The sequence below is a fragment of the Paenibacillus sp. YIM B09110 genome (assembly GCF_037167145.1).
In the GTDB taxonomy this organism is placed as follows: domain Bacteria; phylum Bacillota; class Bacilli; order Paenibacillales; family Paenibacillaceae; genus Pristimantibacillus.
Genome location: NZ_JBANSP010000019.1, coordinates 1 through 57,671, shown reverse-complemented (window position 1 = coordinate 57,671; position 57,671 = coordinate 1). Strand labels below are relative to the sequence as shown.

The 57,671-nt window shown below is 52.0% G+C and carries 52 protein-coding genes (1 of these 52 running past the window's edge); 41 read left to right on the top strand and 11 right to left on the bottom strand.

The genetic code is table 11. The features are described 5' to 3' along the window. The 12 genes from V8F51_RS23255 to V8F51_RS23200 all read left to right on the top strand — a co-directional run. A protein-coding gene (locus V8F51_RS23255) for an ABC transporter substrate-binding protein (RefSeq protein ID WP_337102888.1) crosses the window boundary here: on the top strand, window positions 1–506 show its 3' end. 976 nt of this gene lie to the left of the window's left edge; 506 of the gene's 1,482 nt are visible here — the last part of the coding sequence; its start codon lies beyond the left edge, outside the window; it ends in the stop codon at window positions 504–506. Between the two features lie 82 nt (window positions 507–588). Continuing rightward, window positions 589–1,527, top strand: a complete 939-nt coding sequence (locus V8F51_RS23250; protein ID WP_337102936.1) for an ABC transporter permease — start codon at window positions 589–591, stop codon at window positions 1,525–1,527. 24 nt (window positions 1,528–1,551) lie between these two features. Continuing rightward, entirely contained in the window at window positions 1,552–2,469 is a 918-nt protein-coding gene (locus V8F51_RS23245) for a carbohydrate ABC transporter permease (RefSeq protein WP_337102887.1), read from the top strand. A 78-nt stretch (window positions 2,470–2,547) separates the two neighbouring features. Continuing rightward, window positions 2,548–4,791 carry a glycoside hydrolase family 3 N-terminal domain-containing protein gene (locus V8F51_RS23240; protein WP_337102935.1) on the top strand — a complete coding sequence of 748 codons (2,244 nt, stop codon included), beginning with the start codon at window positions 2,548–2,550 and terminating at the stop codon, window positions 4,789–4,791. A gap of 2 nt (window positions 4,792–4,793) precedes the next feature. Next, complete coding sequence (locus V8F51_RS23235; RefSeq protein WP_337102886.1) at window positions 4,794–7,898, top strand: alpha-mannosidase; 3,105 nt, start codon at window positions 4,794–4,796, stop codon at window positions 7,896–7,898. Between the two features lie 714 nt (window positions 7,899–8,612). Beyond that, window positions 8,613–9,932 (top strand): glycoside hydrolase family 125 protein, encoded by a 1,320-nt coding sequence (locus V8F51_RS23230; protein WP_337102885.1) that lies wholly within the window; start codon window positions 8,613–8,615, stop codon window positions 9,930–9,932. Further along, window positions 9,929–13,072: a beta-galactosidase gene (locus V8F51_RS23225; RefSeq protein WP_337102934.1), complete on the top strand. Its 3,144-nt coding sequence runs from the start codon at window positions 9,929–9,931 to the stop codon at window positions 13,070–13,072. Before V8F51_RS23230 ends, V8F51_RS23225 begins: the two co-directional genes overlap by 4 nt. Before the next feature lie 86 nt (window positions 13,073–13,158). After that, window positions 13,159–15,900, top strand: coding sequence for an alpha-mannosidase (locus tag V8F51_RS23220; RefSeq protein ID WP_337102884.1), 2,742 nt, complete (start codon window positions 13,159–13,161; stop codon window positions 15,898–15,900). Between the two features lie 224 nt (window positions 15,901–16,124). After that, on the top strand, window positions 16,125–17,258 hold the full coding sequence (locus V8F51_RS23215; RefSeq protein ID WP_337102883.1) for a sugar ABC transporter substrate-binding protein: 1,134 nt from the start codon (window positions 16,125–16,127) through the stop codon (window positions 17,256–17,258). A gap of 150 nt (window positions 17,259–17,408) precedes the next feature. Then, complete coding sequence (locus V8F51_RS23210) at window positions 17,409–18,899, top strand: sugar ABC transporter ATP-binding protein (protein ID WP_337102933.1); 1,491 nt, start codon at window positions 17,409–17,411, stop codon at window positions 18,897–18,899. Next, window positions 18,896–19,894, top strand: a complete 999-nt coding sequence (locus V8F51_RS23205; RefSeq protein ID WP_337102882.1) for an ABC transporter permease — start codon at window positions 18,896–18,898, stop codon at window positions 19,892–19,894. The genes V8F51_RS23210 and V8F51_RS23205 overlap by 4 nt, the downstream gene beginning before the upstream one ends. Window positions 19,895–20,044: 150 nt before the next feature. Continuing rightward, complete coding sequence (locus tag V8F51_RS23200) at window positions 20,045–21,325, top strand: ATP-binding protein (protein ID WP_337102881.1); 1,281 nt, start codon at window positions 20,045–20,047, stop codon at window positions 21,323–21,325. Window positions 21,326–21,602: 277 nt separating this feature from the next. Here the strand turns inward: V8F51_RS23200 and V8F51_RS23195 are convergent, their stop codons facing one another. The 3 genes from V8F51_RS23195 to V8F51_RS23185 all read right to left on the bottom strand — a co-directional run bounded on the left by V8F51_RS23195 (window position 21,603) and on the right by V8F51_RS23185 (window position 26,783). Continuing rightward, window positions 21,603–24,581 carry a DEAD/DEAH box helicase gene (locus tag V8F51_RS23195; protein ID WP_337102932.1) on the bottom strand — a complete coding sequence of 993 codons (2,979 nt, stop codon included), beginning with the start codon at window positions 24,579–24,581 and terminating at the stop codon, window positions 21,603–21,605. 14 nt (window positions 24,582–24,595) lie between these two features. Continuing rightward, complete coding sequence (locus V8F51_RS23190) at window positions 24,596–26,248, bottom strand: SWIM zinc finger family protein (protein ID WP_337102880.1); 1,653 nt, start codon at window positions 26,246–26,248, stop codon at window positions 24,596–24,598. Window positions 26,249–26,402: 154 nt separating this feature from the next. After that, window positions 26,403–26,783, bottom strand: a complete 381-nt coding sequence (locus tag V8F51_RS23185) for a hypothetical protein (protein ID WP_337102879.1) — start codon at window positions 26,781–26,783, stop codon at window positions 26,403–26,405. Between the two features lie 278 nt (window positions 26,784–27,061). On the opposite strand from V8F51_RS23185, the gene V8F51_RS23180 reads away from it, so the two are divergent. The 3 genes from V8F51_RS23180 (at window position 27,062) to V8F51_RS23170 (ending at window position 28,301) form a co-directional block, all read left to right on the top strand. Continuing rightward, window positions 27,062–27,244, top strand: a complete 183-nt coding sequence (locus tag V8F51_RS23180) for a hypothetical protein (protein ID WP_337102878.1) — start codon at window positions 27,062–27,064, stop codon at window positions 27,242–27,244. Window positions 27,245–27,394: 150 nt separating this feature from the next. After that, on the top strand, window positions 27,395–27,835 hold the full coding sequence (locus V8F51_RS23175; protein ID WP_337102877.1) for a CcdC protein domain-containing protein: 441 nt from the start codon (window positions 27,395–27,397) through the stop codon (window positions 27,833–27,835). Between the two features lie 76 nt (window positions 27,836–27,911). Beyond that, entirely contained in the window at window positions 27,912–28,301 is a 390-nt protein-coding gene (locus V8F51_RS23170) for a hypothetical protein (protein WP_337102876.1), read from the top strand. A 46-nt stretch (window positions 28,302–28,347) separates the two neighbouring features. Here the strand turns inward: V8F51_RS23170 and pdxR are convergent, their stop codons facing one another. Further along, window positions 28,348–29,769 (bottom strand): MocR-like pyridoxine biosynthesis transcription factor PdxR, encoded by a 1,422-nt coding sequence (gene pdxR, locus V8F51_RS23165; RefSeq protein ID WP_337102875.1) that lies wholly within the window; start codon window positions 29,767–29,769, stop codon window positions 28,348–28,350. 134 nt (window positions 29,770–29,903) lie between these two features. Here pdxR and V8F51_RS23160 point away from each other — a divergent pair, with 134 nt between their 5' ends. The 20 genes from V8F51_RS23160 (at window position 29,904) to V8F51_RS23065 (ending at window position 47,696) form a co-directional block, all read left to right on the top strand. Next, on the top strand, window positions 29,904–30,380 hold the full coding sequence (locus V8F51_RS23160; RefSeq protein WP_337102874.1) for a RidA family protein: 477 nt from the start codon (window positions 29,904–29,906) through the stop codon (window positions 30,378–30,380). Window position 30,381: 1 nt separating this feature from the next. After that, on the top strand, window positions 30,382–30,954 hold the full coding sequence (locus tag V8F51_RS23155; RefSeq protein WP_337102873.1) for a DJ-1/PfpI family protein: 573 nt from the start codon (window positions 30,382–30,384) through the stop codon (window positions 30,952–30,954). A gap of 151 nt (window positions 30,955–31,105) precedes the next feature. Further along, window positions 31,106–32,857, top strand: a complete 1,752-nt coding sequence (locus V8F51_RS23150) for a putative bifunctional diguanylate cyclase/phosphodiesterase (RefSeq protein ID WP_337102872.1) — start codon at window positions 31,106–31,108, stop codon at window positions 32,855–32,857. Window positions 32,858–33,314: 457 nt separating this feature from the next. Continuing rightward, window positions 33,315–33,908: a hypothetical protein gene (locus V8F51_RS23145; RefSeq protein ID WP_337102871.1), complete on the top strand. Its 594-nt coding sequence runs from the start codon at window positions 33,315–33,317 to the stop codon at window positions 33,906–33,908. Window positions 33,909–33,923: 15 nt separating this feature from the next. Next, window positions 33,924–34,163, top strand: a complete 240-nt coding sequence (locus V8F51_RS23140) for a hypothetical protein (RefSeq protein WP_337102870.1) — start codon at window positions 33,924–33,926, stop codon at window positions 34,161–34,163. A gap of 90 nt (window positions 34,164–34,253) precedes the next feature. Beyond that, window positions 34,254–35,243, top strand: a complete 990-nt coding sequence (locus tag V8F51_RS23135; protein WP_337102869.1) for an aldo/keto reductase — start codon at window positions 34,254–34,256, stop codon at window positions 35,241–35,243. A 142-nt stretch (window positions 35,244–35,385) separates the two neighbouring features. Continuing rightward, on the top strand, window positions 35,386–36,090 hold the full coding sequence (locus V8F51_RS23130) for a hypothetical protein (protein WP_337102868.1): 705 nt from the start codon (window positions 35,386–35,388) through the stop codon (window positions 36,088–36,090). Window positions 36,091–36,101: 11 nt separating this feature from the next. Then, window positions 36,102–36,809, top strand: coding sequence for a CD3324 family protein (locus tag V8F51_RS23125; protein WP_337102867.1), 708 nt, complete (start codon window positions 36,102–36,104; stop codon window positions 36,807–36,809). 14 nt (window positions 36,810–36,823) lie between these two features. Then, a complete protein-coding gene (locus tag V8F51_RS23120) occupies window positions 36,824–37,051 on the top strand; it encodes a hypothetical protein (RefSeq protein ID WP_337102866.1) in 228 nt (75 codons plus the stop codon). A 307-nt stretch (window positions 37,052–37,358) separates the two neighbouring features. Continuing rightward, window positions 37,359–38,720 carry an adenosylmethionine--8-amino-7-oxononanoate transaminase gene (gene bioA / locus V8F51_RS23115; protein ID WP_337102865.1) on the top strand — a complete coding sequence of 454 codons (1,362 nt, stop codon included), beginning with the start codon at window positions 37,359–37,361 and terminating at the stop codon, window positions 38,718–38,720. Further along, entirely contained in the window at window positions 38,717–39,448 is a 732-nt protein-coding gene (bioD, locus tag V8F51_RS23110) for a dethiobiotin synthase (RefSeq protein ID WP_337102864.1), read from the top strand. Before bioA ends, bioD begins: the two co-directional genes overlap by 4 nt. Window positions 39,449–39,490: 42 nt before the next feature. After that, a complete protein-coding gene (gene bioB / locus V8F51_RS23105) occupies window positions 39,491–40,468 on the top strand; it encodes a biotin synthase BioB (RefSeq protein WP_337102931.1) in 978 nt (325 codons plus the stop codon). A 12-nt stretch (window positions 40,469–40,480) separates the two neighbouring features. After that, a complete protein-coding gene (gene bioF / locus V8F51_RS23100; protein WP_337102863.1) occupies window positions 40,481–41,659 on the top strand; it encodes an 8-amino-7-oxononanoate synthase in 1,179 nt (392 codons plus the stop codon). Then, on the top strand, window positions 41,656–42,423 hold the full coding sequence (locus V8F51_RS23095) for an alpha/beta hydrolase (protein ID WP_337102862.1): 768 nt from the start codon (window positions 41,656–41,658) through the stop codon (window positions 42,421–42,423). Before bioF ends, V8F51_RS23095 begins: the two co-directional genes overlap by 4 nt. Beyond that, window positions 42,386–43,210, top strand: a complete 825-nt coding sequence (bioC, locus tag V8F51_RS23090) for a malonyl-ACP O-methyltransferase BioC (protein ID WP_337102861.1) — start codon at window positions 42,386–42,388, stop codon at window positions 43,208–43,210. The genes V8F51_RS23095 and bioC overlap by 38 nt, the downstream gene beginning before the upstream one ends. Window positions 43,211–43,409: 199 nt before the next feature. Then, window positions 43,410–43,838 (top strand): GNAT family N-acetyltransferase, encoded by a 429-nt coding sequence (locus V8F51_RS23085; protein WP_337102860.1) that lies wholly within the window; start codon window positions 43,410–43,412, stop codon window positions 43,836–43,838. A gap of 65 nt (window positions 43,839–43,903) precedes the next feature. Further along, window positions 43,904–44,464 (top strand): NADAR family protein, encoded by a 561-nt coding sequence (locus tag V8F51_RS23080; RefSeq protein WP_337102859.1) that lies wholly within the window; start codon window positions 43,904–43,906, stop codon window positions 44,462–44,464. A gap of 489 nt (window positions 44,465–44,953) precedes the next feature. Continuing rightward, window positions 44,954–45,607, top strand: a complete 654-nt coding sequence (locus V8F51_RS23075) for a class I SAM-dependent DNA methyltransferase (protein WP_337102858.1) — start codon at window positions 44,954–44,956, stop codon at window positions 45,605–45,607. A gap of 15 nt (window positions 45,608–45,622) precedes the next feature. Further along, a complete protein-coding gene (locus V8F51_RS23070; RefSeq protein ID WP_337102857.1) occupies window positions 45,623–46,546 on the top strand; it encodes a PLP-dependent cysteine synthase family protein in 924 nt (307 codons plus the stop codon). 1 nt (window position 46,547) lies between these two features. Beyond that, a complete protein-coding gene (locus V8F51_RS23065) occupies window positions 46,548–47,696 on the top strand; it encodes a bifunctional cystathionine gamma-lyase/homocysteine desulfhydrase (protein ID WP_337102856.1) in 1,149 nt (382 codons plus the stop codon). Window positions 47,697–48,042: 346 nt separating this feature from the next. On the opposite strand, the gene V8F51_RS23060 is transcribed toward V8F51_RS23065, so the two are convergent. Then, window positions 48,043–48,816 (bottom strand): polysaccharide deacetylase family protein, encoded by a 774-nt coding sequence (locus V8F51_RS23060; RefSeq protein WP_337102855.1) that lies wholly within the window; start codon window positions 48,814–48,816, stop codon window positions 48,043–48,045. 76 nt (window positions 48,817–48,892) lie between these two features. Next, a complete protein-coding gene (locus V8F51_RS23055) occupies window positions 48,893–49,189 on the bottom strand; it encodes a hypothetical protein (RefSeq protein ID WP_337102854.1) in 297 nt (98 codons plus the stop codon). A 200-nt stretch (window positions 49,190–49,389) separates the two neighbouring features. On the opposite strand from V8F51_RS23055, the gene V8F51_RS23050 reads away from it, so the two are divergent. Both V8F51_RS23050 and V8F51_RS23045 read left to right on the top strand, forming a co-directional pair. After that, window positions 49,390–50,250 carry a protein-glutamine gamma-glutamyltransferase gene (locus V8F51_RS23050; RefSeq protein ID WP_442956475.1) on the top strand — a complete coding sequence of 287 codons (861 nt, stop codon included), beginning with the start codon at window positions 49,390–49,392 and terminating at the stop codon, window positions 50,248–50,250. 119 nt (window positions 50,251–50,369) lie between these two features. Beyond that, window positions 50,370–51,200, top strand: a complete 831-nt coding sequence (locus tag V8F51_RS23045; RefSeq protein ID WP_337102930.1) for a class I SAM-dependent methyltransferase — start codon at window positions 50,370–50,372, stop codon at window positions 51,198–51,200. 73 nt (window positions 51,201–51,273) lie between these two features. Here V8F51_RS23045 and V8F51_RS23040 read toward each other — a convergent pair whose 3' ends face one another. The 4 genes from V8F51_RS23040 to V8F51_RS23025 all read right to left on the bottom strand — a co-directional run bounded on the left by V8F51_RS23040 (window position 51,274) and on the right by V8F51_RS23025 (window position 53,753). Then, complete coding sequence (locus V8F51_RS23040) at window positions 51,274–51,465, bottom strand: sporulation protein Cse60 (protein ID WP_337102852.1); 192 nt, start codon at window positions 51,463–51,465, stop codon at window positions 51,274–51,276. Between the two features lie 128 nt (window positions 51,466–51,593). Further along, a complete protein-coding gene (locus V8F51_RS23035; protein ID WP_337102851.1) occupies window positions 51,594–52,031 on the bottom strand; it encodes a carboxymuconolactone decarboxylase family protein in 438 nt (145 codons plus the stop codon). Window positions 52,032–52,116: 85 nt separating this feature from the next. Further along, window positions 52,117–52,992, bottom strand: a complete 876-nt coding sequence (locus tag V8F51_RS23030) for an RNA polymerase sigma-70 factor (protein WP_337102850.1) — start codon at window positions 52,990–52,992, stop codon at window positions 52,117–52,119. A gap of 26 nt (window positions 52,993–53,018) precedes the next feature. Then, a complete protein-coding gene (locus tag V8F51_RS23025) occupies window positions 53,019–53,753 on the bottom strand; it encodes an HAD family hydrolase (RefSeq protein ID WP_337102849.1) in 735 nt (244 codons plus the stop codon). An 85-nt stretch (window positions 53,754–53,838) separates the two neighbouring features. Between V8F51_RS23025 and V8F51_RS23020 the strand changes: the two genes are divergently transcribed. The 4 genes from V8F51_RS23020 to V8F51_RS23005 all read left to right on the top strand — a co-directional run bounded on the left by V8F51_RS23020 (window position 53,839) and on the right by V8F51_RS23005 (window position 56,497). After that, entirely contained in the window at window positions 53,839–54,189 is a 351-nt protein-coding gene (locus V8F51_RS23020) for an ArsR/SmtB family transcription factor (RefSeq protein WP_337102848.1), read from the top strand. 172 nt (window positions 54,190–54,361) lie between these two features. Next, on the top strand, window positions 54,362–55,144 hold the full coding sequence (locus V8F51_RS23015; RefSeq protein WP_337102847.1) for an SDR family NAD(P)-dependent oxidoreductase: 783 nt from the start codon (window positions 54,362–54,364) through the stop codon (window positions 55,142–55,144). A 120-nt stretch (window positions 55,145–55,264) separates the two neighbouring features. Continuing rightward, entirely contained in the window at window positions 55,265–55,798 is a 534-nt protein-coding gene (locus tag V8F51_RS23010; protein WP_337102846.1) for a LysM peptidoglycan-binding domain-containing protein, read from the top strand. Between the two features lie 141 nt (window positions 55,799–55,939). Next, a complete protein-coding gene (locus V8F51_RS23005; RefSeq protein WP_337102845.1) occupies window positions 55,940–56,497 on the top strand; it encodes a TM2 domain-containing protein in 558 nt (185 codons plus the stop codon). A 90-nt stretch (window positions 56,498–56,587) separates the two neighbouring features. On the opposite strand, the gene V8F51_RS23000 is transcribed toward V8F51_RS23005, so the two are convergent. Next, window positions 56,588–57,376: a hypothetical protein gene (locus V8F51_RS23000; RefSeq protein ID WP_337102844.1), complete on the bottom strand. Its 789-nt coding sequence runs from the start codon at window positions 57,374–57,376 to the stop codon at window positions 56,588–56,590. Window positions 57,377–57,671: the final 295 nt, after the last annotated feature.

Genomic DNA, 57,671 nt, shown 5'->3' with positions numbered 1-57,671 from the left:
CGATGCAAGCGATCTCGGCTAACTCCGAGCACCCAGAGAAAGCAATGGAGTTCTTGAACCTGCTTAACACCGATCCGGTGCTTCGCAACATGATCGACTCCGGTATCGAAGGCGTTCACTACGAGAAAGTCAGCGAAAACGTAATGAAAAACCTGCCTGACTCGAAAAACTACGATATGCCGACGTTCTCCCTGGGCAACCTGCTTATTACGTACTTGAACGAGAACGACCCAGAGAACAAATGGGAGCTGTTCAAAGAATTCAACGCATCGGGCATCGACGCTCCGCTGCTTGGCTTTAACTTCGACGCTACAAAAGTATCCAAAGAAATTGCAGCTGTACAAAACGTAAAAGAAGAGTTTTGGTCTGCATTAATGACAGGAGCAGTTGATCCTAACGAGTTCCTGCCGAAAGCGAACGAGAAATTCAAGGCTGCTGGCCTTGATAAGGTAATCGCGGAAGTACAATCGCAGCTTGACGCTTGGAAAGCAGCGAACAACAAATAGTAGGCAACGCGAATCGGGCGGGTGAAGAATCTTCGCCCGATTCTTTTCTTTTTTACGCTATCAGGAGTCTGGAGGGATGATTATGAAAACGCTCGGCGCTATTTTCAAAGACGTCGTTAAAAATAAAGTAATGCTGCTCATGGTGCTTCCGGGTGCCCTATGGTTTTTGTTCTTCTCCTATATCCCGATGCTCGGGACGGTTATCGCGTTCAAGGAATACCGATTCCACAGAGACGGGTTCTGGGCCAGCATCGTTAACAGCAAGTGGGTAGGACTCGATAATTTCAAGTTTCTATTTAGCACGGACGATGCTTATATCATTACCCGCAACACGATTTTGTATAACGCGGTGTTCATCGTAGTCGGCTTGGCGCTCGCGGTGCTTATGGCCGTGGTGCTGTCCGAGATTACGAATAAGAAGCTGTCCAAGCTGTATCAGACCGGCATGTTCCTACCGTACTTTTTGTCATGGGTAATCGTCGGTTATTTTGCGTTCAGCTTCCTAAGCTCGGAGCGCGGTTTGTTGAATTACGTGTTCGAATATTTCGGCTGGGAATCGATGCAATGGTACTCCGATCCGAAGTACTGGCCTTATATCATCGTGTTCATCTATCTATGGAAAGCGGTCGGCTATAACAGCGTCGTCTACTTGGCGGCCATTATGGGCATCGACAAATCGCTGTATGAAGCGGCGATGATCGACGGAGCCAACAAATGGCAGCAAATCCGCAACATTACGCTTCCGCTGCTGTCGCCGATCATTACGATCATGACGCTGCTCGCCGTAGGCAAAGTGTTCTACGCCGACTTCGGCTTGTTCTATCAGGTGCCGAGGGATTCGGGAACGTTGTATTCGGTAACGAACGTTATCGACACGTATGTATACCGCGGTCTGAAAACGACAGGCGAGATCGGCATGAGCACGGCGGCCGGCTTGTACCAATCGGTAGTCGGATTCGCTCTGGTTATTACGTCGAACTATATCGTGCGCAGATTCAACAAAGATAACGCCTTGTTCTAAACTTCGGAAGGGAGTGGACGCCAAATGTCACTAGTTAAGAAAAAACAACGAGATTTCCATAAGCTGTCTACGCCATGGAACGCGGCCTTTAATTTGTTCGCCGGCCTATTCTCTTTTATATGCGTATTTCCATTTTTGTTCGTCGTCATTATTTCGTTTACGGACGAGAACGCTCTGGCAAGGGACGGATACCGACTCATTCCGTCGGATTGGAGCTTCGAGGCCTATAAATATGTATTCCAAACAGGCGACACGCTGCTGCGTTCCTATGGGGTAACGATTTTCGTAACCGTCGTAGGCACGATCGTCAGTCTGCTGTTTATTGCTCTATATGCCTACGCGCTGTCGCGCAAAAGCTTCAAATACCGCAATTTCTTCGCTTTCTTCGCTTTCTTCACGATGCTTTTCAACGGCGGTCTTGTGCCGTCTTACATCGTGACGACGCAATTGCTCGGTCTTAAAGATACAGTTTGGGCGCTTATTTTGCCGCTGGCCGTTAATGCGTTCTATATTATGATTCTTCGGACGTTCTACAGCACGAGCGTGCCTGATGCAGTCATCGAATCGGGCAAAATCGACGGCGCCGGCGAGTTCGGCACATTCATTAAGCTCGTTCTGCCGCTGTCGCTGCCGGGTCTGGCTACGATTGCCCTGTTCAGCACGCTCGGTTATTGGAACGACTGGTTCAATGCTTTGCTCTATATCGACAATCCGAATCTCGTGCCGCTGCAATCGATGCTGATGCGTATCGAGACGAATCTACAATTCATTATGCAAAATTCGCAAAACAGCTCGCTCGGACTTGAAGCGCTGCGCAATATGCCGCAGGATACGTCGCGTATGGCGATGGTTGTACTGGCGACGGGACCAATCATCTTCGCTTATCCGTTCTTCCAGCGTTATTTCATTCAAGGCTTGACGGTTGGTGCCGTTAAGGAATAAAGAGAGGAGCGATCGTGCGTGATCTATAAAGAGAGCCATCGTCCGGCAGCGGAGCGGGTAGCCGATCTGCTTAGCCGAATGACCCCAGAGGAGAAGGTCGGACAGCTGCTGCAGCCGTTCGGCTGGCAGACTTACGAGCATAAGGACGGCAAGGTGGAGCTTGCCGAATCGTTCAAGCAGCAAGTAGCGGCAGGGGGCGTCGGCTCCTTGTACGGCGCGCTTCGCGCCGATCCGTGGACGGGCGTGACGCTGGAGACGGGCTTGTCGCCGCGCGAGGGCGCGGAAGCGGTCAATGCGATTCAGCGTTACGCGATGGAGCATTCGCGGCTTGGCATTCCGATTCTGATCGGCGAGGAATGCTCGCACGGCCATATGGCGATCGGGGCGACGGTATTCCCGGTGCCGCTGTCGCTGGGCAGCGCGTGGAACGTCGAGCTGTACCGCGAGATGTGCCGCGCCGTGGCGAAGGAGACGCGCAGCCAAGGCGGCGCCGTTACGTATTCGCCGGTGCTCGACGTCGTGCGCGATCCGCGCTGGGGACGGACGGAGGAATGCTTCGGCGAAGATCCGCATTTGATCGCGGAATACGCGAAGGCTTCCGTGGAAGGCTTCCAAGGCGAGTCGCTCGCTCATGAAGACAGCGTAGCCGTGACGTTGAAGCATTTCGTCGGCTATGGCAGCTCGGAGGGCGGACGCAACGCCGGTCCGGTCCATATGGGCAAGCGCGAGCTGCTGGAGGTTGATATGCTTCCGTTCAAGGCGGCGGTTGAAGCAGGAGCAAAGTCGATCATGACGGCTTACAACGAAATCGACGGCGTGCCTTGCACGACGAGCAGTGAATTGCTGCAAGATATATTGCGCGACGAATGGGGCTTCGACGGCATGGTCATTACCGATTGCGGGGCAATCGATATGCTGGCGGCGGGACATGACGTGGCCGAAGACGGCTTGGACGCATCGGTGCAGTCCATCACGGCAGGCATCGATATGGAAATGTCCGGCGTCATGTTCGGTCAGTATTTGCTGCAAGCTTTGAGCGAGGGCAAGCTTGATCCGGCCGTATTGGATACGGCGGCGGCTCGCGTGCTCACGCTAAAGTTCGAGCTCGGCTTGTTCGAGCAGCCTTATGCCGACCCTGAACGGGCGGAGAAGCTGATCGGCAGCGAGGAGCATATTGCATTGGCGCGCCGCGTTGCGAGCGAGGGCATCGTGTTGTTGAAAAATGTTGGCGGGACGTTGCCTCTGGAGAAGGGGACCGCGGGTCGGATTGCGGTCATCGGTCCGAATGCCGACGCGTTCTATAATCAGCTTGGCGATTATACGTCGCCGCAGCCGAAAGCGAAGGTATCGACCGTGCTCGAAGCGATTCGCAGCCGGTACATGGACGATCCGGACGCGGTATTGTACGCGCCGGGCTGCCGCATTCGCGGCGAGTCGCGCGAAGGGTTCGAATCGGCGCTGGCATGCGCCGCTGCGGCCGATACGATCGTCATGGTCGTCGGCGGTTCGAGCGCGCGCGATTTCGGCGAAGGCACGATCGATCTGCGCACCGGCGCTTCGAAGGTGACGGAGAACGCGTGGAACGATATGGATTGCGGCGAAGGGATTGACCGCGTATCGCTCGGGTTGTCCGGGGTGCAGCTGGAACTGGTTCAGGAAGTGCACAAGCTCGGCAAGCCGGTCGTCGTCGTGTACATTAACGGCCGTCCGATCGTGGAGCCGTGGATCGACGAGAACGCGCATGCGATCGTGGAAGCTTGGTACCCGGGGCAGGAGGGCGGTAATGCGATCGCCGATGTGCTGTTCGGCGAAGAGAATCCGTCCGGTCGTCTGACGGTATCGATTCCGAAGCATACGGGGCAGCTGCCGGTTTACTATAACGGCAAGCGCTCGCGGGGCAAGAGATATTTGGAGGAAGATTCCAAGCCTCGGTATCCGTTCGGATACGGGCTTAGCTATACAACGTTTGAGTATTCGAATTTGTCGGTCGAACAGGGTGAGCTCGCTGCGGGCGAGGAAGCGCTGGTGACGGTGGACGTTATGAATACAGGTGATCAATCCGGGGCGGAGGTCGTGCAGCTTTATGTGTCCGACGTCGCGAGCAAAGTGACGCGTCCGGAGCGCGAGCTTAAGGGGTTTGAGAAGATCGTGCTTGCTCCTGGCGAGAAACGTACCGTTACATTCAAGGTTGGAGCCGAGCAATTGCAATATATCGGCAAGGATATGGTGCCTGTCGTAGAGCCTGGCTTGTTCCGCGTGCTTGTGGGGCGCAATGTGCAGGATACGTTGAGCGCAGACCTCATCGTTCGGGAGGCGAAGTAAGGATGGAACGCTTAAGACGATTTATACGCGAACTGTCGGAGCGCCAATGGCTTGAGCAGGTAGAGCTGAAAGACTGGGCGATTGAGCGTGCGACTTACGTGCTGCCGGGACAGTATGAAGGGATTGCTCCCTATCCGGAAGGAAACGACTATAGCCGTTTTCCGAGCAAACAAGGCACGACTTATTTCTTTAGAAAAAGCTTGGAGCTGCCTGCCGGTTGGGCGGGCAACGGCGGTATCGGCTTGATTTTCGATTCCGGCGGCGAGGGGCTGCTGCGCATTAACGGCGCTTCCGCGCAAGGGATTGACCGGAATCATACGTTCGTTACGCTGAGCGAAAGCATGGCGGGCGGCGATGGTCGGTTGGAGCTGGAGATCGAGATGTACGATCCGATACCCGAGCCGGTGGATCCGCTTAATCAGCAGGCTGTTATTCAGCCTCCGATGACGGCAATCCGCAGCTTGCTCGTTCGAGTGAATCATCCCGTGCAAAGCCTGATGTACACGGCAAAGGTCGTAAGAGACAGCATGCTGCTGATTCCCGAGCAGGATGGACGGCGCAGCCGGTTAATGGCCGCGCTGTATGAAGCGATGGACGCGTTCGTATCTTTGGACGAGCGGCAATGGTCGCTGCCCGAGACGGGAACGGTCGCAGCCATCGAGGAACGGCTGCGTGCCGAAGTTCAGTTGATCGGCGGCAATGCGGAAGGTCTGATGCACATGGTCGGACAGTCGCATATCGACATCGCTTGGTTGTGGCCGGCGCGCGAGACGGTTCGGAAGACGAGCCGGACGTTCTCGACGGTCGATGCCTTAATGAATGAATATCCGGAATACCGGTTCACGATAAGCCAGCCGTTATTGTTCGAATATTTGAAGCAGAACGATCCAGAGCTGTACGAGCGGGTGAAAGTCAGAATTCGCGAAGGGCGCTGGGAGCTCGTCGGCGGCATGTGGGTCGAGCCCGATCTGAACATTCCGAGCGGCGAATCGTTTATGCGTCAAATGCTGTACGGGCAGCGTTTCTACCGGGAGGAGTTCGGCTTGACCTCGGAGATCGAGTGGCTGCCGGATACGTTCGGTTATTGCGCTTCGCTGCCGCAGATATTGAAGCACGGCGGCATTCGTTACTTCATGACGACGAAGCTCGGATGGAATGATACGAACGTTTTCCCTTACGACCTGTTCCATTGGGTCGGCATAGACGGCACCCCGATGCTTTCCTATCTGAATCACGGCGTCAACGAAAACACGTTGCCGAAGGATGTGCACGATCACTGGCAGTCTTACCGCGAGAAGGATAAGCATGCGGAGCAGATGCTGTTGTTCGGACATGGCGACGGCGGCGGCGGGGCAACCCGCGAAATGCTGGAGAACATCGACCGCGCAGAGCTGATGGTCGGTCAACCGGCCAGCCGCTACAGTACGGCGGCTGATTTCTTCGCTGGCACCGACGAAGCATCTTCTTCGCTTCCGAAGTGGCGCGGCGACTTGTATTTGGAGCTTCATCGCGGCACGTATACGACGCATGGACGCAATAAGCTGTACAATCGCAAAGCAGAAATTTTGTACAGAGAAGCTGAGCTGTGGCAATCGCTTGCTTATGCCGGTGGCAACAAGGCGCGGCTGGATTTCGTTAAGTCGCAGTTGCATGAAGGCTGGAAGCTGATTTTGCTTAACCAGTTCCACGATATTATTCCGGGCTCGGCGATTACGGAAGCATATGAGACTTCGACGAAGGAATATGAGCAAGTGTTCGCGAAGGGCCGCGCTGGTCTGCAGGCGGGGCTTGAAGAGCTGACTGCCGGAATCGGAGCTGGCGGCGCGGCTGGTGAATCGTTAGTCGTATTCAACAGCCTCGGCTGGAGTCGTGACGTCATGCTGCGGCTGGCGGACGCTGCTTCAGACCTGCAAGCATACGATAGCAATGGAGTGAAGCTGTCGATGGACCGGATGACTGAGGATGGTTCGGCGGTAATCAAAGTGCCGAATGTTCCGGCTCTTGGTTATAAGACGATAGGGTTGAAGCGTGAGAGTGCTGGGGTTGCGGCCACTGTTGCTTACGCTCCGCTTGAAGATAGATGGGAAACCGAGCTTTACCTGATTACATTCAACGAACGCGGCGAAATCGCAAGCTTGATCGATAAGCAGGCGGGCAGGGAAGTGTTGAAGAGCGGCGAGACGGGCAACCGGTTCGACTTCTTCCATGACCGCCCGACGTTATGGGACGCTTGGGATATCGACGACCGTTATGAGCAGCAGCCAGCCGGAGACGCCGTGCTGCTGGGCAAGGAAGTCGTATCGACGGGCGAGACGATGGACGTTCTGCGTTTCCGGTGGCGGATCGGACAATCCGACATTAGCCAAGACATGATTCTGTACCGCGACGATAAGCGAATCGATTTCGTAACGAAGGTGAACTGGAACGAGGCGCATAAGCTGCTGAAGGTCGCATTCCCGGTTGACATCGTGACGGATAAGGCGACCTACGAAATTCCGTTCGGAGCTTTGGAACGGGTGACGCATCGCAACACGAGCTGGGAGCAGGCGCAATACGAGGTTTGCGGCCATCGGTTCGCCGATGTATCCGAGCGCGGTTATGGCGTAAGTTTGTTGAACGACAGCAAATATGGATACGATATCCAAGATAGCGTCATTCGCCTGTCGCTGCTGCGCGCGCCGAAATGGCCGGATGTTACCGCAGATCTTGGGGAGCACCATTTCACTTACTCGTTGTATCCGCATGAGGGTGATTGGCGCGAAGCTCATACGCTGCGCAAGGCGGCGGAGCTTAACAGCGAAGCCGTTTCGGTTTCACTTGCGGAATCGTCGGCGGTATCGGAGCAATCGTATATTTCGTTCGACGGCGAGCATGTTGTCGTCGACACGGTTAAGCTTGCGGAAGACGGCGACGGTATCGTCATCCGTCTGTACGAATCGTCCGGCGGCCGCGAGAGTGTCGCGCTCGGCTGGCCGCATGCTTTCTCGCAGGCGCTCGTTTCCAACGCGCTGGAGGAAGAGCTTGCGCCGATCATGTCCGAAGACGGTCAGATCACGCTGCATTTCGCGCCGTATGAAATCAAAACGATCAAACTAACATTTAAATAGAGGCACTGGCGTTAGCCGCGGCGAATAGAGCTAGTTTCTAGCTCTATTTTCCCGTAACACACCAAAGTTTGCGAAATGTAGCTACATTTTAGCTCTATTTGGTCAGGTACACCGTCGCAGGAGGCTTTTTCGGAGGCAACGCGGCGAATAGAGCTAGTATCTAGCTCTATTTTCCCGTAACACACCAAAGTTTGCGAAATAAAGCTACATTTTAGCTTTATTTGGTCAGGGACACCGTCGTAGGAGGCTTTTCCGAAGGTAACGCGGCGAATAGAGCTAATTTCTAGCTCTATTTTCCCGTAACACACCAAAGTTTGCGAAATAAAGCTGCATTTTAGCTCTATTTGGTCAGGAACACCGTCGCAGGAGGCTTTTTCGGAGGCAATGCGGCGAATAGAGCTAATTTCTAGCTCTATTTTTCCGTAACACACCAAAGTTTGTGAAATAAAGCTACATTTTAGCTCTAATTGGTCAGGGACACCGTCGCATGAGGCTTTTTCGGAGGCAATGCGGCGAATAGAGCTAGTTTCTAGCTCTATTTTCCCGTAACACACCAAAGTTTGCGAAATAAAGCTGCATTTTAGCTTTATTTGGTCAGGGACACCGTCGCAGGAGGCTTTTTCGGAGGCAGTGCGGCGGATGGAGCTACATTAAACTGTACAGAGTAAGCCGAACACTAAGATTAACTTCATATGGACAGAGGAGAGATTCGCTGTGGAACAATTCAGATTGCCTAAGATACCAATGCCTACGCTTGAACTGCCGGGAGCGGTTCAAGACGTGTTGAAAGAAGCGGAGCAGAAGCTGGCGCATCGCCCGAAGCTGCTTCAGCTGTTTAAGAACTGTTTTCCGAATACGCTGGAAACGACGACGAAGCTGATGGACGACGGCACGACCTTCGTCATTACCGGCGATATCCCAGCGCTTTGGCTGCGTGATTCCGTCGAGCAGGTGATTCACTACGTGCCGCTTGCTAAGGATGACGCCGACCTGCAACGTATTATCAGCGGCCTTATCAAACGCCATATCGCTTATATCGGCATTGACCCTTACGCGAACGCGTTCAACGAAACGGCAAACGATTGGCACTGGAATACGACCGACGAGACGGAAATGTCGCCATGGGTATGGGAGCGCAAGTTCGAAATCGACTCGCTTTGCTTCGTAATCCGACTGGCTTATCAATATTGGAAAGAAACGGGACTTACGGATATTTTCGACGCCGGCTTCAAGCAAGCGATGATCACGATCTATGATTTGTTCAAAACAGAGCAGCATCATTTCGAGAAATCTCCATACCGTTTCACGCGGGATAACGGCATCAAGGAGGACTCGATACGCAATGATGGACTGGGCATGCCGGTCAACTATACGGGCATGGTCTGGTCGGGCTTCCGTTCGAGCGACGACGCTTGCGACTTCCACTACAACATTCCGGGCAATATGTTCGCGGTTGTGACGCTGCGTCAAATGCAGGAGTTCGCCGAGTGGGTATTCCGCGATATGGACTTGCTTGCGAAGTTGAAGCGCCTAGAAGCGGACATCGATCATGGCATCCAACTGTACGGCATCTATCGCCATCCAGAATTCGGTCCTATCTATGCTTACGAGACGGACGGCTTCGGCAATTATTGCCTGATGGACGACGCCGGCACGCCGGGCCTCGTCTCGATTCCGTATCTCGGATACGTAACTGCGGATGATAAGGTGTATCAGAACACAAGAAGATTCGCGCTTAGCCACAGCAATCCTTTCTATTATGAAGGCAAAGCGGCCAAAGGAATCGGAAGCCCGCACACGCCTCCAGGCTACATTTGGCATATGGCGCTGTCCATGCAAGGTTTGACGGCAACGACGAACGAAGAGAAGCTCGCGATGATCGATATGCTGGAAGCGACCGACGCGGATACCGGCTTCATGCATGAAGGATTCCATTCCGACGATCCGACCATCTTCACTCGAAAATGGTTCGCTTGGTCGAACAGCTTGTTCTCGCAGCTGGTATACAAAGCGATGAAGGACGGTCTTCTATGATGAGCCGATTCATCCTATTCGCCGATCCGGCGTTCCCGATCAGCGGAGCAATGGATGCGGCACAAGCGGCTGCGGCATTGACGGCATTGACGGAGATCGGAACGGCAGTAGACGCAGAAGGTCTTGGCGCCGCGCTTCGCGCGGCTGAAGGCGGCTGCTTCATTAATATGCACGCGCCGTACTTCCCGAAGGCTGCGTGGGCGGATATCATCGACTTCTTGCAGCGTGGAGGCAGCCTGCTTAGCATTGGCGGCGCGCCGTTCAAGCATCCCGTGCGCCAAGAAGGCGGCGAGTGGATCGTGGAAGCGGAGCAAACCGCCTACCATCAGCAGCTTCATATCCATGAAGCGCTTCGAGTAGATGGCGCTCGCGCAACATCGCTTCAAACGCTGGGCGATATTCCGTTGTTCGAGGGCAGCGAGACTTTGCTGCCGATTCACGATACGTGGAATCTGGTTCCGCATGTTACGAAGAGCAGCGATCTCCCGCATCAGATGGGCTCGTCAGGTCCGATGGACACGCGCGTCTATCCGCTGTTGAAAGGCATTAGCGCGGAAGGCCGCGAAGTATCGGCTCCGGCTGTGCTTTGGGAGCATGTCGGCGGACCGTTCAAGGGCGGCCGCTGGCTGTTCGTCGGCCAGCCGCTTACGGCCGACTTCTGGTCTGCCGGCGGCGCGGAGCATGTGGCGAGATGGGCGGCATTCGCCGCTCGCGGCGTGACGGAATTATGGTTGAAGCCGAATTACGCTTCTTATGAGGCTGGCGAACGGGCGCAGCTGACGCTGCAAACGCAGCAGCTAAGTCGCTCCGCTGCAAGCGCGTCAACTACTTGGAGCTTCGATCTAACCGTTCAACGGGAAGGCGAAGCAGACACTTTATGGACTAAAACCTGGCAAGAAGAAGTGACGGACTGGCACAATATCATCCGCATTTCGCTGCCTTTCGATATCGCAAGCGGTTATTACCTTGTTACTTGCCGCGCTGTTGCGCCTAGCGGTGAAGTTCGCGTGCTGAACCAAGGCTTCTGGGGCAGGGACGACGAGCTGCTGAAGCAAGGGGAACCGATTCAAACAGGACGCGACTTCTTCGTAAAGAACGGCAAGACGATGCCGGTCGTCGGCATGACGTACATGACGAGCGACGTAGCGCGCAAATTCCTGTTCCTGCCGAATGCGGCGGTTTGGGATCGCGATATGGCCCAAATGAAAAAAGCCGGCATCAACTGGATCCGCACCGGCATCTGGACGGCCTATCGCAACATTATGCAGGTTGACGGCCATGCGTCGGAGGAAGTGCTGCGCGCGATCGATGCTTTCGTCCTAACGGCGAAGCGTCATGATCTGCAGTTGACGTTCACCTTCTTCTCATTCACGCCGGAGCCTTGGGAAGGACTCAATCCTTACCTTGATCCGCGCAGTGTGGAAGCGCAGAAGCGGTTCATCCGCTCGATTGTCTCCAGGCATCGCGAGACAACGAATATCGACTGGGATTTAATTAACGAGCCGTCGATGTTCGATCCAGCTCAGATTTTTTCCGACGGACCGAGATCATGCCGCGATCCGTTCGAGCAGGCCGCATTCGCGGAATGGCTGGAGAAGCGTCACGGCTCAATCGATGTGCTGAGAGAGCACTGGAACTTGACGCCGCTGCAATTGCCTGACTTTGCGTCCGCTAAGCCTCCCGAGGCCGAAGAGATTAACTTCAGCATTCAGGACATTCATTCGGCGAAAAAAGGTACGCGCTGGCTCGACTACGTGCTGTTCTCGATGGACATGCACAACAGATGGGCATCGGAGTTGACAGCGGCAATTAAGGAGTTGTGTCCGAACCACCTAGTGACGGTCGGACAGGACGAGGCGCTCGGCGCTCAGCGGCCTTCGCCGTTCTTCTATGCGGAAGCGGTCGATTATACGACCGTTCATTCATGGTGGTTCAACGATTACCTGCTATGGGACGGGATTTTCGCGAAGACGGCGGATAAGCCGAATGTCATTCAGGAAACGGGCATTATGTACGTGGAGACGCCGGACGGCAGGGCGAAACGTTCTGAGGAGGAGCTTCGCGGCTTCCTGGAGCGTAAGTACGCATACGCTTTTGCAACGGGCGGCGCTGGCGCGATCCAATGGATTTGGAATACGAACTTCTACATGGATAACGCTAACGAATCGCAGATCGGCGCGCTTCGCGCGGATGGCACGGAGAAGCCGGAAGCCGACGTATCGTACGATTTCGGCGCGTTCATCGGCGAAATCGGCCATTTGCTCGGAGATCGGGAGCTGGAGGATATTGCAGTCGTATTCCCTTATTCGAATGACTTCTCGAATCGCAAGCTTGCTTTTGAAGGGACGACACGCCTCACGCGGGCAATGTCTTACGAGCTGAACCTTCCGTTCCGAGGCGTATCGGAGTATCATCTGGACGATCTAACGGCGCAGCCTGCGAAACTAATCGTTCTGCCAAGCGCGCATAACGTGGACAGCGAGGCGCTCCGCCAGCTATTCGCCGTTGCAGAGCAAACCGGAGCTACGCTGCTTGCAACAGGTCCGCTTAGCTTGGACGCTTACTGGCATGTGACGGGGCGCGTGAAAGACAAGCTAGGCGCAACGGACGTTCGCAATGTTCAGCGCGAGGAGAGGCTTGTATTGGCTGGCGAAGCGCTGCCGGTATCATTCGGCCATCGCCGTATTGCGGAGATCGCGAAGGAAGTGCCCGTTAATGGCGCTGCGGAGCAAAGGAATAGCGGAGCTGGAGGATACGAATTGTTTGAAATGCCGCTTGGCAAAGGGAAATTCCTCTGGAGTTCGCTTCCGGTCGAGCTGAACGATCGGCTTGAGCCGCTTGTGAAGCTGTACCGTTACGCCGCTGACGCGGCTGGCGCAAAGGGCGGCCTCGAATGGTTGTCCGGCGGCGACCTGTCTGGCGTGTATGGGCGGAAGCTTAGCTACGAGAGCGGATATTTATATGCGTTTGTATCGGAGTATGCTTGGGACGCCGATATCGCCGTGAAGGATGAGAGCACTGGCGTATCCTATGCGTTCAAGCTGGAGAAAGAGCGCAGCGTGTTATTTTTCGCGGATCGCGAGGGACGGCTGCTGTCGGTTTATCGTCCGAACGAGGTAAACGTGGCAGTCACCGAATAGCGATAACTGTAAATGCATATATGAGCTAACAAAAAGAGAATAAAGCGGGAGCCGGCAGGCTCCTAACGGTGGAGGCGATTAACATCATGGCAAAAAAACGCACGGCGCATATTATCTCTCATACGCATTGGGATCGGGAATGGTATTTGCCTTACGAGAAACATCACGTCCGCCTTGTCGAGCTGGTGGATGCGCTGCTGGATAAGCTTGAAGAAGATCCGGCATACAAAAGCTTCTATATGGATGGACAAACGATTATTTTGGAAGATTATTTGCAGGTCCGTCCCGAACGTCGCGAGCGTCTCGAAAAATACATTCAAGAAGGCCGTATTATTATCGGCCCTTGGTATATTTTGCAGGACGCGTTCCTTACGAGCAGCGAAGCGAACGTACGGAATATGCAGATCGGGCATCAAGACGCGCTTCAATACGGCACGCCGTCCAAAATCGGCTATTTCCCCGATACGTTTGGGCTAACAGGGCAGACGCCTCAATTAATGCTGCAAGCCGGCATTACGAATGCGTTCTTCGGACGCGGCGTGAAACCGACGGGCTTCAATAACACGGTATCCGACGGCGGCTACGAGTCGTCGTTCTCCGAGCTGCTGTGGGAAGGGCCGGACGGCTCCAAGGTGCTCGGCATCCTGTTCGCCAACTGGTATTCCAACGGCAACGAGGTTCCGGTCGATAAGCAAGAGGCAGCCGATTATTGGCAGCGGAAGCTGGCTGACGCCGAGAAGTACGCATCCACCAACCAATTGCTGTATATGAACGGCTGCGATCACCAGCCGATTCAGCTTGATCTGCCTGAAGCGCTGGAGACGGCGCGTCAGCTGTACCCGGACACGGAGTTTATCCATTCGACGTTCGAAAATTATTTAGTCGCTGTTAACCAATCGATGGATCAAGCGCTGTCCTCGGTTAAGGGCGAGCTGAGAAGCCAGCGGACAGACGGATGGGGTACGCTCGTCAATACGGCGTCGGCCCGCGTCTATCTGAAGCAGATGAATCAGCTCGGACAAGCGATGCTGGAGAAGGTTGCCGAGCCGCTGGCGGCATTAGCCAAGCTTACGGGACAGGCCTATCCGCATCACCTGTTTACCTACGCTTGGAAAACATTAATGCAGAACCATCCGCATGACAGCATCTGCGGCTGCAGCGTCGATGAGGTTCACCGCGAGATGGTTACCCGCTTTGACAAAAGCCGCCATGTCGCCGAATCGATCATCGACAGCAGCAAAGCCGCGCTATCCGATGCGGTTGATACAACGGGCTTCGGCAAACACGGCAAAGATGCGCTGCCTGTCGTCGTATTCAATACGACGGGCTGGGAGCGTTCGGGCGTGCTGACCGTAGAGGTCGACGCGCTGCGTCTCTACTTCCGCGACGGCTATACCCTAGAGGAAGCCGCTCGAATCGTGAAGGAGACCGATCTATCTGGTCGCGTACTCATCGATGCTGAGGGAACGGAAACGGCATACACCATGGAGGATCTCGGGCTGCAATTCGGCTACGATTTGCCGGACGATAAGTTCCGCCAGCCGTACATGTGCCGCCGGGTGAAGCTGACGTTCGAGGCTGGTCAAGTACCGGCGCTAGGCTGGAAGACGTATGCTTTGGTCAAAGCCGACGCAACGGCGCCAACGAATGAAGCTAACCGCGCCTCCATGGTGACGGGAGCGGCTTCGATGGAAAATGACCGTCTATCGGTCACGATTGCGGAAGACGGTTCTTACACGTTGACGGATAAGGCGAGCGGCACCAAGTACCGCGATCTTGGCGTATACGAGAATACGGGCGACATCGGCAACGAATATATGTACAAGCAGCCGAATGGAGAAGCCGCGCTTACGACGAAAGGCTTGAAGGCGAGCATTCGTCTGATAGAGGATACGCCGTACCGCGTTTCCTTCGAAATTACGCATGACTGGCAGCTGCCGGCATCGGCGGAGAGCAAGCTGGATGAGGAGCAGCGCGAGCTGATCTACTATCCTGAACGCAAGTCGGGCCGCTCGAAGGAGATGGTGACGATGACGATTCGTACGGTGCTGTCCTTGGAGCGCAGCGGCAAAGGGCTGGACGTCAAAGCTGCCTTTGATAATAAAGCGAAGGATCACCGCCTCCGGGCGTTATTCCCTACCGATCTGGAAGCGAGCACGCACCGGGTAGATTCGATGTTCGAAATCGCGGAGCGCGGCAACGAACCTGCGCCGGAATGGAGCAATCCAAGCAACGCCCAGCATCAGCAAGCATTCGTCGACGTAAGCGGCGTCGATGCGGGATTGACCGTTGCGAACCTCGGCTTGAACGAGTACGAGGTGCTGAGGGACGGCCGCAACACGATCGCGGTTACGCTGCTGCGGGCAGTCGGAGAGCTTGGCGACTGGGGTTACTTCCCGACGCCGGAGGCGCAATGCCTGGGCGAGAGCACTGTAGAGCTATGCTTGATACCGCATGATGGCAATGGTATGAACGGCGGCGCTTACGCAGCTGCTTACCAGTTCCAAGTGCCGTGGACAGCCAGCCAGACGGGCGTACACGAAGGCGCGGTTGCGCCGGCGCATGCGCCAATCCGCTGGGAAGCAGGCAGCGAGCTCGCTTTCTCTTCCATGAAGCTGAAGCCGGGCAGCGACGATGTCATGCTGCGCTGGTTCAACATGGGAGCGAACGAGACGGCCTTGTCTCTTCATAACGCTAGCTCGCCATACAGCAGCGACATCTTGGAAACGCAAGGTGCCGTGCTTGAAGCGAATAGCTCCGGCCAGCCTTCATTGAAGGTTCAGCCGTACCAGATCGTGACGATCGGAATAGCTGGTAACGCGAATTAATAGACTCCATTCTACAAACTTCCCGAACATTCTTCATGGTTCGGGAATTTTTTTTCGTCTTATAAGGCATTTTTGAGGTATAATGAGGATTGTGTGAACGAAATCGTGGCAAATTTATTATTTTTACAAATAATTCATACATAATCTATTGACGTTCTTAATAATATCCGATAGGATTACTTGTATTAATATATTCATTTATAGATACAAGGGGAGAAAACAAAATGAACAACAAGAAACTTCGTTCTATGCTTGGTCTGATGCTGGCCGTCGTTATCGTAGCAACGGGCTGCGGACAAGCGAAGAACAACAACGCAAACGATGCAGCAGGCGGCAATAACCAATCTGCTAATGTAGAGAAGGTAGACGTTCCTGCGGCACTGGCCGATAAAGGCGATATAAAACTGAAAGTAATCCGCAAGATCGGCGGAGACGATCATACGGCGCAATTCCTTGCTGGCGCAAAGCAAGAGGGCGAAGCGCTTGGATTCAGCGTCGACACGTTCTCGGCGAACGGCGACACGGTAAAGTTCCTTGACGCGCTTGACCAAGCGGCGAACAGCGACGTAGACGGCGTAGTCGTTTCTCACGGCGATGACCCTGCGACAGTGAAAGCTGTACAGAAGCTAAGAGATAAAGGCATCGAAGTCGTTGCTTTCGATTCCGTGGGAGAACTGTCCGGCGTATCCGGCGTTACGCTTACTTCGCAAGACGACGAAGCGCTCGCGCAATTCGCCCTAGACAATCTCGTGAAAGAGCAAGGCGAGGATGCTAAGATCGTATACCTTTGGGTAGACGGCTTCCCTCCAATGGTTCGCCGCAACAAGGTATACACGGATACGCTTGCCAAATATCCGAACATTAAGGAAGTTGACCGTTTCGGCGTTGCGAACGCGAACACATCGGTTGACACGCAAAACGCGGTAGCGGCAATGCTGACGAAATATCCGAAAGGCGAGATCGACGCGATCTTCGCAACATGGGATGCATTCGCAATCGGCGCAGCTAGAGCACTGATCGAAGCGGGACGTACGGAAATCAAGATTTACGGCATCGACGTATCGAACGCCGACCTGCAAATTATGCAAGAAGAGAACAGCCCTTGGGCATCCACTGCTGCGGTTGATCCGAAGATGATCGGCGCGGTGAACGTAAGATTGCTTGCGAAGAAGCTGGCTGGCGAAGAAACGCCTGCATCGTACAACTTGGAAGCGGCGTTGATTGACCAAGAAACATTGAAGACGTCGGCTAACCCTGTCAACATGGTTACGCTTGCCGAGGTCATCCCTGGCTGGGGAACGACGGATGCTTTTGAAGAGGACTGGATTAAATCGTTGAAAGCCGCAAACGGCAAATAGACGAAAGCAGCCATATCGAATAATGATACAGCTATCACTAGCTGCATGAAGCTTAAGGAAAGCGCCCTTGTCCATTCGGATGGGGGCGCTCTATCCTGTTTGGAGAGGAAGGTAGGGCAGTTGACAGAGCGACAAGCAAGCAAGCTTGAAATGAAACGGATCTCGATCGAGTTTCCCGGTGTAAAGGCGTTAACCGACGTTGACTTCCACACGTTGGCGGGACGGGCTCATGCCTTAATCGGCGCGAACGGGGCAGGGAAATCAACGCTGATGAAGGTGCTCTCGGGCGCGTATAATCACTACACGGGCGATATATGGCTGGACGGCAAGCAAGCGCCTATTCGGTCGCCGAAGGACGCGAAGGATAACGGCATTCAGATTGTCTATCAAGAAGTGGATACCGTCCTTATTCCTAACCTGACCGTCGGCGAAAATATTATGATGGAACAAACCGTCCATAACATGAAGGGACGGCATCTCATTGGTTGGAAGCAGCTTCACAGCTCGGCGCAGGCTGTGCTGGACCGTCTGAATGTGAAGGTGCCGACACGCAAGCTTGTCCAAGAGCTGACGCTTGCGGAGAAGCAGATGGTTTTGATCGCCCGGGCAGTGTCGATGGAATGCCGCTTCCTCGTATTGGACGAGCCGACCGCGCCGCTTAGCCATAGCGAGACGGAGCAGCTGTTCCGCTTAGTGCGGCAGCTTAAGTCGGAAGGAGTAGGCATTATCTTTATCTCCCACCGTCTGCCGGAGCTGTATGAAATATGCGATGACATTACGATCATGCGTGACGGGAAGCTTGTCATAAGAGACGAAATCAAGCGGCTCAGCCAGCAGCAGGTCGTTGAGCATATGCTAGGCGCGAAGCTGGACGGACAATTCCCGAAGTCGGAGAGAGCGATAGGGGAGAAGTGGTTCGAGGCGAAGTCGATCAACGATACGGACAAGGTGAAGAACGTCGAGCTATTCATTCGCAAAGGCGAGATCGTCGGCCTCGCAGGTCTCGTCGGAGCAGGCAAGACGGAGCTTTGCCGCGCCTTGTTCGGTGCGTCATCGACATCGACAGGCGATACGTATCTGCAAGGGCGCAAGCTGCGGATTCGTTCGCCGCATGAAGCGGTGAAGAACGGTCTGGCGCTTGTACCTGAGGAGCGTCGGCGTGAAGGAGTCTTCGTCGATGAGTCGGTGTCCGACAACATTACGGCATCGGTTCTGTCCCGATTCACCAAATGGGGTTCATGGCTGAGCGCGGCGAAGGAGAAAAAAGCCGCGACGGCAATCATTGCCGATCTTGGCATTAAGACGCCAAGCGGAGCGGCGAAGGTTCGCAATCTGTCGGGCGGCAATCAGCAGAAGGTCGCGATTGGCAAATGGCTGCTCGTCGACGCTGACGTCTACATTTTCGACGAGCCGACCAAAGGGGTGGATGTAGGCGCGAAGCGAGACATCTACGAGCTGGTAGCCGAGCTGGCTAGCCGCGGCAAATGCATACTGTACGCCTCCAGCGAAATGTCCGAGATGATGGGCATCACCGACCGCATGTACATCATGTATGACGGAGGCGTCATTAAAGAGCTGGAGACGAAGCATACGAATGAGGAAGAGATTTTGCTATACAGCACTGGAGGCTTGTTGACATGAAAGCTGCCGAAGCGAATGCCGATCGGAGCACGAAAGGGTTTAATTTCTTTGACTTTCTCTATAAATACGGTACGTTGATTACGATTTTGCTGCTCATAGCCGTGTTCGGCACAATGACGGACAACTTCTTGAACGGCGCTAATATTATTAACATTTTGCGTTCGATTGCTATTGTAACGATTATCGCAACCGGACTTACGGTATCGCTGTCGGTCGGGGGCTTCGACTTATCGGTCGGCTCGACGGCTTCTGTTGCCAACGCGCTCGTCATTTCCATGTTCGTCTGGCATGGGCAGAACATCGGCGTCGGCATCGCGATCACGATCGCCTTCTGTCTCGTTATCGGCTTGATTAACGCGTTTCTTGTAATCAACTTCAAGATACAAGATATGTTGATGACGCTGGCGACGATGTTCATCTTCCAAGGCGTGGCGCTGACATACACCAAGGGCGCGACGATCTCGCAAAATATGATTATGCCAAACGGCGATTTCGCCACGGGCGTTATTCCCGATTCCTTCGGCAAGCTGGGCGAAGTACCGTGGATCATCATTATTATGCTGCTTGTAGTCATCGTCGTACATCTATTCCTGACGTACACGAAGCATGGCCGTTATATGTATATGATTGGCGGCAACCCGGAAGCGGCTAAGCTGTCAGGCATCGCGGTGGGCAAGTACCGCTTGATCGCTTATCTCGTATCGGCGTTGTTCGCGGCAGTCGGCGGGATCATACTCGGTGCGCGCGTCATGAATGCAGAGGTTAATTCAGGCGGCTCGTACTTAATGGACGCGGTTGCGGCGGCGTTCATCGGCTACTCCGTATTCGGCGCCGGCAAGCCTAATGCGTTCGGCACGTTCGCGGGCGCGGTGCTTATCGGCATTTTGTCCAACGGACTTGTTATGCTTTCCGTTCCCTATTATGCGATGGATATTGTGAAAGGCTCCGTTCTGGCACTTGCGCTAGCGATAACGTATTACAAGCGGAAGCACTAGCTGGGCGACTAAGATAGGCCCTCAAAAAGAAGCGGTTCTGACAGTCTGGATATAGACTGCGGACTGCTTTTTTTGTTGCCGAAAAGATGCATCCAACCGAGTCCTTTTATGATATATTTAGGTTAAATAGGTATAGGGCTGGGGGAAGTCATGGTCGCTCAATTCAAAGATTTTATTCTTAATATTTTTCTTATTTTTTCCCCGCTCGTGTTTTATCCGTATATTTTCAGAGTAAAGGGCAAATTGCTGCTCTATCGGTTTCTTCTCTATATTCTTTTTGCGATTGCGCTTATTACGACGATGTCCTTTCCCATCCATATCCACGGCCTTACATACGATTTTCGCTCTATCCCTTTAGCAATCGGCTCGCTATACGGCGGGATGCCCGTCGCGTTGTTGTTATATGCGACATTGCTGATCTTTCGGTATTTGTCAGGCAATCCGAACGAGCTGTTTTATTTATTCGCGCTGCTGCCGAGTCTGATTGTCGTCTATGGGATTAACAAGCGTTATCAAGCGCTCAAGCTGCCGCATAAGATTATGGCTGCCATTTTGTTATGTACTTCCATTAAACTTATTACATTCTCTCTCTACCTCTCGATGATCGGAAGTCTCGAATTGCTTTACAAGAAGCCGATAGAGACATTGGAAACCTATCTGCTGCAAGGCGTCATTATCGGAATCGGCATTTATTTAATCGAGATTCTCGGCAAATATTTTTACATGCAGGAAGAGGTTATTCGCAGCGAGAAAATGAAGATCGTCGGCGACATGGCCGCCTCCGTCGCTCACGAGATTCGCAACCCGCTTACGACCGTCAGAGGGTTCATCGAACTGCTCGGAACGGCTAACTTAAGCCAGCAGAAGAAAGAGTTTTACAAAAAAATCAGCTTGGAAGAATTAGATCGCGCGCAGCTGATCATCACCGATTACTTGACGCTGGCCAAGCCCGATCCCGAGACGGTCGAAAATATCGACTTAAATGAAGAGGTTCATTATTTGTCGAATGTGCTGCTCACTTATGCGAACTATAACAACATTCAGATTAAAGAGTACACAGCTGAGGAGCAGCCGCTCTTTGTTGCCGGGGATCGATACAAGTTCCGCCAAGCGATGATCAATATTGGCAAAAATGCGATTGAGGCGATGCCGGGCGGCGGTCTGCTCGAGATCAGATCGGAAAAATATCAAGACCAACTGCTTATTAGCATTAACGATACCGGCTGCGGCATGACGCAGGAACAAATACGGAGGCTCGGCACACCCTATTATTCGACAAAGGAGAAAGGGACAGGCCTTGGGACGATGGTGTCGTTTGGGATTATTAAGAAGATGAACGGCAAGATCGATATTCAAAGCAGAGTAGGGGCGGGAACCTCGTTCCAGTTCAGCTTCGCTGGGAAGGCGAAGTCTGGCAGGGAAGCTGGCTAATTTTACTGAGGTTACGTTAGCCTGTATTTCATACAGTCTAATCGCTTCCAATATTCCATTAAGTTACTTTTTAGTGGAAAACATACAGCCAAAGCAGGCATTTTAGCCATCAGTAGATTTATTTCGTGCATTTGACTGTACAAAACCCAATCAAAGCCTGCTATCTTCTCATTCCTAGCATTTTGATTGTATGTAATCCATTCAAAATGTGAGTACGCATATGCCAAATAGAAATGGGATGGAGCAGAATAATGTCTGCTCCATCCCGTTTTCATGTTTATTCGGCGAAATCATGCCGCAGCGTGAAGAGGTCGCGCAGCGCATCGGTCGATAGCTCGGTAATCCAGCCTTCGGAGCTTGTGATGATCGTGTCGCTAAGCTGCTGCTTGCTCTCGAGCATTTCGTCGATCCGCTCCTCGAGCGTACCGAGCGAGATGAACTTATGCACCTGTACATCTCGGGTCTGGCCCATCCGGTATGCGCGGTCGGTCGCTTGGTTCTCGACGGCCGGATTCCACCAGCGGTCGAAGTGGAAGACATGGTTCGCTGCCGTCAGATTGAGGCCGACGCCTCCAGCCTTGATCGATAGGATGAATACGTTCGGCTGCTCCTCAGGGGGCAGGGTCTGCGATTGGAATTGCTCGATCATTCGATCGCGCGCGGACTTGGACGTACTGCCGTTCAAGTACAGCACCGGCTGCTGCAGCTCCTGCCGGAGCACCTGCTGCAGCATCTGTCCCATGCCCACATATTGCGTGAAGATGAGGCAGCGCTCGCCCTCGTCGCGCAGCTCGCGAACCATCGCGAGCAGACGCTCCAGCTTGGAGGAGCGGCTGATGAGCGCTTCCGTATCAAGCGGAGCATCGGCAGCGGCTTCGCCGATTGCTGCCGCCGTTCTCTCCTTCGTCAGCAGCAGCGGGTGATCGCATAGTTGCTTGAGCTGGGTGAGCGCGGCGAGAATCGCGCCTTTCCGCTCGATGCCCTCAAGCTTCTGCATGCGGTCCATGAGCTGATTCACGCTCTGGTCATATAGTGCGCCTTGCTCGGCCGTGAGATGAATGTACGTCTTCATCTCGTTCTTATCCGGCAAGTCGAGCTGGATCGCGGGATCCTTCTTCTTGCGGCGAAGCATGAACGGCTTAACGAGCTTCTGCAGGTCAGCCATCCGTTTCTCGTCGCGCTCGGTTTCGATTGCCTTGACGAAACGCTGCTGGAAGCCGGCCGCGCTGCCGAGGAAGCCGGGATTGATGAAGTCGTAGATCGACCATAGCTCGCTCAGCCGGTTCTCGATCGGCGTGCCTGTAAGGGCGATGCGATGCTTGGCCTTCATGCCGCGAACGGCCAACGATTGCTTCGTCTGAGCGTTCTTAATGTTCTGCGCTTCGTCAAGGCAGATTGCAGCCCAGTTAATGGACTGCAGCAGCTCTTGATCAAGCGTGGCCGTCGCATAAGAGGTCAGCACGATATCCGCTTGCTGAGTCTGCGCAAGGAAGTCGTCGCCGCTGTTGCGCCTGCCGCCGTAGTGGAGCGTGACGCTGAGCGACGGGGCGAAGCGCGTAATTTCTTTCTGCCAGTTGCCGAGTACGGATGTCGGGCAGATGATAAGAGCCGGGGGAGCGCCGTCTTCCAGCGCTCCCGTTTCCTTCATATGCAGCAAGTACGCGATCAGCTGTACCGTCTTGCCCAGGCCCATGTCGTCGGCGAGACAGGCGCCGAGACCGAAGCGTCTCAGGAAGGAAAGCCATGCGTAGCCTTCCCGCTGATAAGTCCGCAGCTCGGCGCGCAGCCCGGCCGGCGGCTCAAGAGGCGGCAGCTCGGATTGCGCGCCGAGCTGACCGATGAGTTTGACGAGATGCTCGTTAAGCTCAACCTCGAGCTGGATGCGGGCCGCGTTGTCCGCCGCTGCAGCCGCCTCTTCTTCAGGGCTGCTCGCGCCGCCGTTGCCAAGCAGATGCAGCTGCAATACGTCCTGGAAGGATAATCCTTCCGTCCGATCCACGCTGGCCATCAGCTTGCGAATCTGCGACAGCAGGGCAGGGTCAAGCGAAATCCATTGCCCGCGGAAGCGGACGAGGCGTTCGTTGCGTGCGACGAGCGCGGCGAACTCTTCCTCGGTGAGATCGGCTTCGCCGATTGCGATTCGCCAGTCGAAGTCGACGAGCGAGTCGAGGCCGAACAGCGACTGCGACTTGTTCGCCCCGCGCCCCGCGCCGTCTTTCACTTTGGCGCGCAGCCGCGGCTTCTTCTTGCTCGCCGCCTCCCACCAGGCGGGAAGCAGCACTTGCCAGCCGGCTTCGAGCAGACGCTTGCTGTCCGTCGTTAGAAACTGCCAAGCGGCTTCGTCCGATAACGGAGCGCTAAGCAGATCATCGTCGTGTGCGCCCGCGCCCGCAAGTTGCTCAGCAGGCAGGCAAGCGCGCAGATGCTCCAGCCAGCCAGCCGATCGCTCTTGCACGAAGCCCGTCCATGACGCCGGCCAAGAACCTAACGCGCTGCCATTCCCTGTCAGGCGGATTGGCGTAATCGCCGCAGGGTCCAGCTTGTCCTGCAGCACAAGCCGAAGCCGCCAGTCCAGCTCCTCCTCGCCCGGCTCCAGCAATTGCAATAGCGGCCTGAACGGCGCCGAATCGGCTCTCCAGCCGACCGCAATGAGCCAAGCCTGCTCGTCCATCCCGGCAGCCGCCGTGCGATCTTCCGCGAATAAGAGCGGAAATTCCCGGTGCAGATCGGTTTGCTCGGCTTCGGTAGCATAGAAGCGACCGAATACGGCGGCCGAGAATGACGCTCGAAGCCCTTCGGTAAGCGTATCCTCATCCTGATCCTCATGCGCCTGCGATTGATCCTGTATCCCTTGCGCGTCTATATGGTCCCACGACCATTCCAGCTTGCCTTCCTGGAAGGCAGGGAGACTCGGAATATATCGCTTTTCCTCCAGACATGCCGTCAGCACTGGCGCCAGCCGAACGAGCGCGGGGCCATGTCCGGCCCATTCCCATTCAATCGAAGAGAGAAGCTCCAGCTCGGCGAAGAACGGTAGCACCTGCTCGGCAGGCAGCAGAATGAGCTCGGTATGCTGTACCTGCATGACTTCAAGCTCTGTTCCATAGAAGGACGGCTCATGCCAGGCAAATAAGCGGTGCTTAAGCGCCAAGCCGCTCATAGCGGTGTTGCGATTCGCTCTATATCCGTATAAGAGGGCGTCGCCCTGTGTCGTTATTGTAACGGTAACCTTGATCATGTCTACTTGGATGCTCATGTTCATGTTCGTACTCATGGTATCAGCTTTCCTTTCCTCAATTCCTCTGATAAGGCGCGCAGCCTGCTATGCCGCTCGAGGAACGAGTTCAAGAACAGCTCCCATCTATCCTCTCGTTTCAGCTTATTATATAGCTTGGCGAGCCTCTTAAGCAGCTTGACCGCCTGCTTGTAATCGGCTCTGTTCTTGAGCAGAACGTACCGCTCCACGGCTTGGTGGTAGAAGGGGAGCAGCAGCTTTGGATCGTTGCGCTCGATATCCGCGAATTCCGAGACGCGATAATCGAGCGGTTCTCTGCCCGCGCTCATCTGGAAGTCCATCCATTCGCGCAGCTTGCCGTAAGCGAGCAGCTTGTCCTCATAAGCCTCCTGGCTGGCTGGCAGTCGTTGCTTCAGCGCATGCCACATGAGCGGTTCGGCGTCTGGACGATGGAGAAGCACCTCGTCCCATAGATGCGAATACAATTGCTCGGCATGGGTGACTAAGCCTACGATGTTCGAACCGAACCATGACAGCCAACGGATCAATCGATCCCAATGCTTATCTTTAATGAGGGCATGCAGGAATCGAAACAGATCATCGGAACTGCCATCGGACCGCTTGATCGTGCCCAGCAGCTCCCAAGCCTTCTCGTCCTCGGATAAGCTAAACGACATCCAACTCTGCGCAATCAGCCACGGATATTGGCGGAGCTCGCCTCCCAACGCTTCGGAAGCAACCATCAGCTCTCGAAGCTCTTCCTCATAAAGCGCTGCGCCGTTCATATTCGGTGTCAGCCACTCCGTCCACAGCTGGAAGTAGAAGCTGACCGCAGCTTGCTGAATGCGTGATTGGACGAGCATGGCGCGGCGAATAATAGCGAGTGTCTCCTTGACGCGATCCCATTGCTCAGGTTCAGCTTGGATGGGAAGATTCGAATCCAATACGCCCATCATTTCTTTCTCTAGATCGATAGCGGCCGAATTCGTGAAGAAACCCATATAGAAATGGCTCGGCATGGAGGAGTTCGTCATCGGCTTCGTCAGCGCTTGAAGGACGAAGAGCCGGGCGTTCAGACGAAGAAGCTGCTCCAGTACGGGCGAGAGCGGGGGCTTGTGAGACATAATGGCCTTTAGTGAATCTTGCACGTATTGTCCGTTCCGCGTCTTCTCCTCAAGTCCTGCCGTGCAATGGGCGAACCATTCATGCCACTGGGCGATCGTCATCTGAGCAAGCATGCTGCCCTTGCCCGTCAGTTCTGCTGCCGATAAGACGGCTGGCTTATTGGCAAGAGGCTGCCGTTTGCGTACGGATGCCGCGAATGTAGTTGCGGATCGCGGCGAAGGCTGGCTGAAAACATGCTGTCCAGCGTTCACAAGCGTCTCGACGGATCGGTTCTGCAGCCGGGCGTACTCGAGCAGAATCGCGAATTGATGCTTGCAGTTGCCGCCTACCGGACACGAACAGCTGCTCAGCGTGAAAAAATCGAGGTTGATCTCGACCCTATAATTGTCGTTCCCCTCGACGATTCCCTCTATTTGCTGCGGCGCGCTCATCGCGATATGAAGCACCCGCCCCTGTCTGTAATAAGCATATCCGCGCTTAATGGTCCCATCGTCGAAGCTGTCGCTTACGTCTTGAACAAGCATATTCCATTGATTGTTATCTATCCTATACAAGTTATCCATGTTCGAATAATCTCCCATTTGTTTCACTATGAAAAATAGCTTCGGCCGCCAAAGAACGGCGTCTTCCGGCTACCCTAGATTATATCACTAAACGCGAAAAAATGGCGGCACAGGAGGGAGAGCCTGCACAGCCATTTCATCGTGGTTCGTTTTGTTAGCCCTTGAAGGTGCCTTTGGTAAGCTCCTGTTGAGTGAAGCGCTGAGCAGCAACGAGCTGGCCGTCCGCGTTTTTGCCCCAGGCGGAGACGAGCACGTTCTTGTTGCTGGTGAAGATTTGCACCTCGTATTGCGCGATTGTTGCAACGTCGAGAATGACGAAGTTTGATTCGAATCTTCTCAATGTAAATGACTGATTGCTCACGAGCCGCTTCCTTCCGTTTAATTGAAACAGCTTCACGCGTACCCTTACGTTATTGCAAGTACTGTTGTTGAGAGCCTTGACGAAGACGAAGCTCGACGCGCCCGGCGGCGTGAACGAATCGTCGACATTAACGGAGTTCTCGACGGGGCCTGTTGAAAATTTGTACACAGCCATCTAATCTCACAACCTTTCAATAGATTCATATATTCTATGAAAAGGTTGCCAAACGGCTTGGACGATTCTACTCTATTAGCTGAAAATAGGCTGCCCTCCTATCGTGAGACTGCGAATCGGGAAGGATATTTTAGAATACGATTTGCTCTCTTTGGAGGAGAGACGCTGAGGCGGATATTTGCGGATAATAGCGATCATATGCGGTTTTTCAATCCCCGGTTATTCCGATATACTTAATCGAGACGAGACAAAATACGACTGCTGGAGGCTGATTTTACTTGACTTATTCGGATTTGTTGGGTCGTCGCAACGAGATTTTGAAGAAGCGCATCGAGAAGTTTGCCGTGAAGAGCAATAAGCGGGGCTTAAGCTCGCAAGAGAGCCATTTTTATCAGCATATTATTAAGGAATGGCATCAGAACGAGATGGAACTGAATACGGTAAGACGTCGTCAGATGTAGCAAGCAACATCATCGTTATTCGTTAGGAGCATCTTATGATGCTCTATTTTTTTGCGTATATAAATATTTCTAAAATAACCTAATCCATGTATACTGGTTGAGGATAAAAATAGAGCGGAAAGCGGTGAAGACGTGAACGAAATGTATGTAATGATTTTGGTGATTGCTGTATTCGTATTATGGAGGCGAACAAGAGCTTTCTACAGGCCGGTGCTCGGAGGGAAACGTCTGTTAATGCCGCTGTTGTTCATGCTGCCGGGCGTGACCCTGTTCATGAATTCGGACGTACATGCACCGATGTATGATTGGATTATTGCCGTCGTTCTGGGTATTGTATTGTCACTGCCGCTCATATGGACAACGAACTATGAGATTCGCGACGACAACCAAATTTACGCAACGAAAAATATGGGCTTTATTATTGCATTTTTAGCTGTCCTTGCGATCCGATTCGCCCTTCGCGGCTACCTTGATATGGTTAATGCTTCGACGTTGGGCGCCTTGTTCATGCTCGTTGCGTTCTCCTATGTATTGCCTTGGCGTGTGGTCTCCTACATGAAGTACCGCAAGGTCGCCGGGCTTCGAGCCTAATCCCGAAACAATTGCTACGCGAGATACGTCTTATAGATGCATCAAGAAAAAGCGTTTCGAGAGAGGGGCAGTAGTTATGCGTTGGCTTCCTGCTGCAAGAAGCAGTCGTTGGTGGTTATGGGCGGGCATATCGTCGCTTACGGCAACCTTGCTGCTATGGCTTATACGGTTCGTCCTTATGGAGCAGACATTCACGGGAGTGTATGCGTTCAGATTTCTGCTGTTAGGCACGGGCTTATCGTTTCTGTTCGGCTTCTTCGGATGGCTGGGCGCGCGTAAGCTGGCGTTATGCTCGACTGCCGGACTCGCGGCGGGTCTAATCGGAATGGCTGTTTATTCTAGAGATATGACCGGCTGGGAGGATCTCATCAGCATTCTTGTGTTTATGGAGTTGATTGCAGCCGGATTCGCCGTCGGTCTTATTGTAGAGGTCATTTATCTCGTTATTCGACTTAGAAAAAAATAATACGAAGCAAGCGATATGCCGCTCTTGGGCCATATCGCTTTTTTTATTAATGACGCCATGTAGGCGACCATGCTTCGCTTAACAATTGAATGCCGTGCGACATCTCGCTGTCAGTAATGCCTCCGAAGCCCAGGTACAACTTAGGCTTGTCGTTAAGTCCGGGTAGGTCCGGGTTTTGCAGACCGTAGACGCGAACCCCTGCGGCTGCCGCAAGCTCGATGAGCCGCTCGGCGCTGCAGCTCGCTTCCAGCGTCAGCTCGATATGCAGCCCGGCATGATCGCTTGTTACTAGCGCTTTGCCCGGCAAGCAGCGTTCGATGCATGCGATCAGCCGCTCATGCTTTCTCCGATACACCTGCCTCATTTTGCGAATATGACGATACCAATGGCCTTTCTCCATGAACAGCTCCATCGCCCACTGATCGATTCGCGACGGGCATGTCAGAATATGCGTTAGATCGTTTAGCTTCTCCATAAGCTTTGGCGGGAGCACCATGTAGCTCATCCGCAGCGCGGGCGTGAACGACTTGGAGAATGTGCCTAAATAGATAACGGAGTCGTGGCGGTCCATCCCTTGCAGAGAAGGGATTGTTTTGCCGTAATAACGGAATTCCCCGTCATAATCGTCTTCGATGATATAACTGCCGCTTGCCTGTGCCCATTGCAGAAGCTGTTGCCGCGTTTTGTAGGGAAGCGGACTACCCGCGGGACGATGCGACGGGGTTAGGTAGAGCGCCTGTAGCGTGCTGCGTTCCAATTGCTCGAAGGTCAATTCGTGATGTTCGCCTTCGCCTTGAATCGGGATAAGCTTTAATTGATTTTGTTCGAAAATCGTCCTCACCTGAGCAATGCCATACGCTTCTACACCAACGGACAGTCCTTCTCCAAGCAGCCTTGACAGCACATGGATGCTGTTCGAAATGCCCGTGCCGACGACGATCTGTTCGGCCGTACAAACCGCTCCCCTCGAATTCGTCAAGTAGCGCGCAAGCTGTTCACGCAAGCTGTGTTCGCCTTGCGGTTCACCGTATTCGTGAATGAAGCGGCTGTTTGCCGCAAGCGATTCGGCTAGGGCGGATCGCCACTGGCGGAGCGGGAACGACTCGCCGTCGACGGTCAATAGGCTGAAATCGATCACTGCGTCCTGCGGCTTTGCGTTTTGCTCGTACTGCTGTCTCGCAGGTTCGTTATTGTGCGGATATGAGCTCACGCGCGGGTGCTGTCCATAATGGTGATGAATCACATATAGGCCGGAGCGAGGTTTGCTCGCCGCGTAACCTTCCTCCAGCAGCATCTGATAGGCGGTCTCGACGGTCGTTTTGCTGACGCCTAGTTGCTTGCACAACGTCCTCACCGAGGGAAGCTTTGTTCCGTTTTGTACGATGCCATCCTGAATAAGTGTCTTGATACGCTTGTAAAGCTGTAAGTATAGCGCTCCTGTATCGTTCGGATGAAGCGTTATATCCATGGGGTAATTGCCTCCGCTTCAGTCAATCTGACCACTAAAAAGAGTGGTTGACTGACACTTTGTTAAGGGTCAATTGTAGTATAGACTGTGATTTAAGCAATCGGCAATAGAGAAGGGTGAAGGGGGACAACGGCGTGGGTAACGATGTACAGATAGAGGATACGGGATCTAGGTTGGAGAGGTTAGGCATCAAGCTGCCGCCTGCCAGCGAACCGGCAGCGAGCTACGCGAACTGCGTCCTGGAAGGCGGACTGTTGTTCGTATCGGGCAAAGGACCAAGCAGCGGAGCAAGAGGGAAGCTGGGTATCCATTATACGACGGAGGAAGGCTACAAGTATGCGAGAGAGACGGCGATTGAGATATTGGCCGTCGTCCAGTCCTATCTTGGCTCATTGGACAAAGTGGCGCGCGTCGTGAAGGCGCAAGGCTTCATCAACGCAAGCGCGGAGTTCGAGGAGCATCATAAGGTGCTCGACGGCTTCTCCGATCTAATGGCCGAAGTGTTCGGGGATAGAGGCGTACATGCTCGCTCCGTATTCGGAGCGGTATCCTTGCGAGGCGGGCTGCCCGTTATTATCGATTCCATATTTGCTGTGCGGGAGGAACATTAAGATGCGGCTTGCTTTTATATTATTCGACGACATGACGACGCTTGACTTCAGCGGCTTCCATAATGCGGTCACTTGGCTGAAGAAACGCGGCATTGTGGAAAATATGACTTGGGATTATTGCGCGGCTGCGGAAGAGATTACGGATGATCGCGGCATGCGCGTAAAGGCCGATCTTGTTTTGCCGAATTTGGGCGATTACGATGTCGTGTTCATTCCTGGAGGAATGGGGACGAGGAGACTCGTTGGCGACGCTTCGTTCATCGAGTGGCTGCGGACGGCCGAAGGAGCCGAATATAAGGCTTCCGTCTGTACGGGAGCGGTTCTACTTGGCGCTGCGGGCTTGCTCGCAGGGAAGCGGGCGACAACGAATCCGAACGCAATCGAGCTGCTTGTTCCTTATTGCGACACTGCGGTGAAGGAGAGATATGTGCGGGACGGCACCATTTTTACGGGTGGAGGAATTACGGCATCCGTCGATTTGGGATTGTTTTTCATCGAATCGATCTGGGGCGAGGCTGTTGCGGCAGATATTCAGCAAACGATGGATTATCCGTATTTTAAACGCTTAACGTAAGCGTCATAGCATGGAAGTGGAGGGGGACTTGTCCAATTTGGACACGGTTCCTTCTTTTTATTTGCGTAAAAAAGAGAATAATGGAGGAATTTCGGTAATTTTGTAGAAAATTTTAACAGTACATACTGTTTACCGAATGGGAGAGGGCCACATGCTGCATAGAAAAAAAGACAAGAGTACCCATCCAATAAGAAATGAAGCTTATGAGAAGCTAGGCAAGGGATGGGGAGACAAGCGCTCCTTCAGCCCGTTGCAAGGCTCACTGCGGATTGCAGGCATATATTTTATAGTCGGGAGTTTGTGGATCTTGCTTACGGATCGGGCTGTATCGGCTATTACGGACGATGCCGATTGGCTCGCAAGCATTAATATGATTAAAGGGTGGTTCTTCATCCTCGTTACCGCGCTGCTCGTCTTCGGGCTCATATGGCGGACGCTTAAGCGCATCAAGAGGATGGAAGAGAAGCTGGAGCTTGCTTATCGCGAAATGGTGCAGGCCCACGATGAGCTGGAGTCCGCTTACGAGGAGATTACGGCGACCGAGGACGAGCTGCGGCAGCAATACGAATTCGTTATCGATAATCAGAAGAAGCTGAGGGAAAGCGAAGAGAAGATGCAGCATTTGGCCTACCACGATCTGTTGACAGGTCTGCCGAATAAGCTGGCGCTGTACGAGAATGTATCGAGTTCTTTCCTTGCCGGTAGATCGGGCCAAGCAGCGTTGCTGTTCGTCGATATAGACAACTTCAAATATATTAACGATACGATGGGGCATGGATTCGGCGACCGGCTCATCTTGAAGGCAAGCGAGCGTTTAAGGGCAATCGTCGGCCGTCAAGGTGACGTATACCGATTCGGCGGAGATGAGTTCATTATCGTATGGCATTCACTAGAGGAGCAGGGGCATATCCATGACGCGGCGGGCAGCGTGTTATCCTGCTTCAAGGAAGCAGTGGATGTGGAGAACACGATGATTCATATCAGCATTAGCGTCGGCGTCAGCTTATATCCCGATCATGGCAATGATATGATGGAACTCGTCAAACGCGCAGACATTGCGATGTACAAAGCGAAGGAAGCGGGAAAGGACAACTATGTGGTCTTCGATCATCCGCTGAACGAGATGTTCGCCGAACGGATGATGATCGAGAAGCAGTTGTATAAGGCATTAGAGCAGGAAGAGTTCGAGCTGGTCTATCAGCCGCAGGTCGATTTGGCGACGAACCGGATATCGGGACTGGAGGCGCTGCTGCGTTGGAAGAGCCCGGAACTCGGTTATGTATCGCCGCTTAAGTTCATTAACGTTGCGGAGGATTCGCATCTAATCGTGCCGATCGGCGAATGGGTGCTGGCGACCGCTTGCCGATTCCTGAACGAGCTTCATCGCAAAGGGTTCGCTGACCTGACGATGTCAGTCAACATATCCGTGCTGCAGCTGCTGCAAAACGACTTTAACGAGATGGTGCTCCGTACGCTAGGGCAGTCGGGACTTGTACCGCATCATTTGGAGCTGGAGATTACGGAGTCGGTGCTGCTTGAATCTTATGATTACGTAAGCGTGAAGCTGAACGAGCTGAAACGCGAAAATATTAAGATCGCGCTGGACGACTTCGGCACTGGCTACTCCTCGTTGAGCCATCTGACTCATCTGCCGATCTCGACGCTGAAGATCGACAAGTCGTTCATCGATCTGATCGGAGCGGAGTCGAATCAAGCGACGCTTGTGGAACAAATTATTTTGATCGGCAAACGAATGAGCATGTGCGTGATCGCCGAAGGCGTGGAGGAAGAGAGACAGTTGGCTTACTTGCAAGAGCGGGGCTGCGACAAGGTGCAGGGTTACTTGTTCAGCAAGCCGTTATCGGCCGGCGAGCTGGAGCAGCTTCTGCTCGGTTGGAATTAATAATGGAAAATAAGGGGAACCTTACTTGCGCTGGGCCTTGGGGTTCAGAGCCGGTAAGGTTTTTTTGAATTGCCTACACCTCCGCTTGTGGCGGCGAGTTCCACGTAGCCCGTAAGTGCCTATGTGCTCCTACAGACGAGTAACGTATGTGACTTCAGCGCTGTAAGTACATATGTGCTCTTACAGCAAACTTTGGCGCGTGGCGGCGAGTCCCACGTAGCCTGTAAGTGGCTATGTGCTCTTACAGACGAGTAACGTATGTGACTTCAGCGCTGTAAGTGCATATGTGCCTCTACAGCAAACTTTGGCGCGTTGCGACCATTCCCATGTATTCTGTATGTGCATAATGGACCTAGTTGGAGCTAGGTGAGAGCAAAGTCTAGTTTTGGGGCATAAGCAGCGGCATACGTGCAACAAAGTTTTTCCATTTTTCGTCAGAACAGTGAGGTGATATAGAATGAGAGCATTTATTTTATTAGGATATGTTGCGTTAACGATCGTATTGGCAAGCTGCAGCTCGCAAGCAAAGATCGATAAGGGTAGTTCCGATCCCTCCCCTGCCCCGTCTAATAGCGAAGAAATAAACGGGTCAAGCGCCGAGGCAACGGAAGGCGATTTTGTCTATCGGCTTGTCTCTGACAAAGAAGAGTATCGCAAAGGTGAACCCGTAAAGGTATATGGAGAATTAGAATACATCGGAGACAAGGATTCTGTGACGATTTATCACTCTGCATCACCGTTCTATTTTCCGATAACGGAGACAACAAGGAATTATGGGATTGCTTATATAATGGACCAACCCTTATTGAACACAACGATCAAAAGAGGAGAACTGCTTCGAGAAGAATACAAACGAGGCGGCGGTTACGGTGAACAAGATGAAAAGGATTATGTTGATTTCATAAAAAGCTTATGGGAGGACGGCTTTCCTGAAGGCCACTATGTCGTTGATGGTTATGTTGATTTTTATGTCCAAGCGAATACGGACGGCGAAGATAATAAACAAAGCTATAAGATACAAACTGACATTGATTTCGATGTAAAGGAATAGGAGAGGGGAATGAGAATGACTCCAAAAAACATTCACGAAACTCAGCCTGAGAAGGTCCAGACGGGGGATGTAATTCCTAACGTTCATTATGTCGATGAGAACCTTCGCTCTATTCAACAGATAGAAGGCGGAGGACCGATACGGAAAGTTGATCTCGGTACGCTGCCGCGTCCTCTAAGGATCTTTGGCTATTTTTTCATCTCAGTTATTGTGTTAATGGGTGCGGCGGTTGTTGTAATCAGCTTCGTTCGATAATATGCATATCGCTTGACTTGGAGTTAACTCCAAGGAGTAAACTATAGTAGTTGGAAAACCAAAACGATTATGAAGGTGAGGAACAATGAAATGGATTATATGAAACTTGGAAATACAGGCCTGGATGTATCTCGGCTTTGTCTTGGCTGTATGAGCTTTGGTGTAGCGGAGCGTTGGACCCACCCTTGGATACTTAATGAAGAGAACAGCCGTCCTTTTATAAAAAGAGCTTTGGAGCTGGGGATCAATTTTTTTGATACGGCGAACGTATATTCAGACGGAACGAGCGAAGAAATCGTTGGCCGGGCATTAAAGGAGTACGCCAATCGAGATGAAATTGTTCTCGCGACTAAGGTTCATTTCCGTATGCATCAGGGTCCCAATGGTGCTGGACTTTCCCGAAAGGCAATCATGAGCGAAATCGATAAGAGCCTTAAGAGACTGGGTACGGATTATGTGGATCTGTATCAGATCCATCGCTGGGACTACGATACGCCAATCGAAGAAACGATGGAAGCGCTGCATGACGTTGTGAAGGCAGGGAAAGCAAGATACATAGGCGCTTCAGCAATGTTCGCATGGCAGTTCCAAAAGGCATTGCATGTTGCCGAGAGAAACGGGTGGACGCGATTCGTATCGATGCAAAATCACCTTAACCTCATATACCGTGAAGAAGAGAGGGAGATGATGCCGCTTTGCAAGGAAGAGAAGATCGGCGTCATTCCTTATAGCCCGCTTGCATCCGGAAGGCTCGCACGCGAATGGTCCGAAACCACTTATCGTTCCGAAACCGATCAAGCCCAGAAAATGAAATATGACGCTACAGCCAGTGCAGACCTCTCTATTATTGAGCGGGTTGCGGCAATCGCGGAAAAACGCGGCGTTCCACGGGCTCAAATCGCGCTTGCCTGGTTGCTGCAAAAAGAACCGGTAACCGCTCCGATCTTCGGCGCTACGAAAATGTCCCATCTCGAAGAAGCGGTAGGAGCTCTTTCTATAACGTTGACCTCTGAAGAAATTGCGTCGATGGAAGAGACGTATGTCCCTCATCCGGTCGTTGGCGCGATTACGTCACGATGAACGCTTAATTGTTACTGTGAGTGTAAAGTTGATTAAACCTATTCATTGCCTATATCCGGGTACATGGCCGATGGTATTATTACCACATATCAGGTGCGCAACTGATGAGTTTACCATTAGCAGGTGTAAAGGAGATAGAGACATGAGTAATGACCATATCATTAAGTCCATGCTTTCTGATCGGGTAAGCATGACGCCGAACGGGTTTGTCGCCGATCTATTAAGCCCGGATCAGTTCACGGATTGCTACGAGTTGTTTTTTGATAAAATATTTGAAATTAGTGCTTCGGATATAGCAGGGGTGGCGGGTTACGGTGAGTTTGACGAGGACTGTAAGACGGAGTACAGCACCTGCAGAGATTATTTAATCGGCAACTTTGCCGAGGATAAAGAAGGCTACTGGTTTAATTGGAAGGAACTATTCGATACGACGATTTTGGATCGTGATTTTGTCGAAGCGTACATGAAGGAAATGAACGACAGAATTGAGTATTGCGAAGGAAACCGTTATTTGGTAAACAATAATACGTTTTTCGAAAATATGATTACCGACGGCAAGACAACGGTTGGATTTCCCGATTGGAGCAGATCCGGCATTTGCGATTTCCTTTTGGATTTTGCAATTATGGATTTGAATAAACCTTACTTAAACATACCGGAATTGCTGGTCGCCTATTGCAGCAAAAGGAATATCGTCATCCCGGATTTTAAAGAAAGATATTTGTGTATGGCTTACTATAAGGGCATCGATGTTCTGCGGTGGCATGCCTCGATTGATGACACGGAATCATGCGAGTCTATTATGAAATCAATCAGTGAGCTGAAGAATCGAATTTACGCCCTATAGATGGTGATGACATGAAATATGAAAATGCCGGCGATATCTTACCCGAGAAGCTATTGAAAGAAATTCAGAAATACGCGGCCGGGATGCTGCTTTATATTCCTACTGGTGAGGAAAAAAGGGCTTGGGGCGAAATGTCCGGCTACCGGAATCAATTGCAGAGACGCAATATGATGATCCGTAATAAGTATGCCAAAGGGATGACGGTATCGGAGCTTGCCGACGAATATTTCTTATCGTTGGATTCCATGAAGAAAATCATCTATTCGAAGAAAAACGACAGACAGCTGACCTATGCTCCAACTGTTCAGTCAGCCGTGAAATATGCGGAGATAGGGATGCTTGAGGAATGGATTCAATGTTATCAGCTATTCTCGAGAAAAGCTGCACCTCGTTCCGACCATTGGTTACAACAAGAGTATCTCTGCTTTGGCGTCGTGAAGTTTCCCTTGCGTCTCATCCAGCTTGACGGAATAGAGCTAGGGAAGGACTGTGCAGATGAAGCAGATGAAGCAGATGAACATGCCGCTGCTTTGCCGCCGCTTCTTATTCAGTATGAGGAGGGCAAATTTCATTGCATCGAACAGAAAGAAATGTTAGCATCGCTCAAACAACGCAAAGTAAATGCTTATCCGACTGTCATTGCTTTGAAGGAAGCGACGGATTATAAACGATTCATGAAACACTATGGAAACGCATTGCGTTTTATTAAAGATGAATGATGGAGGAACAAAACGTGAACTTGACTCCACTGCAACAATCGATATTATTGACGCTAACCACGGAGTGGCAGTCACCGGCCCAGATTGCTGGCCAGCTTCCGAAAGAATCGGGGAATCCAACCGACATCAACCCTTCACTCCAAAGCCTTTTGCGAGAAGGATTGGTGCAGGCTAATCCCGTTGTTGTCGGTTTGTATCGATTAACAACACTCGGCACAACCATTAAGACGACGGAATTGTAAGATTGAAAACAGCGGTAGTCTGAGACTCTAAATGGAGTCCAAGTCTGCCGCTGTTTTTATGTTTGATCAAGGTATGAAACATGCGTATTTTGAGTCTGAATAAACACTAGATTATCGATATTTGATTAAAAGAATAGCGGATACGTGATCCGCCAAAACGAGGCTGCCGGCATATAACGGCAGCCTTCTTGTATTTGCAAGTGCTTTACAGTGCCGTTTCTATCTGATAATATGGCTACATTAATTGTTAACCAAAATATAATAGATTTAGGTTAACAATTAATCAACTATTGGATGGTGATCATTTGTGATAACGGATTTAGAACGACTATCTACCCTGAATAAGGAACACTTATGGCATCCTTTCACTCAGATGAAAGACTACAATAACTCCGATCCCCTTATTATCGAACGGGGTGAGGGAATCAAGCTGTATGACGTCCAAGGACGCGCCTATTATGACGGTTTCTCATCCGTTTGGCTCAACGTACATGGTCACAACGTGCCGGAGCTAAATCAGGCGATCACGGATCAGTTAGGACGCGTCGCCCATTCAACCCTTCTCGGAATGGCTAACGTGCCCGCAATCGAGCTTGCAGAGAAGCTGGCGGGGATCGCTCCGAAAGGATTAAACAAAGTCTTTTATTCGGATTCGGGAGCAACCGGAGTCGAGATCGCGATCAAAATGGCTTTTCAATACTGGCATAACCAAGGGATACGAGGTAAAAAGTCGTTTATTACGATGAATCAAGCGTACCACGGAGATACAATCGGCGCGGTAAGCGTTGGCGCGATTCCTCTCTATCACGATGTGTTCCGCCCCCTGTTATTTCCTTCGCACGTCATCCCATATCCCTACGCTTATCGCCATCAGGGCGGTGAGACGAAAGCATTGGAGGCTACGCTAACGGCGCTTAGTCATCTGCTCGAGACGCGGGCAGAGGAGATTGCGGCCCTCATCGTGGAGCCGATCGTGCAAGGCGCCGGCGGCATTATCGTCATGCCGCCGAACTGTTTGCGCGAGATGGCTGCGCTTTGCCGCAAGCATGGCGTCCTGCTTATCGCCGACGAGGTGGCGACCGGTTTCGGTCGGACGGGCGCTATGTTCGCATGCGATCTCGAAGGCGTGTCTCCGGATTTGATGGTGATCGGGAAAGGACTAACCGGAGGCTATTTGCCTGTGGCGGCGACGCTTGCGACGGATGAAGTGTACAACGCGTTTTATGCCGATTACGAAGAACAGAAGACATTTTTCCACGGCCATTCCTTCACGGGTAACCCGCTTGGTTGTGCCGTTGCTTTGGCTAGTTTGAAGCTATTCGAAGAGCGCAAGCTGGTTGAAGGGGTAAGAGCGAAGGCATCATTCGTTGAGCATAAGCTCGAACCGCTTAAAGATCGCCCGCATGTCGGCGAAATCCGGCAAAAGGGACTGATGATCGGTATCGAGCTCGTTCGAGATAAGGTTTCGCGAGAGCCCTATGATTGGGCAGAACGGATCGGCGTTCGCGCAAGTCTGCGAGCCAGAGAACTCGGAATGCTAACGAGGCCGCTAGGCAATGTGATTGTTTTCATTCCTCCGCTTGCCAGTACTGAAGCTGAGCTGGATGAAATGACAGATATTTTGGCTGACTCGATAATAAGCGTTACCGAGGGAGCATCGGTTACATGAACAAAGCGAACGCCGAAACGATAAACGGTTTATTTGTGACAGGAACGGACACTGGGGTTGGAAAGACGATGGTTACGGCTGCCATCGCGGCCGTGCTTAGAGCCGAAGGGTTGAATGTTGGTGTCTGGAAGCCGGTTCAATCGGGTGCGCGAATTGGCAGCGGAATGACCGATGCTGAAAAACTGGTGCAGCTCACGGGAATCGATGAACGGCCTGAAGCAGTGGCACCATTTACATTCGAATCTCCTGTAACACCGATGCTCGCCGCCAAGCAGTCTGGGGTTACACTTACGCTAAAGGAGCTTATCGAGGCTGGCGCGCCGCTCGTTAATCGTTACGAGGCGCTGATCGTCGAAGGCGCCGGCGGTGTCGCGGTACCGTTGACCGATGACGCCCTCATGGCTGACTTTATTTCGGAACTTCGGATGCCTGCTCTGATCGTAGCCCGTTCCTGTCTTGGCACGATTAACCACACGCTTCTGACGGCGTCCTATCTTAGGCAACGCGGAGTTCCGATCATAGGCGTCATAATGAATGACATTAAGTTAACGGAGCCGGTTGACGATCCAAGTATCGCTTCGAATGCGGAGCTCATCGAACGTTACGGCGGACTTAAGGTCCTTGGCCGGTTTCCCCGTTTGCATGCCGATGCGAATTCAGAAACGTTGGTACATACCTTACGAAAAACAATACAACTCGCGCCTATTAGAGACGCGATTGCTACCTGAGTCCATGGGAGGATGAATAAGTTGGGAACTAAGATTGCAGTAATGGAGTGGCAATCTCTTGCCGAGAAAGCATTGAGCGGGGGACGTCTAACGTTAGAGGAAGGACTCGCCGTGCTCGAAGCCGACAATGACGAAGTGCTGCTTATCATGAATGCCGCGTTTACGGTGAGAAAACATTTTTACGGCAAAAAAGTGAAGCTGAACATGATCATCAACGCCAAAAGCGGCCTTTGTCCCGAGGACTGCGGCTATTGTTCGCAATCTATCGTTTCGACGGCGCCCGTCAAAAAATACACCTTGCTCGATAAGGAGACGCTGCTTGACGGAGCGCGCGAAGCGATGGCACGCAAGGCCGGAACCTATTGCATTGTAGCGGCGGGTAAAGGTCCGACAGACAAGGAGCTTAATCAAGTAGTTGATGCGGTTAGAGAAATTCGCGAAACGATGCCGCTAAAAATTTGCGCATGTCTGGGCATTCTGAAGGACGATCAAGCCAAACGGCTTGCCGAAGCCGGCGTTCATCGGTATAACCACAACTTGAATACGAGCAAAGCCAACTACTCCTCCATAACGACGACCCATACTTATGATCAACGCGTGGAAACCGTAGAGAAGGTTAAGACGCACGGCATGTCTCCCTGCTCCGGCGTTATTATCGGCATGGGCGAGACCAATCAAGAAATCGTAGAAATGGCCTATGCGCTCCGCGAGCTCGATGCGGATTCGATTCCGATCAATTTCTTGAACGCGATACCGGGAACGCCTTTGGAACATGCAGGCCGAACTCCGTCGATGAAAGGGCTAAAGGTGCTTGCCCTGTTTCGCTTCATTTGTCCGTCTAAAGAAATTCGCGTAGCGGGCGGTCGCGAAGTGAACCTCCGTACGCTTCAGCCTTTGTCCTTATTCGCCGCAAATTCACTTTTTGTAGGCGATTATTTAACGACTGCAGGACAAGAAGTATCATCTGATCATCAAATCATCGAAGATTTAGGATTCGAGATTGAATTGAACGCCCTATAAGGCGGTGACACCATGAAATGGATGGAAAAAGAACTCGAAGCATTGGCGGAAGCCTCATTGGAGCGTTCATTGCGTGAACACAGTATCGTCTCCGAATCGCCCGGGTACACGTTGCGAGAAGGAAGAGTGCTGCTCAACCTTTCTTCCAATAACTATCTTGGACTCGCCGACCATCCCGCCATCATCGAAGCGATGAGGGAAGCCTTGTTAACCGAAGGAGTCGGATCCGGCGCTTCGCGCCTTGTCACAGGCAACCGGTTGCCCTACGGAAGACTTGAAGAATCGCTGGCCGAATGGCAGAACTGCGAGGCCGGACTAGTTATCGCGAACGGCTATATGGCTAATTCCGGTGTTATTGGCGCGCTTGTTAGCCGAGGAGATGTCGTTTTCAGCGATCAGTTGAATCATGCAAGCATCGTGGACGGCGTCGTACTCAGTCGCTCGGAGCATGCTCGGTACCGTCATAACGACATGGAGCATTTGCGGACATTGTTGAATAAGTATCGCGATAATCGGCGAAAGTTGATCGTTACTGACGCTGTCTTCTCTATGGATGGCAACCAAGCGCGCTTGCACGAACTCGTCGCTCTCAAACGCGAGTACGGAGCGATGCTCATGGTGGACGAGGCGCACAGCGGGGGGATTTACGGAAGGCACGGCGAGGGATTGTGTCATGAGCTCGGACTGAAAGATGCTGTTGATATTCATATGGGTACGTTCAGTAAATCATTCGGCGTTTACGGAGCTTATATTTGCGGCAGCCGCACATTGATTCGGTGGTTGTTGAACAAAGCAAGACCGCTCATTTATTCAACTGCGTTGCCGCCTTCTCTCGTAGCCGGTATTTCAAAGGCGTTAGAGTTGGTAAAGGCGGATCACTGGCGCCGAGAAAGATTATCCGAGGCAAGCAGATTATTTCGCAGCTCGCTTTGCAACGCGGGTTTCAATATTGGTGACGGTGACTCTCCAATCGTACCGTTAATCGTTGGCGATAACGATACCGCATTACGTTTCAGCAGCGCGCTTGAAAAGGAAGGGATCGCTGCGGTTGCAATTCGCCCGCCGACTGTCCCTGAAGGTACAGCGCGAATTCGCTTTTCATTATCGGCAACGCATTCGGATAGAGAACTAATCGATGCAGCCGACTGCATCAGCACCATCGGACTTCAAATGGGGGTGCTGCGTCCATGAACGCACGGTACAACATGGGCACCGTCTTATGGCTGACCGGATGGAGCATACAGGACTCGGTTTTCGATAGGCTGCGCGAGTTGTTGCCAGACTTTCACCATGCAACCGTTGACTATAGCGATGCAAATACTCCGGAGAGTATGCTGCTTCAGACTGAATTGGCGGCAGAGAGTCTACGTTCTTCAAAGGGGTTATGTGGCCCTTTATTAATCGGAGGCTGGTCGCTGGGCGGTTTATTGGCGCTAAGACTCGCGGCCAATGGTCTGGCTGATGGCCTTGTGTTATTTGCGGCGACGGCTCGATTTACTCGTCCGAAAGAAGAGGCTGATCGCGGCTGGGCAGATGTGTATGTTAGACAGATGATTGCAGGTGTTACGAAGGACCGCGAGGCGGTAGAAACAAAATTTCGACAAATGCTGTTTACGGATGCCGAATTAGAGGCAGGGCTGGACAAGAGCCTTCCACCTAGCTGCTCTTGGACGATCTCGGCGCTAATCGCGGGCCTTCAGATATTGCGCGGCAACGAACTCCTGTCTCAACTTAAACAAATCGATTGTCCGGTTTTTCTTGCGCATGGGACTGAGGATAAAATATGTCCTCATGGCGCCGCGTCGGAGCTTGCATCATCATTGCCTCACGCCGTGCTCCATACAATACCTTTTTGCGGGCATGCTCCGTTTTTGGGAAGGGAAGAAGAGATTGTTGAACAATTCAGGAGATGGTGGCATGAACAGTCGGATTACCGCAATTCGGCGTCAATTTAATCGCAGCGCAGAGGGATCGTATGACATTCACGCCGATATACAACGTTCGATGGCAGACCGGCTTGCAAAATCACTCCCAGGTTGGAAAAGTAAATGTCATGCGGACGAACTTAACATACTTGAAATTGGCTGCGGCACAGGTAATCTTACCGAGATTTTGGTGAACCAGTGGCCCTCTGCATCTATTACTGCACTAGACATTGCGCCCGCGATGATCACAGTTGCTGAACAACGTGTCAATTCAAATACGCGCTTTCTTCATGCTGATGTGGAGACGTGGGCTTCTGAAGCTCCGACGGATTCCTTCGACCTTATCGTTTCCAATGCCTGCTTCCAATGGCTAAGTCATCCGTGGCAAACGCTAAAACACATTCGGCGGATTCTTCGCACCGGCGGCTTACTGGTGTTCACGACATTCGGTCCGGATACGTTCCACGAGCTTCATCAGGCTTTTGATGGCGTTTATTGTGCTAACGGAATCGAGCCGCAACGGCACGGACTATCGTTCCTATCAGCTGCTCAGTGGAATAACATACTTAGGGAAGCAGGGTTTTCAACTATCCAGTGTAAGCAGGACATTCATAAGGAAACGTACATTTCCCCAAGAGATTTCCTTCATTCGGTTAAAGCGATGGGCGCAAGTGCTTCTGAAGCCGCCACGATCAGTGGACTAAGCTCTCGACGCCTGTTTACCGACATGTATAAGGAGTACGAGGATAAGCACGGCATCCAAGGAGGCGTCGTTGCCACTTACGAGTTGCTTTTGATCGAAGCCCAACAGGTTTAACGAGGAACGTTAGTTGAATATAAGATACACGGAGGCAGCCGATCTCAATGATCGGCTGCCTTTTCCACATTAACGGGCAGATTTGCGTAATAGAGCTATCAGAGGATAGCTTGATTATAAAAAGTTCTCTACAACCCCAAATTATGGGTGCGAATGTTATACTAAGCTATACCTCGAATTGAACAGGAGTTGTGCACACATGGAATTGCAAATAAAGAATGAGACCAATGATAGTGCCAAGTCATATGTCATAAACAAAATGATTGAGTACAATATGAGGCATTTCCCAGACGATTTGAAAGGAAGGTATCAAGTCGTTAACCTGTATTTACAAGACCTCAATGGGAATGTTTACGGTGGGCTAGTGGGGGAAATATGCTGGAATTGGTTAGAGGTACAGTATCTTTTTGTCGATGACTCCTTTCAAAACTTAGGATATGGGAAGAAGCTCCTCTCGGAAGCTGAACAAATTGCGAAAGATAAAAACTGTGATTTTATAAAGTTAGATACCTTAAGCTTTCAAGCGTTAGATTTTTACAAGGAACAAGGCTTTGAACTGTTTGGAACAATACAAAACGCTGGTAGGCACATTCATTACTATCTAAAAAAAGACCTCCATAAAAGATAGTTCATTAAGTAATGAAACAGCTAGTTTCATCAATTACTTGTTTGGGTAGATGACGAGGAGGTTTTATGTACTATTCACTTAAAGATCTACAACATGCTTATGAGACCGGGGAGAAAATTAAGTTTCTTTTCTTCTGGGGCCATACACCTATGAAAGATGGCAATATAAGTGCTAGTTGTTTAAGCCAATGGTGGGACAGCCCATTTAGAGTAGAAGGGGAGCAATACAGCTGCGCAGAGCAGTATATGATGGCTGAAAAGGCAAGACTTTTTGATGACGAAGAAATGCTTGAGGCAATAATGAAGGCGAAGCACCCGAAAGAAATGAAAAATTACGGACGTGCGGTGAAAGGTTTTGATGTAGAGATTTGGGAAAGTCGTTGTTATGATTTCGTGCTGCAAGGAAACCTAGCCAAGTTCGGACAAAACGCGGAACTTTTGAACTTTATGAAGAGTAGTAAAAATAGGATTTTTGTAGAAGCTAGCCCAGTTGATCGGATATGGGGAATTGGACTTTCAAAAGATCATCCCGACGTAAATAATCCATTGTTATGGCAAGGTAAGAATTTACTTGGCTTTGCATTAACTGAAGTTCGTGATCGATTGAATGATGAATATTTGAGTTAACAGGTGTACGTTACTTCAAGAAGAGACTCAATAATAATGATAAAGTAGCTGCCGCGGCAGCTCCTTTATCATTTTCAAAAATGAAGAAATATTGTACAGAAGTGATATATATTTTATATTCGAACCGAAACGCATACAGCGGTAAAATAGCGGCAATTAATTCTAACTCCATGGTATGAGGATTTAAACGATGAAATCAGAAAAACCCAGAGCAGGTACAGTTATTTACTGTTGAAGGATGACACAAATTAAGAGGATGGCACCAAGTCTAGTGACATATTTAAATCAAAAGGGCATTCACTGCAGAGTGGATGCTCTTTACTTTGGAGTCCTAGACGGTCGCTGTTTGTAGGCATCCGCACAAAACCGCGATCGGCTTGCTTCCGCTTACACCTTGGCCTTTCGACGCTCATATGTTAACGATATATACAATTAATCTTATGAACGAGGTTGGTTTTCATAGTTCGGACCAGAGAGGGCGGATGCGGAGTGGGAACCGAATTTAATAAGCTGTTCGACGAGTGGTCGGAGCATTACGATCAAACGGTAACGGGGCATGATGAGCAGTATAAGGAAGTGTTCGATAGATACGATGATATTTTGAATGCGGTAGCTGTTCGCGCAAGCGGAACGGTCGTCGAGTTTGGTGTCGGTACGGGCAATCTGACAGAGAAGCTGCTCGCCAAAGGGCTGCGCGTATACGGTATTGAGCCGTCTGCTGGGATGCGTGCGCAATTCGGCAAACGTGAGTTGACCGCAACGCTGCTTGAGGGAGATTTCATCCACTATCCGGCTATCGAAGAGCCGATCGATACGATTGTTAGTACGTATGCGTTCCATCATCTGACGGATGAGGAGAAGGGGCTGGCAATCGCGCAATATGCGGCTTGGCTCGGCGACGGCGGCAAAATTGTTTTTGCGGATACGGCATTTCAGGACGAGGCTGCAAGGCATAGCATTGAAACGGCCGCGGAGGCAGCGGGGTATATGGAGCTGCTGAACGATTTACGGACCGAATATTATACGACATTAAATGTGCTTGAAAGTTTGTTCGAGGCTCATGGGTTTTATGTCTCGTTCCATTCGTTGAATCGTTATGTATGGCTGATGGAAGCGGTCAAGGTCAAGTCGGTCGGAAGCTGAGAGGGGGAGTGACGCATGGTGTTGTATAGAAGCGTGCACGAGCTGATCGGCAACACTCCTTTGGTGCAGGTGACGGGATGGAAGCTGCCAAAGGGCGTGGAGTTGTATGCGAAGCTGGAGTTTATGAATCCGGGCGGCAGCGTGAAGGATCGGCTTGGATTGAGCTTATTGGAGCGGGCGCTTGCGAGCGGCAGGCTGAAGACTGGCGGGACAATTATCGAGCCGACGGCCGGCAACACGGGCATTGGCTTGGCGCTTGCTGCGGTGCGGCGGGGGATCCGGACGGTGTTCGTTGTACCGGAGAAGTTCAGTATCGAGAAGCAGCAGCTGATGCGGGCGCTTGGCGGCGAGATCGTGCATACGCCGACCTCTGAAGGAATGATCGGCGCGGTTCGCAAGGCGGAGGAACTGGCGGCGACTTTGCCTGACGCTTATATGCCGGGACAGTTCACGAATGAGGATAACCCGTTAACCTATTATCGGACGCTTGGACCGGAGCTTTGGCGCGATATGGAGGGAGCAATCGATATATTCGTCGCGGGAGCGGGAACGGGCGGCACGTTTATGGGGACGGCGCGCTTTTTGAAGGAGCAGGATTCGCGGATCAAGACGGTTATTGTAGAGCCGGAGGGCTCGATTCTTGCAGGAGGGACGGCAGGTTCGCATCGGACGGAGGGGATCGGCGTCGAGAAGCTCGCACCATTCATGGATCCCGGATACTTTGATGCGATTCATACGGTGACGGATGACGACGCCTTCGCGAGAGTGAAGGAGCTGGCGCTGCTGGAGGGATTGCTTGTCGGCAGCTCGTCAGGCGCAGTACTTCATGCGGCGCTGGACGAGGCCGCGGGGGCGAAGGCAGGGAGCCGGATAGTGACCGTGTTTCCGGACAGCAGCGAACGTTACTTGAGCAAAAACATATACGGCGGGGGCGCATAACATGAAACCGAGGACGAAGCTCATACATGGCGGCAAGCCGATCGATCCGCATACGGGCGCGGTAAGCGTGCCGATCTACCAGGTCAGCACGTATAAGCAAGATAGCGTCGGCGTTCATAAGGGATATGAATATTCGCGTACGGGCAATCCGACGCGTCATGCATTGGAGGTGCTGATCGCCGATCTGGAGGAGGGGACTGCGGGATTTGCCTTCGCATCGGGAATGGCGGCTATTCATGCGGTATTCGGACTGCTGCGCTCTGGCGATCACATCTTGATTACGGATGATGTGTACGGAGGCACGTATCGTATCGCGACGAAGGTACTGGAGCGGCTCGGCATCGAGTCGACGTTCGTGGACACGACCGATTACGGCGAGCTGGCCGCTGCGCTAAGACCGAATACGAAGGCATTGTTCGTCGAAACGCCGACCAATCCGCTACTCAAGGTGTCGGACATCGCCGAGCTGGCGCAATGGTCAAAGGCTGCGGGGCTGCTGCTTATCGTCGACAATACGTTCGGCACACCATACTGGCAGACGCCGATAACGCTAGGTGCGGACATCGTCGTCCATTCCGCGACCAAATATTTGGGCGGGCATAGCGATGTCGTTGCGGGTCTGGCCGTAGTGAAGGGCGGGGAGCTGGCTGAAAGGCTGCACTTTATACAGAACGCTACAGGCGGCGTGCTTGGTCCGCAGGATAGCTGGCTGCTTATTCGCGGACTGAAGACGCTGGGGCTGCGAATGGAAGCTCATGAGCATAATGCGAGGAAGCTTGCTTCGTACTTGGACGGTCATCCCGAGGTTGTGGGCGCTGTCTATTACCCAGGACTGGAGTGTCATCCGCAGCATGAGCTGGCTTTGAGGCAGGCGCGCGGCTTCGGAGGTATTATTTCTTTCGATGTGGGGAGCGAGGCGAGGGCAGCGGCGTTGCTTGGGCGACTCAAGTACTTCACGCTGGCCGAAAGCCTAGGCGCGGTGGAAAGCCTCATCTCGGTGCCGGCTAAGATGACGCATGCCTCGATTCCGAAGGAGCGCCGCGAAGCGCTCGGCATCACAGACGGGCTCGTCCGTATATCGGTCGGCATCGAGGATGCCGAAGATTTGTTGAACGATCTCGAGCAGGCGCTCAAGTTCGAGGAGTTATAGCCATAAGCATGCTTGTATGCGCGGTAAGGGGCTAATAGCGCAAAAAGATTACGCTATTTGTTCAGAAACGGCGAGTGTGTGTGGAATAGCGAAAGGAATTTTCGCTATTGTCGCAGCCAGGGGTAGAAGCAGCAGGTTTGGAGCTCGGATGCCGCGAAATAGCGCAAAGATGCTACGCTATTTGCTCAGAAACGGCGAGTGTGCGTGGAATAGCGAAAGGAATTTTCGCTATTGTCGCAGCTAGGGGTAGAAGCAGCAGGTTTGGAGCTCGGATGCCATATAGAACGAGCCACGGCCAAGGCTGTCCCAGATGGGGCACCTTGGCCGTGGCTCGTTAGCTAACCGACTAGCGGTTGCCGCTTTCCTGACGGCCCGTCATCGGCATGGCCGAGCGAAGGAGCTCGGAGACGGGCACCATTTTGTAGCCGCGCTTCTGCAGCTCCGGCAAAATGACTTCCAGCGCAGCGACCGTCTGCGTCTTACCTTCCACATGGTCATGGAACAAAATAATGTCGCCATTCCGGACATTGTTCAGCACCTTATTAATGATATGCCGAACACCGGGCCGGTTCCAATCCTCCGTGTCCTGATGCCAGGACCACATAATCGGGACAAGCCCCATTTCATTCGAAACTTGGATAATGGTCTCGTCATAGATGCCGCCGGGCGGACGGAACAGATAGGTTCTTCGGCCGGAGGCTTCGATTATCGCTTGTTCTGTGCGCTCGATCTCCTCGCGAACGATCCGCTTCGAAGAAGGCAGGTGAAAGAACACATGGCTGTATGTATGATTAGCCACCTCATGTCCTTCGCCGATGACCCTTTGCACGACTTCCGGAAACTGTTTGACGCGCTTCCCAATCACGAAAAAGGTGCTTCTCGCCCCATAACGATTCAGCAAGTCTAATATGGCATTCGTCTCGATCGGATCCGGCCCATCATCGAATGTTAAGGCGATTACTTTCTGATCGGTTTGCACCTCCCAGATCATATCGCCCTTCTTCTCAAAATAGCTGCGGTCCTTTTTAATCAAGGGAGAAGCATAAGATGCCTGCGAGGACGAACAGAGCAGCACGCTTAGGCCGATGAGCGCGAGCTTCAGCTTTCTATTTACCGACATACAATCCAACCTTTGTTCAATAGATATACGGACAAAGGTAGCTTTCCATTATTTCCGCCATTTTATGAGCTGTTTATTAGATGGGCCGGTTAGGCTTCATGAAGCTTCTGGCCAAATGATCGCTTTGCAGGTCGCCGTTTTGTTTGCCGTAATTCTCAAGTACATCAATCGTGTAGTCCTCGCTCGGATCAACCGGCTTATAGATGAATTGCTCCTTGTTCGCAAGGCGAACCTCGAAGCCGCATTGTTTCAGACATTGCTCGAAATGCTCGGAAGTCGGCTGTTCATTTTCCTCTAAAAATATAAGCCCTCTCATCCGTTCGGATGAAGCTCCGCGAATGATTTTGAAATGGACGATATGTTCTTTTTTCATGGAATATCACGCTCCTCATCACTTCATTAGCTTTATCGTATGACAAATCGGCCTTCTTGTCTGTGACAGTTTCATGATCGTTATAGCAGACGCAGACGCATCACCGCCAAAGGACGGCGGTAGCCGTTTCACCTTGCGCCTCACCAAAAGCGCTCACCTCACGTACAATAACCTATACACGAATGCGGATATATGGAGGTATGACAGTGATAAATATTTCGGGCAGCAATGCAGGGCAGATTAACCAGCTGCCGCTTACGGAGCTGCAGAGAAGCATCGTGCGTCAGAAAGAGCGCAGTCCTGAGGAGTATCGGTATCCATCGCTTCAAGCGCTGAAGTTCGAGCTTGATTTGCGGTCTAATATTGTGCAGGCAGCCAAAGATTTGAACGATAGCGGAGCGAGCTTTGCTGTATTCAAAAAATCAAGGTGCAACGAGCGGCTATGGGACCGAACGGAGGCTGGCGGCTTCAAGCTAAGGCCGGGCGTTCTTCCTTCTGACGGCATTAGAGATATATATGCTAACGGCGAGCTGTATGCTTTCGAATGCGCGACGGCCATCGTCATTCTGTTGTACAAGGCGATGCTCGAAACGCTCGGCGAGGCTACGTTCAACCGCCATTTCCGCGACTTGCTGCTGTACGACTGGACGTACGACACCGATTTGCGGTTAATTACGCTTTACAGCTACGTGGAAGCTTATCCGGGCGACATCCTCTACTTCGAGAATCCTGATCATGACAACGATCGGCCTGAATGGCAAGGAGAAAATGTTATCAAGCTGGCCGACGATCAATACTTCGGTCACGGCGTAGGCATTGAATCTGCGGCGGATATGATCGAGGCGCTTAACGGCACGCGCAATCCGGGCAGCACCAAGTCGGCATTCTTATCCGACTTGGTCAACCATCCTGACTTCAATTACTTGATGACGCTGCCGTCGAGAAGCCGAGAATCGGTCCTTGCGGATCGGGCGGAGCCGGCCGTCGTAGCAAGAATCGGCACGGCTGTGTACGTGTACCGCAACCACAATATGCGGAGGCAGGACAGAATGCTTCTGTAGAATAGATGGGAATGAACCCGCCGAGATGGCGGGTTCATTCGCATGATCGGACTATTGCAAACAAGGCAATGGATATCCATAATAAGGGTGAAGAATTAGAGACGGAGGTGCTGTTAGCCATGCATTCAAATTCGATTATCCAAAATAACGTCAACCGGTTCTCGGGCTTCGAGGACGACTACAACCGTTATCGCCCGGAGGCGCCGCAGAAGGTTGTCGAACTGCTGACTGCTTATCTCGGTAGAAGGCCTTATGCGATTGCCGATCTCGGCTGCGGTACGGGCTTGTCCACGTTCATATGGAAGGGACATGCTGACAGGATTGTCGGCGTTGAGCCGAACGACGACATGCGGGGCAAGGCGAGCAGCAAGCTGGCATTGTCTGCGGACTCGGATAAGTTAGAGCCTATCTCGTTCGTAAAAGGGTATTCGGATCAGTTGGAGCTCGCTGATGAAAGTATCGATATCGTGACCTGCTCGCAATCTTTTCACTGGATGGAGCCGGTAGGGACGCTGAATGAGGTGGCGCGCGTGTTGAAGGACGGAGGCGTGTTCGCGGCGTATGACTGCGATTGGCCGCCTGTCATTCACTGGGAGGTCGAAGCGGCATACGAGCGGCTGATCGCGAAGTCGGAAACCGTTATCGCCGAGCTGATTCCAGAGCAGGAACGGGCAGTGAAGGTAGACAAAGAGCAGCACTTGGGACGCATTCGGGCGAGCGGTAAGTTTAAGTATGCGCGGGAGATCGTCTTCCACAACATGGAGCGCTGCGATGCGGATCGATACGTAGGCATTGCGCTTAGCCAAGGCGGCGTTCGAGTCGTCCAGAAGCAAGGCTCGAATGCGCTGGACGAGGAGCTGGCGGAGTTCCGCGAGGTGGCCGAGCGGTATTTTGCCGGACAGGAGCTTGACGTGCTGTTCAGCTATCGGCTGCGGCTTGGAGTGAAATAAAGCAGGAAATCGAAAAAAGGTGTTTGTATGCGAATTGCTCATACGAACACCTTTATTTACACTGGGCGCATCATTATTCTGCGTCTTTCTTGTACACGATCAGAATCGTGCTGCGTTGGTACGCATTGCCGGACGTAGCTGTCTTAATCATGGAACCGTAGCAAATATTAACGACTTGATCGTCACGCAGCTCGGCTAGAAATTCATTGGCGCGTTTCTCGGCGAACACGGCATCGGTATCGATGAATTCTTTGACTTGAATCATGAGGTCACCTCCTAATTATGTAGAAAAGAGACATACCGCAATACATGATCGCGGTATGCCTCTGACTATAGTAGGCTGTAAAGTGTTCGGGGTCAAGCCTTGATCGTATTGCTGACGCAATGAAATGCTTATTGCGGCAGCATGCGAGTAGAGATCGCGATGCGGTTCCAAGCGTTGATCGTAACAATTGCCATGATGATCTCGCTAAGACGCTTCGTATCGAAGTGGCGTGCAGCTTCCGCATACACCTCGTCTGGTACATGTCCTTGCGTCACGAGCGTAACTGCTTCGGTCAGCGCAAGCACCGCACGCTCCGCGTCGCTGTAAAAGGGTGCTTCACGCCAAGCGTTCAGCATGTAGATGCGTTGCTCCGTTTCGCCTGCCTTGCGGGCATCCTTTGTATGCATATCGATACAGAAGGCACAACCGTTAACTTGCGACGCTCTGATCTTGATTAGCTCCAATAAAGATTTCTCGATGCCTGTCGATTGTATATAAGCTTCAAGGCCGCTCATTGCTTTGTATCCTGCTGGAATTTCACCAGCTAAATTCATTCTTTGTTCCATCGTATAAGCTCCTCTCCGGCTCCGCACCGGTTATTTTTTGACTGTCTCACTAATAAGACAATGCAGGAGCTCCTTTTGTGACAGGTTACCCAATTCGTTGTAATTTATCCGGATTGAGCACGATATAGAGATGTTCAATCCGCTTCCCGGCAGCATCAAGCTTGAAGCTTATGGCCTTAAGAGGACGGCCGTCCCGATAGAAGACGATGCCCGGCTGCCCATTAATAAGCGCCATGCTTTGCGATTCCCCGAAGAAACCTTTTGCTGCGACACCTTCGAGGAAGGCATGCACGCGTTCTCTGCCGATAATCGTGAATATCGCGGCGCGCACTTTGCCGCCGCCGTCGGATGTGAGCAGCGCGTCATCGGCGAGCAGGCTGACGAGGGCATCGACGCTTCCGCCTCGCGCAGCAGCGAGGAACGCGGTCGCAAGCGGTACTGCCTGTGCCGTGTTATCCGGGAGAACAGGCGATTGTTGATGCAGCTTATCATTAGCGCGGCTAAATATTTTGCGGCAGTTGGCTTCCGATTTGCCAAGTATATCGGCAATCTCGCTATAATCGAAATCGAATGAACCGCGAAGGATGAATACGGCTCTCTCAACAGCAGACAATTGCTCCAGCATGACGAGCAGGGCGTAGGATACGGTCTCCGTATGATCGTAGAGATCGGAGGGATCATCGCTGCCTCCCGTGTGGAAGCTGACGAGAGGCTCCGGCAGCCATGTGCCGACATATTGCTCGCGTCTAATCCGGGCGGATTGCATATAGTTGATGCAGCGATTCGTCGTCATGCGGGCTAAGTAAGCTTTCGGATGTGTGATATCGTTCGTATGAAGCTTGCTGTACTCGATGAATACGTCCTGCACGAGGTCCTCGGCATCGGCCAAAGAGCCGGTCATGCGGTAAGCGATCGCTTGCAGCAAGGAATGGTAAGTCGTATAAGCGGTCTGAAAATCCATTGGAACTGGACTCCTTTCAGGGGACGTCAATCGGAAAGACGGGATATAAGTACGGGTATATCGAGCAAATCATGAACAATGCCGTCCATTTGCGCGGGCTGTTCCCAGCGGGAATGGCTCTTCCAGATGCTCTTCATGCCTGCCAAGCGAGCGGCTTCAACATCGTTCTGCGGATGGTCGCCAATATAGACGCTATGTTCGGGCCTTACGCCAAGCCGGTCCAGCGCCCGCAGGAAAATATCCGGGTGGGGCTTCTTAATTCCTTCCCAACCTGAGATCAATATAGCATCAAAGTAAGGCTCGATTCCAATAGCTTGTATATTGCGATGCTGGAAATCACCGATAGCATTCGTGATAAGCCCAAGCGAGTATCCTTCTTTTTTGAGCGTATCCAGCATTGTCGTGAGACCGGGGTAAGGGATGCAGCTTTGGTGAAACTGCGTAACATAATCCTCCAGCAGCTCCGTCGGCGTGATATCTACTATATTGAACTGGCTCGTTAGCTGTGCGTAGACAACGTCCTTCCAGACATAACCTCCCGCATCCCGTTCAATGAAAGCTTCTATGTAAGCTTCCTTTGGTATATGCTGCAGAGCTGCAAAGTACCGATCATATTGATGGCTGACAAATTGCTTAACGGAAGCATCGCGGTCGAGCAAGGTGAGGTCGAGATCGAACAGAACCGCTTTTAGCAATACGAATTCACTCCTCGCTTTTGTAATGGCAAAGTGATTGTAATCGATATGAAGAAAAAATTCCATATGTTGACTTTTAATTGGATTGCGGTTATATTACGATTAAATAACTAATTATTTGGTTATACGATCGATATGGAGAGAAGACAGAATGGAATTTACCGATACAGCACAGTTAGAGAACATCGTACATCAGCAGCTTAGGGAATGCAGCCCGATTTTTCTTGCTCTCGCCGACCCGATTCGGCAGGACATCATTATGATGCTTACGAAACATGATTCGTTGAACGTCGCCCAAATCGTCGAGCGATCGCCAATGTCCAGGTCAGCCATATCCCATCATTTGAAAATATTGCGCCAAGCGAAGCTCATCTCGTCGAACAAGGTAGCGACCGAAATATACTACTGCTTGGATATTGAAGCATCCGTTGTGCAACTGAAGGCGTTTCTGAGCACGACAGAGCAAATTATCGTGCGTAAGACAGAGGCAGCCGAGCAGTAGAGCAGCGAGCAGCTAAGCAACACACTTGACGGGAAGTGCAGCCGTTACGCTGCTTGCATGCGAGCTGTTTTCGCTGAACTTTCTGCAAACGGAGCTTTTTCACCTCTTAAATAACCAAATAATTAGTTACTTAATTATTTGGTTATTATATAAAAATAATGGAGGTCATTTAATGATGTTAACCGTGCTTATTACAGGAGCGTCCAGCGGAATTGGCAAAGCATTCGCCGAGCTGTTCGCAAGGAAAGGTTATCGCGTAATTCTCGCATCGCGCAACGAGGGGAAATTAAGCGAGCTTGCCGAGCAGCTTGAGAGAAAGTATGGGGTAGAGACCATAAGCGTTGCTGTAGATTTGGCGGACAGCGGCGGTCCTGAACAGTTATACAAGGAGCTCAGGTTGCAACAGATTGCGGTTGACGTTCTTATTAACAATGCAGGTATAGGGTCGTTCGGCAAGCTTTACGAAATGGACGTCCACTCTGAGCTTGCTATGATTCAGCTTAATGTCCACTCGCTTTCGCATCTCATGATGCTGTTCCTGCCGGATATGGTGCAGCGAGGCAGCGGCCGCATTCTTAACGTTGGATCGACGACTTCGTTTTACGCCTGTCCGTTAAGCGCCAATTACTCGGCTTCCAAGGCGTTCGTACTGTCTCTAACGGAAGCTGTCGCAAGCGAGCTGCAAGGAACGGGAGTAAGCGTCACCGCGTTATGTCCGGGAGCAACGGGAACGGATTTTTTCCGGCGGGCGAAGATGGAGAATCAGAAGATAGCGAAGCAGGAGGCGACTATGACGCCCGATAAAGTAGCCGAGATTGGTTACCGTGCTTTGATGCGAAGCAAGACGTTCGTAATACCTGGCTTTCAGAACTGGCTGCTGGCGCAAGCGCCTCGCTTATTTCCAAGGCGGTTCGTTACCAAGATCACGCGCGGCGTTCTCGAGCAGAAGCTTTAACCGGCCGGATAGGGGAGACGAACCAAACAAGCCCATTTTCAAGCACAAGGAGCACACCATGAGCAAACGCCCATATGTTATATAGACAGATGACTATACCGAATATTGGAGGTTTCATTCATGGATCGTGGTTTTGTTCCTGGCGGTTTCGGCGGTGGATTCGGCGGAGGATTCCGCAGACCTTTCCGTCCTTTCCCCCATCCGTTCTTCCCTGGTCGTGCATTGTTCCCGTTCTTCTTCTTCTCGCCGTTCTTCTTCCCGTTCTTCCGTGAGGACGGCACTATTATCGACAATGATATGTTCGTCGCTCAGCATCAGGTGCAAGCGGGAGACTCGATGGATAAGATCGCCCACATGTACAATATTCCTAAAGTGATTTTGGACGAAGCGAACCCTCATCTTGCCGGCCAAAGTCTTCAAGCGGGTACGGAAGTTCATATCCCTCGCATCTCTCATATGGGTTGTCAGAAGACATACATCGAGAGCGCAGCGGATGCGCCAATGGCTAATCAGATGCTGCAAGGCCAAGCGAATCAAATGCATCAGATGCACCAGGCGAACCAAATGCATCAAGCCAATCAGATGCATCAAGCAAACCATCCGAACCAACCCAACCAGCCGAATGTGATGCCGTTCTCCGGCAAACTATATTAGTCCATTTTAAAATAAGCCTGCTTACGGGAGATTCATTCCGCGAGCAGGCTTATTTGTTCATGCGAATACTATTCAGTCTATCCGTATTTGCTATACAATGAGGGTAACCAATGGCTGAAATTGTAAAGAGGAGAGCGAAGAATGAGTACAACTAAATGCAACTCATGCGGGGCGCCGATTGAGCAGGGGCAAGACGCTTGCGCGTATTGCGGCACACAGGTGGCTGCAACAAACGAAGAAGTAGAAAGAGAGATTAAGCAATTTTTCGAGGAAGGTCAGGGTGGTCAATCTTCGCAATCCGTTCAGACGACTGCGAGCCAAGATGGATTCGTCATTAAATGGAGTTTCGATGTGCAGACGACCCATTCACAATCACAGCCTCAACCGGAACCGCAGCCATATACTCAACAGCCATATACTCAACAGCCGTATACCCAGCAATCGGCGGGCCAGCCATCGTATAGCCAGCCGCAATACAATCCATACGTATCCGAAAAGAATAAAGTATTAGCTGGTATACTTGCGATATTGTTTGGCGGCTTAGGCGTACATAAATTTTATTTGGGCAGCATCGGTTGGGGAATCGTCTACGTGATATTCAGCATGACGTTCATTCCCGCCTTTGTCGGAATAATCGAAGGCATCATCTATCTGTGCACGCCAAACGACCGGTTTCAAGCCAAATACAGCCGAAGGTAAAGAATAGCGCCACGAAGCAGCCTAGAGCGGCAAGGAGGAGCGCATCGCGCATCTATCTCCTTGCCGCAGCCGTTGACCGGTATTCGATATTTAGGCTTGTACCTTTTGGATTTTGGCAGGATTGTTGATTTTGTAAGGAACAGGATGCTTCGTCAGCTTCTTGGCTACGATCTTGCATTCGAATGTGAGCGTATCCCCGATCTCAAGCTCCAGCTTCTTAAGCGTGTTGCTATGGCTGGACCATGCAACGCCGACCTCAAGCGCGGGATCGATGATCGACACCGCCTCGTAAATAATGACCTCATCCTCGGTATCGGAGAAGTTGTTCGGCACGGTCGTGAATTCCTGGACCGTCGCGGTCATCTTGACTTTCTCTTCCGGGAGTTCAAGCTTAGGCGCCCTCTTGGACGTCTTCTCCTTAGCCTTCGGCTTAGGCTCATCGGATATATCCTCGATAGGCGGGAATGCTGCGGCAGCCGGCCCGGCAGGGACAGCTTGCTCTGGCGTTGGCTCGACCGTTGCTTCCGCTTCGACAGCTTGCGAGAATTCGGCGGCTGCTTCATCCGCAGCGGGTTGCTCGTCACTCGTCGTTGTTGCGGCTGACGATTTCTGACCATAGCTGGCTGCCTGCATTTCCTTTAAATAAGAAGGATGGACGCAGTGGAGCTGTCCATCGTCGAATTGGATAACGGCCGTGTAGGAATCTACGTATCCGGCGATGGTGCACGTTAGGTTCTTGCCATTTCCTTTGTAAGCATAAGACTTGCTCTTCAAGGCCTTGTCGGATAGCAGGCCCCATGCTTTGCATTGATCAATAAGGTCCGCTTCATCCTCGAAGCTTGTGTATGTGTCGGGAGCGATGATAAACGTATGTACCATAGGTTCTCCGCCTTTCTGTATGGACAACAATATCAATAGTTTACCACTTCGGAGCGCATTTGAAAAAAGGGATTGCTATATTCGGCGGATGAACGGTCGTGCTGGAGTGTGATGATAATTAGCGGGTGAGAATAACTGCGGCAAAAAGGCGAGATACGGAAAATGAACTGGAGAAAATCCCGTTATTGCAAAGCATTAGCTAGCCGAAAAGACGAAAAAGGCGTTCATTCGGAGCTTTAGTCCCCACGGGACAGCTCCGAATGAACGCCTTCTTTATTAGATTAACCTTTGACAG

What these genes read in the sequence shown, in the direction of transcription:
- V8F51_RS23185 (WP_337102879.1), bottom strand. Translation starts at nt 26,783, where the DNA reads ATGGCTGTGTACAAATTTTCAACAGGCCCCGTCGAGAACTCCGTTAAT.
- V8F51_RS23010 (WP_337102846.1), top strand. Translation starts at nt 55,265, where the DNA reads ATGGATCGTGGTTTTGTTCCTGGCGGTTTCGGCGGTGGATTCGGCGGA.
- V8F51_RS23015 (WP_337102847.1), top strand. Translation starts at nt 54,362, where the DNA reads ATGATGTTAACCGTGCTTATTACAGGAGCGTCCAGCGGAATTGGCAAA.
- V8F51_RS23245 (WP_337102887.1), top strand. Translation starts at nt 1,552, where the DNA reads ATGTCACTAGTTAAGAAAAAACAACGAGATTTCCATAAGCTGTCTACG.
- V8F51_RS23215 (WP_337102883.1), top strand. Translation starts at nt 16,125, where the DNA reads ATGAACAACAAGAAACTTCGTTCTATGCTTGGTCTGATGCTGGCCGTC.
- V8F51_RS23070 (WP_337102857.1), top strand. Translation starts at nt 45,623, where the DNA reads ATGGTGTTGTATAGAAGCGTGCACGAGCTGATCGGCAACACTCCTTTG.
- V8F51_RS23085 (WP_337102860.1), top strand. Translation starts at nt 43,410, where the DNA reads ATGGAATTGCAAATAAAGAATGAGACCAATGATAGTGCCAAGTCATAT.
- bioF (WP_337102863.1), top strand. Translation starts at nt 40,481, where the DNA reads ATGAAATGGATGGAAAAAGAACTCGAAGCATTGGCGGAAGCCTCATTG.
- V8F51_RS23190 (WP_337102880.1), bottom strand. Translation starts at nt 26,248, where the DNA reads ATGGATAACTTGTATAGGATAGATAACAATCAATGGAATATGCTTGTT.
- pdxR (WP_337102875.1), bottom strand. Translation starts at nt 29,769, where the DNA reads ATGGATATAACGCTTCATCCGAACGATACAGGAGCGCTATACTTACAG.
- V8F51_RS23135 (WP_337102869.1), top strand. Translation starts at nt 34,254, where the DNA reads ATGGATTATATGAAACTTGGAAATACAGGCCTGGATGTATCTCGGCTT.
- V8F51_RS23055 (WP_337102854.1), bottom strand. Translation starts at nt 49,189, where the DNA reads ATGAAAAAAGAACATATCGTCCATTTCAAAATCATTCGCGGAGCTTCA.
- V8F51_RS23195 (WP_337102932.1), bottom strand. Translation starts at nt 24,581, where the DNA reads ATGAGCATCCAAGTAGACATGATCAAGGTTACCGTTACAATAACGACA.
- V8F51_RS23150 (WP_337102872.1), top strand. Translation starts at nt 31,106, where the DNA reads ATGCTGCATAGAAAAAAAGACAAGAGTACCCATCCAATAAGAAATGAA.
- V8F51_RS23025 (WP_337102849.1), bottom strand. Translation starts at nt 53,753, where the DNA reads ATGGAATTTTTTCTTCATATCGATTACAATCACTTTGCCATTACAAAA.
- V8F51_RS23155 (WP_337102873.1), top strand. Translation starts at nt 30,382, where the DNA reads ATGCGGCTTGCTTTTATATTATTCGACGACATGACGACGCTTGACTTC.
- V8F51_RS23020 (WP_337102848.1), top strand. Translation starts at nt 53,839, where the DNA reads ATGGAATTTACCGATACAGCACAGTTAGAGAACATCGTACATCAGCAG.
- bioC (WP_337102861.1), top strand. Translation starts at nt 42,386, where the DNA reads ATGAACAGTCGGATTACCGCAATTCGGCGTCAATTTAATCGCAGCGCA.
- V8F51_RS23225 (WP_337102934.1), top strand. Translation starts at nt 9,929, where the DNA reads ATGATGAGCCGATTCATCCTATTCGCCGATCCGGCGTTCCCGATCAGC.
- V8F51_RS23005 (WP_337102845.1), top strand. Translation starts at nt 55,940, where the DNA reads ATGAGTACAACTAAATGCAACTCATGCGGGGCGCCGATTGAGCAGGGG.
- V8F51_RS23035 (WP_337102851.1), bottom strand. Translation starts at nt 52,031, where the DNA reads ATGGAACAAAGAATGAATTTAGCTGGTGAAATTCCAGCAGGATACAAA.
- bioB (WP_337102931.1), top strand. Translation starts at nt 39,491, where the DNA reads ATGGAGTGGCAATCTCTTGCCGAGAAAGCATTGAGCGGGGGACGTCTA.
- V8F51_RS23080 (WP_337102859.1), top strand. Translation starts at nt 43,904, where the DNA reads ATGTACTATTCACTTAAAGATCTACAACATGCTTATGAGACCGGGGAG.
- V8F51_RS23210 (WP_337102933.1), top strand. Translation starts at nt 17,409, where the DNA reads ATGAAACGGATCTCGATCGAGTTTCCCGGTGTAAAGGCGTTAACCGAC.
- V8F51_RS23045 (WP_337102930.1), top strand. Translation starts at nt 50,370, where the DNA reads ATGCATTCAAATTCGATTATCCAAAATAACGTCAACCGGTTCTCGGGC.
- V8F51_RS23040 (WP_337102852.1), bottom strand. Translation starts at nt 51,465, where the DNA reads ATGATTCAAGTCAAAGAATTCATCGATACCGATGCCGTGTTCGCCGAG.
- V8F51_RS23235 (WP_337102886.1), top strand. Translation starts at nt 4,794, where the DNA reads ATGGAACGCTTAAGACGATTTATACGCGAACTGTCGGAGCGCCAATGG.
- V8F51_RS23170 (WP_337102876.1), top strand. Translation starts at nt 27,912, where the DNA reads ATGCGTTGGCTTCCTGCTGCAAGAAGCAGTCGTTGGTGGTTATGGGCG.
- V8F51_RS23130 (WP_337102868.1), top strand. Translation starts at nt 35,386, where the DNA reads ATGAGTAATGACCATATCATTAAGTCCATGCTTTCTGATCGGGTAAGC.
- bioD (WP_337102864.1), top strand. Translation starts at nt 38,717, where the DNA reads ATGAACAAAGCGAACGCCGAAACGATAAACGGTTTATTTGTGACAGGA.
- V8F51_RS23065 (WP_337102856.1), top strand. Translation starts at nt 46,548, where the DNA reads ATGAAACCGAGGACGAAGCTCATACATGGCGGCAAGCCGATCGATCCG.
- V8F51_RS23050 (WP_442956475.1), top strand. Translation starts at nt 49,390, where the DNA reads ATGACAGTGATAAATATTTCGGGCAGCAATGCAGGGCAGATTAACCAG.
- V8F51_RS23220 (WP_337102884.1), top strand. Translation starts at nt 13,159, where the DNA reads ATGGCAAAAAAACGCACGGCGCATATTATCTCTCATACGCATTGGGAT.
- V8F51_RS23200 (WP_337102881.1), top strand. Translation starts at nt 20,045, where the DNA reads ATGGTCGCTCAATTCAAAGATTTTATTCTTAATATTTTTCTTATTTTT.
- V8F51_RS23060 (WP_337102855.1), bottom strand. Translation starts at nt 48,816, where the DNA reads ATGTCGGTAAATAGAAAGCTGAAGCTCGCGCTCATCGGCCTAAGCGTG.
- V8F51_RS23175 (WP_337102877.1), top strand. Translation starts at nt 27,395, where the DNA reads ATGATTTTGGTGATTGCTGTATTCGTATTATGGAGGCGAACAAGAGCT.
- V8F51_RS23125 (WP_337102867.1), top strand. Translation starts at nt 36,102, where the DNA reads ATGAAATATGAAAATGCCGGCGATATCTTACCCGAGAAGCTATTGAAA.
- V8F51_RS23095 (WP_337102862.1), top strand. Translation starts at nt 41,656, where the DNA reads ATGAACGCACGGTACAACATGGGCACCGTCTTATGGCTGACCGGATGG.
- V8F51_RS23030 (WP_337102850.1), bottom strand. Translation starts at nt 52,992, where the DNA reads ATGGATTTTCAGACCGCTTATACGACTTACCATTCCTTGCTGCAAGCG.
- V8F51_RS23205 (WP_337102882.1), top strand. Translation starts at nt 18,896, where the DNA reads ATGAAAGCTGCCGAAGCGAATGCCGATCGGAGCACGAAAGGGTTTAAT.
- V8F51_RS23140 (WP_337102870.1), top strand. Translation starts at nt 33,924, where the DNA reads ATGACTCCAAAAAACATTCACGAAACTCAGCCTGAGAAGGTCCAGACG.
- V8F51_RS23000 (WP_337102844.1), bottom strand. Translation starts at nt 57,376, where the DNA reads ATGGTACATACGTTTATCATCGCTCCCGACACATACACAAGCTTCGAG.
- V8F51_RS23145 (WP_337102871.1), top strand. Translation starts at nt 33,315, where the DNA reads ATGAGAGCATTTATTTTATTAGGATATGTTGCGTTAACGATCGTATTG.
- V8F51_RS23240 (WP_337102935.1), top strand. Translation starts at nt 2,548, where the DNA reads ATGACCCCAGAGGAGAAGGTCGGACAGCTGCTGCAGCCGTTCGGCTGG.
- V8F51_RS23250 (WP_337102936.1), top strand. Translation starts at nt 589, where the DNA reads ATGAAAACGCTCGGCGCTATTTTCAAAGACGTCGTTAAAAATAAAGTA.